The 57,671-nt window shown below is 68.7% G+C and carries 39 protein-coding genes and 1 pseudogene (2 of these 40 cut by a window edge); 27 read left to right on the top strand and 13 right to left on the bottom strand.

What is annotated here, in order from left to right:
• The 8 genes from ACO2RJ_RS12895 to ACO2RJ_RS12860 form a co-directional block, all read left to right on the top strand.
• Positions 1 to 497, top strand: the 3' portion of a protein-coding gene (locus ACO2RJ_RS12895) for an ABC transporter permease (protein ID WP_423268405.1). It extends 430 nt beyond the left edge of the window; the window shows 497 of its 927 coding nt (coding positions 431–927); its start codon lies off the left edge, out of view; the stop codon is at positions 495 to 497.
• Positions 494 to 2,128, top strand: a complete 1,635-nt coding sequence (locus tag ACO2RJ_RS12890) for a dipeptide ABC transporter ATP-binding protein (RefSeq protein ID WP_423268404.1) — start codon at positions 494 to 496, stop codon at positions 2,126 to 2,128. Before ACO2RJ_RS12895 ends, ACO2RJ_RS12890 begins: the two co-directional genes overlap by 4 nt.
• 160 nt (positions 2,129 to 2,288) lie before the next feature.
• The gene (gene fabD / locus ACO2RJ_RS12885; RefSeq protein WP_423268403.1) at positions 2,289 to 3,161 is read left to right on the top strand and encodes an ACP S-malonyltransferase; all 873 of its coding nucleotides are present in this window, start codon (positions 2,289 to 2,291) and stop codon (positions 3,159 to 3,161) included.
• A 36-nt stretch (positions 3,162 to 3,197) separates the two neighbouring features.
• A complete protein-coding gene (locus ACO2RJ_RS12880; protein WP_423268402.1) occupies positions 3,198 to 18,431 on the top strand; it encodes an amino acid adenylation domain-containing protein in 15,234 nt (5,077 codons plus the stop codon).
• On the top strand, positions 18,424 to 27,360 hold the full coding sequence (locus tag ACO2RJ_RS12875) for an amino acid adenylation domain-containing protein (RefSeq protein ID WP_423268401.1): 8,937 nt from the start codon (positions 18,424 to 18,426) through the stop codon (positions 27,358 to 27,360). Before ACO2RJ_RS12880 ends, ACO2RJ_RS12875 begins: the two co-directional genes overlap by 8 nt.
• Positions 27,357 to 28,529 carry an HlyD family secretion protein gene (locus ACO2RJ_RS12870; RefSeq protein ID WP_423268400.1) on the top strand — a complete coding sequence of 391 codons (1,173 nt, stop codon included), beginning with the start codon at positions 27,357 to 27,359 and terminating at the stop codon, positions 28,527 to 28,529. Before ACO2RJ_RS12875 ends, ACO2RJ_RS12870 begins: the two co-directional genes overlap by 4 nt.
• Entirely contained in the window at positions 28,526 to 29,089 is a 564-nt protein-coding gene (locus ACO2RJ_RS12865) for a flavin reductase family protein (RefSeq protein WP_423268399.1), read from the top strand. The genes ACO2RJ_RS12870 and ACO2RJ_RS12865 overlap by 4 nt, the downstream gene beginning before the upstream one ends.
• A 191-nt stretch (positions 29,090 to 29,280) precedes the next feature.
• Entirely contained in the window at positions 29,281 to 30,279 is a 999-nt protein-coding gene (locus tag ACO2RJ_RS12860; protein WP_423268398.1) for an alpha/beta fold hydrolase, read from the top strand.
• 275 nt (positions 30,280 to 30,554) lie between these two features.
• Here ACO2RJ_RS12860 and ACO2RJ_RS12855 read toward each other — a convergent pair whose 3' ends face one another.
• On the bottom strand, positions 30,555 to 31,436 hold the full coding sequence (locus tag ACO2RJ_RS12855) for an alpha/beta fold hydrolase (protein WP_423268397.1): 882 nt from the start codon (positions 31,434 to 31,436) through the stop codon (positions 30,555 to 30,557).
• A gap of 219 nt (positions 31,437 to 31,655) precedes the next feature.
• Here ACO2RJ_RS12855 and ACO2RJ_RS12850 point away from each other — a divergent pair, with 219 nt between their 5' ends.
• The gene (locus tag ACO2RJ_RS12850; protein WP_423268396.1) at positions 31,656 to 32,573 is read left to right on the top strand and encodes a LysR family transcriptional regulator; all 918 of its coding nucleotides are present in this window, start codon (positions 31,656 to 31,658) and stop codon (positions 32,571 to 32,573) included.
• 508 nt (positions 32,574 to 33,081) lie between these two features.
• On the opposite strand, the gene ACO2RJ_RS12845 is transcribed toward ACO2RJ_RS12850, so the two are convergent.
• Both ACO2RJ_RS12845 and ACO2RJ_RS12840 read right to left on the bottom strand, forming a co-directional pair.
• Complete coding sequence (locus ACO2RJ_RS12845; protein ID WP_423268974.1) at positions 33,082 to 33,963, bottom strand: S-methyl-5'-thioadenosine phosphorylase; 882 nt, start codon at positions 33,961 to 33,963, stop codon at positions 33,082 to 33,084.
• A 307-nt stretch (positions 33,964 to 34,270) separates the two neighbouring features.
• Positions 34,271 to 34,951: a DUF1223 domain-containing protein gene (locus tag ACO2RJ_RS12840; RefSeq protein ID WP_423268395.1), complete on the bottom strand. Its 681-nt coding sequence runs from the start codon at positions 34,949 to 34,951 to the stop codon at positions 34,271 to 34,273.
• Between the two features lie 281 nt (positions 34,952 to 35,232).
• Here ACO2RJ_RS12840 and ACO2RJ_RS12835 point away from each other — a divergent pair, with 281 nt between their 5' ends.
• Positions 35,233 to 35,445, top strand: a complete 213-nt coding sequence (locus ACO2RJ_RS12835; RefSeq protein ID WP_423268973.1) for an NrsF family protein — start codon at positions 35,233 to 35,235, stop codon at positions 35,443 to 35,445.
• A 90-nt stretch (positions 35,446 to 35,535) separates the two neighbouring features.
• Here the strand turns inward: ACO2RJ_RS12835 and ACO2RJ_RS12830 are convergent, their stop codons facing one another.
• Both ACO2RJ_RS12830 and ACO2RJ_RS12825 read right to left on the bottom strand, forming a co-directional pair.
• Complete coding sequence (locus ACO2RJ_RS12830) at positions 35,536 to 35,766, bottom strand: hypothetical protein (RefSeq protein ID WP_423268394.1); 231 nt, start codon at positions 35,764 to 35,766, stop codon at positions 35,536 to 35,538.
• A 405-nt stretch (positions 35,767 to 36,171) separates the two neighbouring features.
• Complete coding sequence (locus tag ACO2RJ_RS12825; protein ID WP_423268393.1) at positions 36,172 to 36,690, bottom strand: DUF417 family protein; 519 nt, start codon at positions 36,688 to 36,690, stop codon at positions 36,172 to 36,174.
• A gap of 35 nt (positions 36,691 to 36,725) precedes the next feature.
• Between ACO2RJ_RS12825 and ACO2RJ_RS12820 the strand changes: the two genes are divergently transcribed.
• Positions 36,726 to 37,283, top strand: coding sequence for a MarR family winged helix-turn-helix transcriptional regulator (locus ACO2RJ_RS12820; protein WP_423268392.1), 558 nt, complete (start codon positions 36,726 to 36,728; stop codon positions 37,281 to 37,283).
• A 197-nt stretch (positions 37,284 to 37,480) separates the two neighbouring features.
• Here ACO2RJ_RS12820 and ACO2RJ_RS12815 read toward each other — a convergent pair whose 3' ends face one another.
• Together ACO2RJ_RS12815 and ACO2RJ_RS12810 are read right to left on the bottom strand one after the other, a co-directional pair.
• Entirely contained in the window at positions 37,481 to 38,287 is an 807-nt protein-coding gene (locus ACO2RJ_RS12815) for an SDR family NAD(P)-dependent oxidoreductase (protein ID WP_423268391.1), read from the bottom strand.
• A gap of 203 nt (positions 38,288 to 38,490) precedes the next feature.
• Positions 38,491 to 39,195 carry a glutathione S-transferase family protein gene (locus tag ACO2RJ_RS12810; RefSeq protein WP_423268972.1) on the bottom strand — a complete coding sequence of 235 codons (705 nt, stop codon included), beginning with the start codon at positions 39,193 to 39,195 and terminating at the stop codon, positions 38,491 to 38,493.
• 224 nt (positions 39,196 to 39,419) lie between these two features.
• On the opposite strand from ACO2RJ_RS12810, the gene ACO2RJ_RS12805 reads away from it, so the two are divergent.
• From ACO2RJ_RS12805 to ACO2RJ_RS12795, 3 genes are all read left to right on the top strand, one after another.
• Positions 39,420 to 40,007 carry a TetR/AcrR family transcriptional regulator gene (locus ACO2RJ_RS12805; RefSeq protein ID WP_423268390.1) on the top strand — a complete coding sequence of 196 codons (588 nt, stop codon included), beginning with the start codon at positions 39,420 to 39,422 and terminating at the stop codon, positions 40,005 to 40,007.
• A gap of 155 nt (positions 40,008 to 40,162) precedes the next feature.
• Positions 40,163 to 40,558: a thioredoxin family protein gene (locus tag ACO2RJ_RS12800; RefSeq protein ID WP_423268389.1), complete on the top strand. Its 396-nt coding sequence runs from the start codon at positions 40,163 to 40,165 to the stop codon at positions 40,556 to 40,558.
• A gap of 2 nt (positions 40,559 to 40,560) precedes the next feature.
• Complete coding sequence (locus tag ACO2RJ_RS12795; RefSeq protein WP_423268388.1) at positions 40,561 to 41,286, top strand: cytochrome c biogenesis CcdA family protein; 726 nt, start codon at positions 40,561 to 40,563, stop codon at positions 41,284 to 41,286.
• Positions 41,287 to 41,475: 189 nt separating this feature from the next.
• On the opposite strand, the gene ACO2RJ_RS12790 is transcribed toward ACO2RJ_RS12795, so the two are convergent.
• Positions 41,476 to 42,228, bottom strand: coding sequence for a glucose 1-dehydrogenase (locus ACO2RJ_RS12790; protein WP_423268387.1), 753 nt, complete (start codon positions 42,226 to 42,228; stop codon positions 41,476 to 41,478).
• 162 nt (positions 42,229 to 42,390) lie between these two features.
• Between ACO2RJ_RS12790 and ACO2RJ_RS12785 the strand changes: the two genes are divergently transcribed.
• On the top strand, positions 42,391 to 43,314 hold the full coding sequence (locus ACO2RJ_RS12785) for an AraC family transcriptional regulator N-terminal domain-containing protein (protein WP_423268386.1): 924 nt from the start codon (positions 42,391 to 42,393) through the stop codon (positions 43,312 to 43,314).
• Positions 43,315 to 43,404: 90 nt separating this feature from the next.
• Here the strand turns inward: ACO2RJ_RS12785 and ACO2RJ_RS12780 are convergent, their stop codons facing one another.
• Complete coding sequence (locus tag ACO2RJ_RS12780; RefSeq protein WP_423268385.1) at positions 43,405 to 44,316, bottom strand: LysR family transcriptional regulator; 912 nt, start codon at positions 44,314 to 44,316, stop codon at positions 43,405 to 43,407.
• A 127-nt stretch (positions 44,317 to 44,443) separates the two neighbouring features.
• On the opposite strand from ACO2RJ_RS12780, the gene ACO2RJ_RS12775 reads away from it, so the two are divergent.
• The 12 genes and pseudogenes from ACO2RJ_RS12775 to ACO2RJ_RS12720 all read left to right on the top strand — a co-directional run.
• A complete protein-coding gene (locus ACO2RJ_RS12775; protein WP_423268384.1) occupies positions 44,444 to 45,529 on the top strand; it encodes a carbon-nitrogen hydrolase family protein in 1,086 nt (361 codons plus the stop codon).
• Between the two features lie 63 nt (positions 45,530 to 45,592).
• Positions 45,593 to 46,711 carry an ABC transporter substrate-binding protein gene (locus ACO2RJ_RS12770; protein ID WP_423268383.1) on the top strand — a complete coding sequence of 373 codons (1,119 nt, stop codon included), beginning with the start codon at positions 45,593 to 45,595 and terminating at the stop codon, positions 46,709 to 46,711.
• 67 nt (positions 46,712 to 46,778) lie between these two features.
• Positions 46,779 to 47,672: an ABC transporter permease gene (locus tag ACO2RJ_RS12765; protein ID WP_423268382.1), complete on the top strand. Its 894-nt coding sequence runs from the start codon at positions 46,779 to 46,781 to the stop codon at positions 47,670 to 47,672.
• Complete coding sequence (locus tag ACO2RJ_RS12760) at positions 47,669 to 48,526, top strand: ABC transporter ATP-binding protein (protein ID WP_423268381.1); 858 nt, start codon at positions 47,669 to 47,671, stop codon at positions 48,524 to 48,526. Before ACO2RJ_RS12765 ends, ACO2RJ_RS12760 begins: the two co-directional genes overlap by 4 nt.
• Positions 48,527 to 48,530: 4 nt before the next feature.
• Entirely contained in the window at positions 48,531 to 49,358 is an 828-nt protein-coding gene (locus ACO2RJ_RS12755; protein ID WP_423268380.1) for an ABC transporter permease, read from the top strand.
• Positions 49,355 to 50,221, top strand: a complete 867-nt coding sequence (locus ACO2RJ_RS12750; RefSeq protein ID WP_423268379.1) for an ABC transporter ATP-binding protein — start codon at positions 49,355 to 49,357, stop codon at positions 50,219 to 50,221. The genes ACO2RJ_RS12755 and ACO2RJ_RS12750 overlap by 4 nt, the downstream gene beginning before the upstream one ends.
• A gap of 283 nt (positions 50,222 to 50,504) precedes the next feature.
• Complete coding sequence (locus tag ACO2RJ_RS12745) at positions 50,505 to 51,191, top strand: PAS domain-containing protein (RefSeq protein WP_423268971.1); 687 nt, start codon at positions 50,505 to 50,507, stop codon at positions 51,189 to 51,191.
• 155 nt (positions 51,192 to 51,346) lie between these two features.
• Positions 51,347 to 51,889, top strand: coding sequence for a sigma-70 family RNA polymerase sigma factor (locus ACO2RJ_RS12740; RefSeq protein WP_423268378.1), 543 nt, complete (start codon positions 51,347 to 51,349; stop codon positions 51,887 to 51,889).
• Positions 51,890 to 51,894: 5 nt separating this feature from the next.
• Positions 51,895 to 52,533, top strand: a complete 639-nt coding sequence (locus ACO2RJ_RS12735; RefSeq protein ID WP_423268377.1) for an NrsF family protein — start codon at positions 51,895 to 51,897, stop codon at positions 52,531 to 52,533.
• A 247-nt stretch (positions 52,534 to 52,780) separates the two neighbouring features.
• A complete protein-coding gene (locus ACO2RJ_RS12730; RefSeq protein WP_423268376.1) occupies positions 52,781 to 53,017 on the top strand; it encodes a hypothetical protein in 237 nt (78 codons plus the stop codon).
• 468 nt (positions 53,018 to 53,485) lie between these two features.
• Positions 53,486 to 54,166, top strand: a complete 681-nt coding sequence (locus tag ACO2RJ_RS12725) for an HAD-IA family hydrolase (RefSeq protein ID WP_423268375.1) — start codon at positions 53,486 to 53,488, stop codon at positions 54,164 to 54,166.
• Positions 54,167 to 54,413: 247 nt separating this feature from the next.
• A pseudogene (locus ACO2RJ_RS12720) lies at positions 54,414 to 54,890 on the top strand (NrsF family protein); the annotation flags it as partial.
• A 47-nt stretch (positions 54,891 to 54,937) separates the two neighbouring features.
• Here ACO2RJ_RS12720 and ACO2RJ_RS12715 read toward each other — a convergent pair.
• The 4 genes in view from ACO2RJ_RS12715 to ACO2RJ_RS12700 are tightly spaced (at most 39 nt apart) and all read right to left on the bottom strand, a layout consistent with a single transcriptional unit that may run on beyond the window.
• Positions 54,938 to 55,789 carry a uridine phosphorylase gene (locus ACO2RJ_RS12715; protein ID WP_423268374.1) on the bottom strand — a complete coding sequence of 284 codons (852 nt, stop codon included), beginning with the start codon at positions 55,787 to 55,789 and terminating at the stop codon, positions 54,938 to 54,940.
• Positions 55,786 to 56,523 (bottom strand): glycosyltransferase family 2 protein, encoded by a 738-nt coding sequence (locus ACO2RJ_RS12710; RefSeq protein ID WP_423268373.1) that lies wholly within the window; start codon positions 56,521 to 56,523, stop codon positions 55,786 to 55,788. The genes ACO2RJ_RS12715 and ACO2RJ_RS12710 overlap by 4 nt, the downstream gene beginning before the upstream one ends.
• Positions 56,524 to 56,540: 17 nt before the next feature.
• Positions 56,541 to 57,605, bottom strand: a complete 1,065-nt coding sequence (locus tag ACO2RJ_RS12705) for a radical SAM/SPASM domain-containing protein (protein ID WP_423268372.1) — start codon at positions 57,603 to 57,605, stop codon at positions 56,541 to 56,543.
• Positions 57,606 to 57,644: 39 nt separating this feature from the next.
• A protein-coding gene (locus ACO2RJ_RS12700) for a TIGR04282 family arsenosugar biosynthesis glycosyltransferase (RefSeq protein WP_423268371.1) crosses the window boundary here: on the bottom strand, positions 57,645 to 57,671 show its 3' end. The gene runs 744 nt beyond the window's last position; only the last 27 of its 771 coding nucleotides appear in the window; the start codon falls outside the window, past its right edge; the stop codon is at positions 57,645 to 57,647.

Below are 57,671 nucleotides of genomic sequence, written 5' to 3'. Positions count from 1 at the left end.
CGATGGACGGCTTGATGGCGATCCCCGGAGTGCTGCTCGCGATCGGGCTGGTCTCGGTGTGGCGCGCCGGCGTGCTGACGGTGGTCGCGGCGATCGTCATCCCCGAGACGCCGCGCGTCGTCCGCCTGGTTCGGGCCGTCACGCTCAAGGTGCGGGAGGAGCCCTATATCGAGGCGGCGGTCGGGGTTGGCTCGTCGCCGGGCGCGATCCTCGCCCGGCATGTCGCGCCGAGCGTCGTCGCTCCGTTGATCGTGCAGTGCACCTTCGCCTGCGCGACCGCGATCCTGATCGAAGCCGCGCTGAGCTTCCTTGCGGTCGGCGTCCCCATCGAAACGCCGAGCTGGGGCAACGTCATGGCGGAGGGGCGGCAGTGGTTCCGTCTCTACCCGCAGACGATCCTCGCGCCGGGCCTGTTCGTGGCGCTGACGGTGCTCGCGGTGAACATGCTCGGCGACGGGCTGCGAGACGCGTTCGACGCCTCGGAGAGACCGTCATGAGCGCGCCGGCGCTCGTGATCCGCGACCTGACGGTCGAACTGCCGTCCGGCTCCGACCGCGCTCGCGGGGTCGACGGCCTGAGCCTCGAGGTCGCCCGCGGCGAGCTTCTGTGCCTCGTCGGCGAATCCGGATCCGGCAAGTCGATGACCGCCCTGGCGGCGATGGGGCTGCTGTCCCGCGATCTGCGGGCGAGCGGGTCCATCCGGGTGGAAGGCGAGGAGATCCTGGGCGCGCCGGAGCCGCGCCTGGGAACGCTGCGTGGCTTGCGGATGGCGATGGCGTTTCAGGAGCCGATGACGGCCCTCAATCCGGTCATGACCTGCGGCGACCAGATCGGCGAAGTGTTCCGCGCGCATGGCGGCGTCCGCCGCGCCGAACGCCGGAGACGGGTCCTCGCCGCGCTCTCCGATGTCGGCGTCGTCGACGCCCTGCGGATCGCGGCCTCGTATCCGCACCAGCTCTCGGGCGGCCAGCGACAGCGCGTGGTGCTCGCGATCGCGCTGGCGCTCAAGCCGGCGCTGCTGATCGCGGACGAGCCGACGACGGCGCTCGACGTCACCACGCAAGCCCAAATCCTCAGCCTGATCCGCACCGTGCAGCGCGAGCGCGGGATGGCCGTGCTGTTCGTCACGCATGATTTCGGCGTGGCGCACGACATCGCTGACCGCGTAGCCGTGCTGAAGGACGGGCGCCTGGTCGAGGCGGGAGCGGCGCGGGCTCTGCTCGCCCGTCCGAGCCATCCCTACACGCGCGCTCTCATGGCGGCGATTCCGAGCCTTTCGCCGCCGCCGGCGGAGCCCGACGCGCGGGAGGGCGCGCTCCTGCTGCGCGTCGACGGCTTGAGCAAGACCTATCGTCGCGCGCGCCTGTTTCGGCGCTCAGCCACGGTCGTGGGCGCCGACGCGGTGTCGTTCGCCTTGCGGCGGGGAGAGACGCTCGGGCTGGTGGGCGAGTCCGGGTCGGGGAAATCGACCGTGGCGCGCTGCGTGGCGCGGCTGCTCGACGGCGACGCCGGACGGATCCTGCTCGAGGGCGAGGACGTGGCGAAGCTGCGGGGGCGGCTGCTGAAGCCTTTTCGGCGCCGCGTCCAGATCGTGTTCCAGGATCCCTATCGCTCGCTCGATCCGCGCCGAACCATTGCCGAGGCGCTGGCGGAGGGCCCTTTGAACTTCGGCGCCACGCGTTCGGCGGCGCGGGCCGGCGCGGCGGAACTGCTCGAGCTCGTGCGGATCGATCCCGCGAGCCTCGACCGCTACCCCCGGCAATTCTCGGGCGGCCAGCGGCAGCGGATCTGCATCGCGCGGGCGCTCGCCATGCGGCCGGACCTGATCATCGCGGACGAGGCGACCTCGGCGCTCGATGTCTTGGTGCAGGCGGAGATTTTGAAGCTGCTGCAAGGCCTTCGCGTCCAGTTCGGCCTCGCGATGCTGTTCATCACGCACGACCTCAGGGTCGCGGCGCAGCTTTGCGACGCGGTCGCGGTCATGCGCGACGGTCGGATCGTGGAGGCGGGCCGCGTCAGACAGGTCTTCGCCGCGCCGCAGCATCCTTACACCGCCGCGCTTATCGCCGCCGCGCCTGGCCTGGAGACGGCGGGCGCGAGGCCGCGCGGAAGAGCAATCTTGTCCTGAAGTAATTTTATAGTTGCATTGGCAATGAGAACAAACTTATATGGCGAGCACAGTGCGCTGTTGTAGATCACAGAAAGAAATAATTCGAATTGAATGTAAATAATGCGAGAGAGAACGACGTGTAATGTCAATCTAATCTCTGTTGATTCAGGAGATTGCGATGCATGTATTTCTGTTCCCGGGGCAGGGGTCGCAACATGAGGGTATGGGGGCCGCATTATTCGACGCGCTCGAGGAGTTCGCCGAACAGGAGCCCGCGATCGACGCGGTTCTCGGCTATTCCCTGCGCGCGCTCTGCCTGAAGGACCCCGAGGGGCGGCTTAAGCGGACGGAGTTCACGCAGCCGGCCTTGTTCGTCGTCAACTACCTCCACTATCGGAAGGCGGCGGCGGAAGGCCGGTCGGCGGGCTTCCTCGCGGGGCACAGCCTCGGCGAATACAACGCGCTTCTCGCGGCCGGCGCGTTCGACCTGATCGATGGACTGCGGATCGTGCGCAAGCGCGGCGAGCTGATGTCGCGCGCCAAAGGCGGGGCGATGGCTGCGGTCGTCGGCCTGACGCCGCAGCGCGTCGAGGCGGGCCTGCGGGAGGCCGGGCTGACGTCGATCGACGTCGCGAACTACAACGCGCCGACCCAGACCATTTTATCCGGCCCTGCGGAGGACATCGCGAGCGCCGAGGCGGCGTTCGCCGGAGCCGAGCTCAAGATGTTCGTCCGCCTCCCGGTCAGCGCGGCGTTTCACTCCCGTTACATGGCCGAAGCCGCCGGCGAGTTTCGGGAATTCCTGAGAACCTTCCGGTTCCGCGACCTGACGACGCCGGTCATGTCGAACGTCACGGGCCGGCCCTATCCGGCGGGCGCGGCCGACGGGCTGGTGAAGGCGCGGCTCGCGGAGCAGATCGCAAGCCCGGTGCGCTGGGACGAGATCATCCGCTGGCTGCGCGCCCGAGGAGCCGTGAGCTTCGAGGAGCTGGGGCCCGGCAAGGTGCTGACCCGCTTGAACCAGCAGATCGAACTGGCCGCCGCGGCCTAGCCCGGCCGTCGCTCCCGCTCAATCCGGAGACGCCTGATGCCGAACTCACGATCGGCCTTCGCTGACGTCGCGCCTGGTCTGCTCGCGGTCCTCACGGACAGGCGATCCCCGATCGACGACGTGAGGGCCCTGAACGCGGGCGGAGCGGCGTTGATCGACGAGCTCCGCGGCGCGGCGCCGTCAGTTTTCGACGGGCGCCTGGAAACGGGAGACGGCCTCCTCCGCACGCTGCTGATCGCAGTCGAGGTCGACGCGTGGGACGAGGTCGCAGCTTCTGCGGACGTCAGGGCGGGCGCAGGGGTGTTCGTCGCCGCCCCGCGCGTCGCAGGTGAGGGCGGAGCGGCCGCTGCGCTGTTGGCGTTCGCCGAGCGCGGGCTGCTTCCGGACGGCGCGGACCGCGCGGCCTCCGGAGCGCCCCTCGCGGCCTATCTGCTCACGCCGCGCGCCTTCCGGATCCGTCTCGCGCGGGAGGGCGATCTCGCGGCGCTTCGTCGTCTGGAGGACGCCTGCTGGCTGCCGGGACTGAGGACGTCCGCGCGCCAGCTGCGGGATCGGTTGGAGCGCTGCCCGGGAGGCCAGCACGTCCTGGAGCACGACGGCGGGGTCGCCGGCGTGGTCTATTCGCAACGCGTCGGCGCTCCTCCCGGGAAGGGCGTCACGGCGGCGGAAGCGCACAAGCTGCACGACCCGGCCGGGTCCATCATCCAACTGCTCGCCCTGAACGTCGCGCCGGAGCTCCAGGATCGCGGCTTCGGCGACCATCTGCTCGAATTCGCGTTGGAGCGCAGCGCCGTCACGCCGGGCGTGGAGCAGGTCGTCGGCGTCACGCGCTGCAAGGACGCCGGCAAGCGGCCCGATCTGCCGCCCGCGGCCTATGTCGAGCTGCGCAACGATCAGGGCCGCCGCTCCGATCCCGTGCTGCGCATGCACGAGCTGCACGGCGCCGAGGTCGTCGGACTGGTGGAGGGCTATCGGCCCAAGGACGCCGTGAACGGCGGAGCGGGCGTGCTGGTCCGCTACGACCTGAAGCGCCGGCGCCGCAACGAGCTGGCGGCGGAGCGGCCCGCGCGGGATGGCGGCCGGCCGGCGGACGCCGGGCGCTTCGTGCGGGAGACGGTCGCTGCGATCCTGGGTCGGGCGGACGCTGACGAGGTTCCGCCGACGGCGCCGCTGTTCGAGCTCGGGCTCGACTCCACCGATCTCCTCGACCTCAACGAGCGTCTGCGGGTCGCCTTCGGCGTCGCGCTTGAGCCGGCCTTCTTCTTCGAGCACAACAACTGCGCGCGCATCGCGGACTATCTCGACCGCGACGTCGGCGTCCGCCCGGTCGATGTCGCCCCGATCGAGCCGTCGTCGGCCGCCGATGCGGTTCGGGCCGAGGACGTCGCGATCGTCGGCGTCGCCTGCCTGCTGCCGGGCGGCGTGAAGCGGCCGCGGGATTTCTGGCGCCTGCTGATCGAGGGACGGCAGGCCGTCGCCGGCCTGCCGGAAGGCAGGTGGACCTGGCCCGACGGCTTCGATCTTTCCGCCCATCCCGGGGTCGACCGCGGCGGCTTCCTCGACGACGTCGCGGGGTTCGACGCCGCCTTCTTCCGCATCTCGCCGCGGGAAGCGGCGGGCATGGACCCCCAGCAGAGACTGCTGCTCCAGACGAGCTGGGCGTGCTTCGAAGACGCCGGCTGGCGGCCCTCGGCGCTTGCCGGGGCCGACACGGGCGTGTTCGTCGGCGCTTCCGGCTCCGACTACCATCTGCGGCTCTGCGAACGCCCGCTCGCGGATGTCGAAGGCCATTTCGCCCTCGGCTCGTCGATGGCCGTGCTGGCGAACCGGCTGTCCTATTTTTTCGATTTCGACGGGCCGAGCCTGCAGATCGACACCGCCTGTTCGAGCTCGCTGGTCGCGCTGCACGAGGCGGTCGCGGCGCTCAGGGCGGGAACGTGCGGGCGCGCGCTCGTCGCCGGCGTCAACGTGCTGTGCCACCCGGCGAACAGCATCGCGTTCCACCGCGCGGGCATGCTGTCGAAAGACGGCCGGTGCAAGACCTTCGACGCCGCCGCCAATGGCTATGTGCGCGGCGAAGGCGTCGTCGCGCTGCTGCTGAAGCCCCTCGCCGCGGCGCTTGCGGATGGCGACCGCGTGCAGGCCGTGATCAAGGGAGTCGCGACGAACCATGGCGGTCTCGCCGCCGGGCTGACGGTCCCGAACCCCGCCAAGCAGGCTGACCTCGTGCGTCGCGCGCTGAGCTCGGCCGAGGTCGCGGCCGACACGATCACCTATGTCGAGGCGCACGGCACCGGCACGGCGCTCGGCGACCCGATCGAGATGCGCGGCCTGAAGGAGGCCTTCGGGCCGGGACGGACGACGCCGGTCTGCGCGATCGGCTCGGTCAAGACGAATATCGGCCATCTGGAAGCCGCCGCGGGGCTTGCCGGCCTCCTCAAGGTCGTCCTTGCGCTGCAGGCCAAGACCATCCCCGCATCGCTGAACTTCGAGACGCTCAATCCGCATCTGTCGTTCGAGGGCAGCCCGTTCCGGGTCGCGACCGAAGCTGCCCCCTGGCCGCGGCCGGCCGGCGCTCCGCGGCGGGCGGGCGTCAGCAGCTTCGGCTCCGGCGGCTCCAACGCGCATGTGATCCTGGAGGAGGCGCCGGAGATCGCAAAGGGCTCCGTTCCGCTCGACGGGCCGGTCGTGGCGCCGCTGTCGGCGCGCTCTGAGGAGCGTCTGCTCGCAGGCGCCGCCGACCTTCTCGACGCGCTCGAAGGCGACACAGGCGATCTCGACCTCGCGGACGTCGCCCACACGCTCCAGACGGGCCGCGAAGCGTTCGCCGCGCGCGCCGCGATCGTGGCGGGGAGCCTCGATGAGCTGCGCGCGGCTTTGCGCCGGCTTCTTGCAGGCGACCCGGCCCCGAATGTCTTCCTCGGGGCGGGCAAGTCCGAGCAAGGGAGCGAGCTTGCCGGTCAAGCCGCGGAAGCGGCCCGCGCGGGGCATGTCGATGAGCTCGCGCGGCTTTGGGCCGAGGGCGCCGACGTGGAGTGGTCGTCGCTGTGGGGCGACCTGCGGCCTCGCCGCGTCGCGCTGCCGACCTATCCCTTCGCGGCCGATCGCCATTGGCTCGCCGATGGCGACGCATCGGACGACGCGCCGCTCGCGACGGCGGCGACGGCTGATCTGTTCTCCCGGGTCCGGGCCCACGTCGCCGCCGTTCTCGACATGCCCGCCGCCACGCTCGAGCCCGCGGTCGCCCTCCGCTCCTATGGGCTCGACTCGATTGGCGGGCTGAAACTCCAGCAGCGATTGGAGGACGATCTCGAGGTCGCGTTGACCGGCCTCGACATCCTGGAGAGCGCCGATCTCGCGACGCTGTCCACCCATGTCGCGGCGCTGCTGGAGCGGGCCGCTTTGACGGGCGTGAACGACGCGCCGGCGCAAGCCTCCTCCGGACCCGAAGCGGCGGACGAGCTCCGTCCGTTGTCGGAAGGCCAGAGGGGCGTCTGGGCCCTGCAGGCGGCGACGCCGGAGATGGCGGCCTACAATCTGCCGTTCGGTCTGCGGTTCAAGGGCGCGATCGACGCCGCCCGGTTCGAGCGGGCCATAGCGGCCGCGGTCGCGCGCCACCCGGTCGTCGGCGAACGGATCGTCGAAACGCCCGATGGGCCGCGCCGCGCCGCAGGCGCTTCGCTCCCACGTCCGGAGCGCGAGGACGCGCGGGCGCTGACCGAATCCGAACTCCGCGGGCGACTGAGGGCCCTCTCGCGACGGCCGTTCCGCCTCGACGCCGCGGCTCCGATCCGGACGCATCTGCTCGACCGCGACGACGAGACGATCGTGCTGATCGTGATCCATCACATCGCCTTCGACGCGGGCTCGATCGGTCCGTTCCTGACGGCGCTGCTCGACGCCTATCTGGATGGAGAGGGCGAGGGGCGCATCGGCCGCGCGTCCGGCTATGACGCCTTCGTCGCCTGGGAAGCGGACTTCCTTGCCGGCCCGGCGGGCGACCGGGCGCGCCGCCATTTCGCGGCGCGGCTGGCGGGCGCGCCGGCGGCGCTCGACCTGCCCGTCGATCGGCCGCGAGCGGGCGCTCGGCGCTTCGCCGGAGAGACGGTCTCGCTCGCCGCGTCTGGCGACGCGTCCCGGACGGTCGAACGGTTCTGCCGATCCGAGGGGGTCACCCCCGCGAGCCTGTTTCTCGCCGCCTTCGCCTCAGCGCTCGGCCGCCACGCCGAAACCGGCGATCAGGTCGTCGGCGTGACCGCGGCGGTGCGGCGCAAGGCCGAGTTCGAGCCGCTGGTCGGCTTCTTCGTGAACATGGTTCCGGTCCGGCTGCGGATCGACGAGGGGCTGAGCTGGGCCGACGCGACGCGCGCCGTGCAGCGCGCCCTCGTCGAAGACCTGGACCACGCGGCCTATCCGTTCGCGGCGCTGGTGCGCGAGCTCGGCGCGGAACGGTCCGCCGAGAGGGCTCCGATCTTCCAGGTCGCCTTCAACTACCAGAACTATTTCGGCGGCGACGGCTTCGGCGCGCTGGAGGAACGTTACGCTGGTCGACTTCCGTTCAGCTTCATGACGGAGCTCCGTCAGGAGGGCGAATACGAGATCGAGCTCGAGGTCACGGAGGCGCGGGACAGCTTCGCGCTGCACCTCAAATACGATCCTGATCTGTTCGATCGGGCGAGCGCGGAACGGCTTGTCGGCCACGTGCTGACGCTGACGGAACGTGCGACCGAAGCCCCATCCCAGGCCCTACGCGCCACGTCCATGCTCAGCGCGACGGAGGAGGAGCAGATGCTCCGGTCCTGGACGGCGACGGCGGCGGCCGAACTCGCCGCCGATCGACCCGTCCATGAGCATGTCGCAACCCAGGCCGCGCGGACGCCTCACGCCGTGGCCCTGGCGTTCGGCGAGCACGCCCTGACCTACGCCGAACTGGAGGACCGGGCCGATCGGCTCGCGCGTCGGCTCGTCGCCGCCGGGGTGGCGCAGGGCGACCGCGTCGGCGTCGCTCTGCGCCGCTCGCTCGATCTGCCGCTGGCTTTGCTCGCCGTGCTGAAAGCCGGCGCGGCCTATGTGCCCCTCGAGCCCGAGCTGCCGGTCGAACGGCTGGCGCATATGGTCGACGACAGCGGGCTCTGGCTGATCGTCACGCAGAGCGCTCTCCTCGGCCGGCTGGTCGAGGCTGCGCCGCAGGACGTGCGGCGGCTCGCGCTGGACGTCGAGACGGGCGCGGAAGGCGAGCGCGAGAACGCCGACCGCGCCCTTCCGACGGTCGCCGCCGATCGGCTCGCTTATGTGATCTACACGTCCGGAAGCACCGGGCGGCCGAAAGGCGTCATGATCGGTCACCGGGCCTTCGCGAGCGCGCTGCTGGCGCTGGCGCGGACGCCGGGGCTCGCCGGGGGCGACCGTCTGTTCGCGGTCACGACCTATGGCTTCGACATCGCCGGCTTCGAGCTGCTCGGCCCGCTCCTCGTCGGCGCCACCTGCGTGATCTGTGCGGGCGAGATCGTCCAGGACGCCGATCGGCTTCGCGCCGCGGTGGAGTCGGCGCGGCCAACGCTCCTTCAGGCGACGCCGGCGCTGTGGGACATGCTGTTCGAGAGCGGCTGGCGTCCACAGCCCGGCATGCGGCTGCTGTGCGGGGGCGAGCCGTTGCCCGAAGGGCTGCGCGGACGCTTTGAGGCCTGCGGCGGCGAGGCGTGGAATCTCTACGGTCCGACCGAGGCGACCATCTGGGCTACGGCGCAGAGGGTCGCGCGCGGCGAGCCGCGCGGCGTCGGCAGGCCGCTCGCCAACACGCGGGTCCATATCGTGGATGCGTTGATGCGGCCGACGCCGATCGGCGTGGCGGGCGAGCTGTGCATCGCGGGCGCCGGACTGGCCGAAGGCTATCTGAACCGCCCCGAGCTGACGGCGGAGCGCTTTGTCGCCAATCCGTTCGCGCCGGGTGAGCGCCTCTATCGCACGGGCGATCGCGCTCGGTGGCTGCCGGACGGGTCGATCGATCTGCTCGGCCGCGCAGACGGGCAGATCAAGCTGCGCGGCCATCGCATCGAGCTTGGCGACATCGAGGTCAACCTCGCCGAGCATCCGGCCGTGCGCGAGGCGGTCGTCGTTCTTGAAAGAGCGGGCGAGCGCGGCAGGCTGGCCGCCTATTATCTCGCCGCGGGCGGCGAGCGAGCCGACGAGGCGGCGCTGCGCGCCCATCTCAAGGCCCGGCTGCCCGGCTACATGATTCCCCTTCGGATGGAGCGGCTCAGCGCCTTTCCCTTGACCGCGAACGGCAAGGTCGACCGGGCGGCCTTGGCCGCTCGGACAGCGACGCCGGACGCGCCGAGCGCAGAATCAGACGGGGCCCCGAGCGCCACCGAGCTGGAGGCGCGCGTCGCGGCGATCTGGCGGGACGCGCTGTCTCTGCAGCGCCTCGATCGCCGGGACGGCTTCTTCGACGTCGGGGGCGATTCCGTCGTCGCCGTTTCGGTCGCGCGTCGGATCTCGGAGGCGGTGGGCAAGCCCTTCAGCGTCACCGAGCTGTTCCGCCATCCGACGGTCGCGGCCATCGCGGCGCATCTTGCGCCGGAGCCCGCGCGCGCCGCCGCGCCAGCTCCGCAGGCGAGGGCGTCCGCTCCGATCCCGGCGGATGCGCCGGCGGGGTTCGCCATCGTGGGCGCCTCCTGTCATTTCCCCGGCGCCGACGGCGTCGATCGGTTCTGGGACAATTTGCTCGCCGGCCATGACGCGGTGCGCCGTCCGAGCGCGGACGAACTGCTCGCCGGCGGCGCTTCGGAAGCGGCGGTTTGCGATCCGCGCTTCGTGTCCGCCCAGGCGACGATCGACGGCAAGGAGCTGTTCGACGCCGGCTTCTTCCGCGTCGCGCCGCGCGACGCCGAACGCATGCACCCGCAGCTGCGCCTCCTTCTGGCCCATGCCTGGAGCGCCGTCGAAGACGCGGGCTACGCCGTCGGCGACGTCGCCGACACCGCGGTCTACATGACGGCGAGCAGCACGCCCTATGGCGGGGAGACGCCGCCGACGCTTCCCCCCGATGCGGCGCGGGTGTTGTCGAAATTCGGCCCCTATCAGGACTGGCTGCTCGCCCAGCCGGGCACGATCCCCACGATCGTGTCGCATCGGCTGGGGCTGAAAGGTCCGAGCTGCTTCGTTCACTCCAATTGCTCCTCCTCGCTGGTCGCGCTCGATCTCGCCTGCCAGGCGCTCGCGCGGGGCGAGGCGCGTCAGGCCCTGATCGGCGCGGCGTCGCTGCTGCCGCAATGGTCGAGCGGCTATGTTCATCAGGAGGGCCTGAACTTCGCCGCGGACGGCCGTGTGAAGGCGTTCGACGCGGCGGCGGACGGCATGATCGGCGGCGAGGGCGTCGCCGTGGTCATGCTGAAACGGCTGGCCGATGCGCTGCGGGACGGGGACCATGTCTACGCCGTGGTGCGCGGCGTGTCGGTCGCCAATGACGGCGCCGACAAGGCCGGCTTCTACGCGCCGAGCGTCAGGGGGCAGGCGGAGACGATCGCCCGGGCGCTGGCCGCCGCCGGCGTGGGCGCGGAGACGATCGCTTACGTCGAGACGCACGGCACCGGCACGGCGCTTGGCGATCCGATCGAGTTCGCCGCTCTCGACGAGGTCTTCCGCGCGAACGGCCGGGCGCCCGCTGGATCCTGCGGCCTCGGCTCGGCCAAGAGCGGCGTCGGCCATCTCGACGCCGCGGCGGGCCTCGCCGGCCTCATCAAGACGGCGCTCGCCCTCAAGCACGGGACGCTGCCGCCGACGCTGCACTTCAACACGATCAATCCGAAGATCGCGCTCGACGGCTCGCCCTTCTACATCGTCGACGCGCCGCGGCCGCTGCCTTCCGACAGACCCGTCCGTGCGGCGGTGAGCTCCTTCGGGATCGGCGGCACCAACGCGCATGCGGTGCTCGAGCGGACGCCCGCGCTCCCGGAGCGTCCCGCCGCACAGACGAGCGCGGAGCTCTTCCCGCTTTCCGCCAAGGACCGCGCCGCGCTGGCGCGTCGCGCCGCGGATCTCCTGGCCGCGATCGAACGGCTTGATGAGGCCGATCTCGCCGACGTCGCCTTCACCCTTCAGGCGGGCCGCGAGCCGATGGAGGCGCGGGTCGCGATCGTGGCGGCGGGCAAGGCTGAGCTCGCCGATCGGCTTGGCCGCTGGCTCGCGGGCGAGGCGGCGGTCGAGAGCGTCCATGGCGGCCTCGCCGACGCCAAGGCTTCGAGCGTGACGTGGTTCGCCGCCGACGAAGACTTCGCCGCTACGGTCGAGCGATGGCTCGCCAATCGGAGGCTGGCGCAGCTCGCCGCTCTGTGGACGCAGGGCTACGCGCTTGACTGGACACGGCTCTCGAGAGCGCGGCCGCCGCGGCGACTGCGCCTGCCGACCTATCCCTTCGCCCGCGAGGCCTTCTGGATCCGCAGTGAGGAGCAGGCGCAGCCGGCGGCTCGTGGCGCGACGCATCTTCATCCTTTGCTTCATGAGAACGTGTCGACGATCTGGAAGCAGTCATTTGCGTCGCGGTTCTCAGGCCGCGAGTTCTTCCTCGCCGATCACGTGGTGCAGGGCGCTCCCGTCATGCCGGGCGTGGCGCATCTCGAGATGGCGCGCGCTGCGGCGGCCCGCTCTTTCGAAGCGGGCGACGCGGCGATCCGGCTCACTGGCGTCACCTGGCTCCGTCCGCTCGCGGTCGAGCGCGACACGGCGGTCGTGGTCGAATTTGAGCCGGAAGACGGCGGCGCAGCGATCTGGGAGATTCGCGAGGCGGCGCCGGACGCGAACGACGAAGCCGTTCCGTTCAGCCGCGGGCGGGCCGAGGTCGTGGAGCCGGAAGAGCCGCCGGTCATCGATCTGCTCGCCCTCCGGTCGGCGTGCGGCGGCACGATCGAAGCCGAGGCCTGCTACGGCCGCTTCGTCGAGCTCGGCTTCGCCTACGGGCCGGCGCAACGCGCCCTGGGAGGGCTCGCGGCCGGCGTCTCGCAGGACGGCGGCCGTTTCGTGCTCGCCGAGGTGTCGCTTCCGAGCGCGGCGGGGGCGGGAGGCTTCGTCCTGCATCCGAGCGTGATGGACGCCATGCTCCAGACGCGGATCGGCTTCGACCGGGCGCTCATGGGGCAGGGGGGAGACGCTTCGGCCTCCATGCCGTTCGCAATAGAGGAATTGCGCGTCTACAGCCCAACCCCGCCGCGCGGCGTCGTCTGGACGCGAAGCGTCGGCGGGAGCGGCGCGGACGGCCTCGAACGGCTCGATATCGACCTCGCCGACGAGGACGGACGTGTCTGCGTCGCGATCAGGGGCTTCGCCAGTCGTCCGATCGCGCGGCCGGCGCCGGCGGAGACCTTGCTTGCCCGGCCAGTCTGGGCCGAGGCGCCGCCGCTCGAAACGGAGCTGGCGGTCGAGCGCCGCCTCGTCGTGCTGTGCGGGCCCGAGCCGCGGACCCGCGCCGTCGACGCGACGCTGTCGCAGACGGTGCCCGAGCTCGGTCGCGTGATCGTCGCCGACGGCCCGCAGGGGCCCGCGGCGCTCTATCGGGCGGCCGCCGCGGATCTCCTGATCGACCTGAAGGCGCTGGCGGCCGAACGCCCCGAGACCGACCTGCTCGTCCAGCTCGCAATTCTCGGCGAGGGCGACGAGGCGCTGTTCGAGGGATTGTCGAGCCTGCTCGCGACCGCGAGCCTGGAGCATCCAAGGATCCTCGGCCAAACCATCCGTTTCGCCGATGGGGCTTCGACCGAGGAGATCGTGTCGGTCCTCGGCGCGGAGGCCGGCGCGCCGCGCGACGCCAGGATCCGGAGAGAGGCGGGATCGCGCCGGGTCCATCGCTGGGAGGAGACACCCTCTCCGGCCGAGGCCGCGCCGTCCCCGTGGCGCGATCGGGGGATCTATCTCATCACGGGGGGCTTCGGCGGCCTCGGTCTCCTCTTCGCCGAAGACATCGCGCGCCGCGCCGCCGGCGCCACGCTGATCCTCGCCGGCCGTTCGGCGCCTGACGCGGAGGCGCAGCGCCGGATCGCGGATGTCGAGGCGCTCGGCGCGCGCGTCGTCCGCCGGTCGCTCGACGTGGCGGACGCGGCCGCCGTCGCGGGGCTGGTCGCCGAGGCGAGCGCGGAGATCGGCCGCCTCTCCGGCGTGCTGCATGCGGCGGGCGTGCTTCGCGACGGTCTGATGGCGCGCAAATCCGCGCTGGAGCTCGAGCGGGTGCTGCTCCCGAAGACGGACGGCACGGTCAATCTCGACGTCGCCACGGCCGGCGAACCCCTCGATCTGTTCGTGCTGTTCGCCTCCGGGTCCGGCGCGCTCGGCAATGTCGGCCAGGCCGACTACGCCGCGGCCAACGGCTTCCTCGACGCCTTCGCAGCGCATCGCAACCGCCTGGTGGCGGCCGGCCGCCGCGCCGGTCGCACCATCGCCATCGACTGGCCGCTCTGGGCGGAGGGCGGGATGACCGTGGACGCCGCGGCGGAGCGGATCCGCCAGGCGCGTGGGCTGGCGCCGCTCACGACGGCGGACGGCCTGAAGGCGTTCGACGCCGCGGTCGCGTCGGGCGACGATCAAATGCTGGTGGTCTGCGGTGATCCGGCTCGACTGCGCGCGGATCTGTTCGGCGTGCGCCCGCTTCCCGCGGCCGAGCATCGCGAAGACAGGCCGGCCGAAGCGGCGCCGCCTTTGGCTCCGGCCTCGTCGTCGCAGCCGCCTGCGCCGGACCTGCTGCGGGACGAGACCGCGGTCCTGCTCAAACGGCTGCTCGCCGCGGTGGTCAAGCTGCCGGCGGCCCGGATCGAGACAGACGCGGAACTCGAGCGCTACGGGATCGACTCGGTGATGGCGATCGAGCTTGTGACGACGCTGGAAGCCTCGTTCGGGCCGCTCTCAAAAACCTTGCTGTTCGAGCGCCGCAGCGTGCGTGAGCTCACCGACTATTTCATCGCGAGCCACCGCGACCGCCTGGTCGAGCTCGTCGGCGGGCAAGCCACGTCGTCAGGCGTGGCCACGACGCCGTCCCTGGCCGTGGTCGCGGCGAAGGCCGCGCCTGAACGTCGCCCTCGTTCGGCGCCCGCCCCCCGCCGCGCGCCGCGCGCCGGTCCCGCGCCGCTCGACGTCGCGATCATCGGCCTCGCCGGCCGCTACCCTAAGGCCCGGAACGTCGACGAATTCTGGGCGAACCTCCGCGACGGGCAGGATTGCATCACCGAGATCCCCGGCGAGCGGTGGGATCATTCGCGTTATTTCGATCCCGACAAGGCGCGCCGCGACACGACCTACAGCAAGTGGGGCGGCTTCATCGACGGCGTCGACGAGTGCGATCCGCTGTTTTTCGGCATCTCGCCCCGCGAGATGGAGGCGATCGACCCTCAGGAGCGGCTGTTCCTGCAATGCGCCTACGAGGCGATCGAGGACGCCGGCTATAGCCGCGAGTCGCTGGCTCCGGCGCGCGGCCAGAGCGCCAATGTCGGCGTCTATGTCGGCGTGATGTATGCCGAGTATCAGCTCTTCGGCGCGCAGGCGCAGAGCCGCGGCGTGCCGCTGACGCTGACCGGCAGCCCCGCCTCGATCGCCAACCGAGTCTCCTACTTCTTCGACTTCACCGGTCCGAGCATCGCCGTAGACACGATGTGCTCGTCGTCGCTGACGGCGATCCATCTCGCCTGTCGGGATCTCGGCGAGGGCTGCGACTACGCGGTCGCTGGCGGCGTCAACGTCTCGGTTCATCCCAACAAATACCTGTTTCTCGGCCAGCACGGCTTCGTCTCGAGCCAGGGCCGCTGCGCGAGTTTCGGCGAGGGCGGCGACGGTTATGTGCCGGGCGAGGGAGTTGGCGCGGTTTTGCTGAAGCCTTTGTCGCGGGCGGTTTTGGACGGGGACCGGATTTACGGGGTGATCCGGGGGACGGCGGTGAACCATGGCGGCAAGACGAACGGCTACACGGTTCCGAACCCTCGGGCGCAGGGCCGGGTGATCGAGCGGGCGCTGCGGTCGGCGGGCGTCGACGCGCGGGACGTGAGCTATGTCGAGGCGCACGGCACGGGCACGTCGCTCGGCGATCCGATCGAGATTTCCGGGCTGTCGCGCGCCTTCGAGGCGTTCACGGCGGATCGCGGCTTCTGCGCGATCGGTTCGGCGAAGTCGAACATCGGCCATTGCGAGAGCGCGGCGGGGATCGCCGGGCTCACCAAGGTGCTGCTGCAGATGCGGCATGGCGAGCTCGCGCCGTCTCTGCACGCGGAGACGCTGAACCCGCATATCGACTTTTCGGCGACGCCGTTCGTGGTGCAGCGCGAGCGGGCGCCGTGGCGGCGGCGCACGGCCGACGGCGGCCGGGAGCTGCCGCGGCTTGCGGGAGTGTCGTCCTTCGGGGCGGGCGGGTCCAACGCGCATGTGGTGATTGAGGACTATGTCGCGCCGGCGCGGCCGGCTGTGGCTTCGGGTCCGCAGGTGCTGGTGCTGTCGGGGCGGACGGAGGAGCGCCTGCGGGCGCGGGCGGACGCGCTGGTCGCGGCGCTGGGCGGCGAAGAGCTTGCGGGCGCGCCGCTCGCCGACGTCGCCTATACGCTGCAGGTCGGGCGGGAGGCTCTGGAGGCGCGGCTCGCGCTGATCGCGTCGAGCGTGGCGGAGGCGCGCGCGCGGCTCGGCGCGTGGCTTGGCGGCGGCGACGTCGCGGAGCTCTGGCGCGGGGAGGGGCGTCGGGAGCGCGAGGGCGATCTCAGCCTGCTCGGGGAGGAGGATCTCGCCGGCGTGGTCGAGCGCTGGCTGTCGCGGGGCCAGCTCGGCCGGCTGGCGGAGGCCTGGACCAAGGGCGTCACGATCGACTGGACCCGCCTCCACGCCCACAAACCCCACCGCGTCCAGCTCCCGACCTATCCTTTCGAGCGCCGGCGGCTCTGGCCGGAGGAGGCGCATGACGGCCTCGTCGCGTCGGGCCAGCCGCGGCTGCACCCGCTCGTGCACCAGAACGTCTCCGATCTCTACGGCCAGAGGTTCAGGTCCCGCTTCACGGGCGACGAGCCCTTCCTCGCGGGTCATGTGGTCGAGGGCGCCAGGGTGCTCCCGGGAGTGGCGCATCTCGTTATGGCGCAGTTCGCGGCCGCGACCGCGGCCCGGGTCGACGGCGGGCTGCGGCTGCGGGACGTGGTCTGGGCGCGGCCGGTCGTGGCGGGCGCCGGCGGCGTGGATCTCCTCGTTGAGATCGAAGCGGGCGACGAGGTCGATCTGCTCTGGAGCATCCGAAACCCCGGAGCGGAGGGCGAAGCCGCGCTTCACAGCCAGGGCCGAGCCGAAATCCTCGCCGACCAGCCCGACCGGATCGATCTGGCTGAGCTTCGCGACCGCCCCTGGCGCGAATTGTCGGTCGCGCAGGCCTATCAGCGCTTCGCCGCACGCGGGCTGGCTTACGGCCCGGGCATGCGCGGGCTTACGCGCCTCGCGGTTCTGGGCGACGGGGCCGGCCGGCAGGTGATCGCCGAGATCGCGGCGCCGGCCGGGGTGACGCCGTCCGAGCCCGCCATCCTGGACGCCGCGCTCCAGGCGACGCTTGCGCTCGACCCCACGATCGACATCGAGACGACGGAGGGGACGAGCGCGCTCCTGCCCTTCGCGCTGAAGGAGGCCGCGATCTTCGGCCCTCTTCCGGAACAGGCGACCGTCTTCGCCCGCTACGCGGACGGAGCTTCGCCAAGCGATCCGGTCGTCCAGGTCGATCTGGACGTGATCGACGCGTCCGGCGTCGTGCAGTTCGCGCTGCGCGGGCTGGCGGGCCGCTCCCGGACGGCGCGCGCGGATGCGCTCGCCGAAGACGGAACCGGACCTGGAACCGTGCTGCTCAGCCCGGTCTGGGAGCCTGTCGAGCCGCAGACCGAGCAGGCCTGGCCCGACGACTCGACAGAGACGGTCGCGATCATCGGGGATGGCCCGCTTGCGGACGCCTTCGCCCGGGCGCTGCCGCGCGCCCGGCGGCTCGTCGTCGAACCCGTCACGAGCGTGGAGGCGCTCACGGAGCGCCTGCGCGAGTTCGGTCCGGTCGACCATCTGGTCTGGCTTCCGGCCGACCGCGCGTCCGACGGGACTCCCGACGAGCGCCTGGTTCTGGGACAGGAAGAAGGGTCGGTCCTCGGCTTCCGGCTCGCCAAGGCCCTGATGGCGCTGGGCTATGGCGGACGCAGCCTCGGTTGGACGACCGGAACCGTGCAGGCCGCCCCGACCCGGGCGGGCGAGCCCATCGATCCGACCCACGCCTCGGTCCACGGCTTCCTGGGTTCGATCGCCAAGGAGCTCTCGCCGGCCTGGCGGATGCGGGTCGTGGACCTGCCGCGCGACGAGGCGCCGCCGATCGAGCAGATCCTGCGGCTTCCGGCCGATCGGGGCGGAGAGGCGCTCGCCTGGCGGGACGGCGGCTGGCTGCGGCGTGCGCTGCTGCCGACCCGTTTCGCTCCGCACGCGCGGCCGCCCTACCGCGACGGCGGCGTCTATGTCGTGCTGGGCGGCGCCGGCGGCATCGGCGAGGCCTGGACGGAGCACGTCGTGCGCCGCCACGGCGCGAAGGTCGCCTGGATCGGTCGCCGCTCGGAGGACGACGCGATCCGGGCGAAGATCGCGCGCATCGGCCGGCTCGGGCCCGCGCCGATCTATCTGCAGGCCGACGCGCGCGACCGCGAGGCGCTCGAGGCGGCGCGCGACGCGATTCTGGCGGCTTTCGGACCGATCGCCGGGGTGATCCATTCGGCGCTGGTGCTGAAAGACGCGAGCCTCGCCCGCATGGATGAGGAGAGCTTCCGCGCGGCGCTCGCGGCCAAGGTCGATTCGAGCGTCAACATCGCCGCCGTCTTCGGCCGCGGCGGGCTCGACGCCATCACGTTCTTCTCTTCGATGATGAGCTTCGCGAAGACCGCGGGGCAGAGCAACTACGCCGCCGGTTGCGCCTTCGCCGACGCCTTCGCCCACGCCTTTGCGCTCAGGACCGGCGTTCCGGCCAAGGTCATGAACTGGGGCTGGTGGGGGTCGGTCGGCATCGTGGCGACCGAGTCGAACCGTGAGCGCATGGCCCGGTTCGGACTCGGCTCGGTCGAGCCCGACGAGGGCATGGCCGCGCTCGAGGTGCTGCTCGCCGGGCCGGCGAGCCAGGTCGCTTTCCTCAAGACCACGCGCCCCCTGACCCGCGACCAGGACGGCGTCGGCGATGACGCCCTTCACGCGCTGCCGCAGGAAACGCCGTCGGTGATCGCCGGGCTGAAGCCGTTTGGAGGAGTTTTCCATGGATGATCTCGCGGCGCGCGCCGACGAACGGCGGGTTTTCGGCGACATGCTGCTGCGGTTGCTGTGGGCGCAGCTGCACGCGGCGGGCTTCCCCGAGGAGGGCGCCGAGCAAGGCGAGATTCGCGCGGCGCTGGGCGCGCCGAGCTTCCTGGGCCGCTGGCTCGAGGAAAGCCTGCGGATGCTCGATGAGCGGGGCGTGCTGATCCGGGACGGGGCGGCGTTCCGGCCGGCGGAGGCGTCGCCGGACGGCGCCGCCCTGTGGCGTGAATGGGAGGAGCGGAGGCCGGTCTGGCGCCGCGTCGCGACGATCGCGCCGCAGATCGACGTCGCCGAGGCGGCGTTGCGCGCGCTGCCCGAAATCCTGTCCGGCGCGCGGCGGGCGACCGACGTGCTGTTCCCGGGCGGTTCGCTGAAGCTGGTCGAGGGCGTGTATAAGCACAATCCGATCGCCGACCATTTCAATGCCGCGGTCGCCGAGACCGTCGCGGCCGTCATCGAGGCGCGGCTCGCGTTCGATCCGGCGGCGGCGATCCGCCTCATCGAAGTGGGCGCCGGGACGGGCGGCACCAGCGCCGGCGTTCTGGGGCGGCTGAGGGACTTTCCCGGCCGGATCGAGGAGTACTGCTACACGGATCTGTCGCGCGCCTTCCTCGCCCATGGCGAGTCCAGTTTCGGGCCAGAGCACCCGTATCTCCGCGGCCGCATCTTCAACGTCGAAAAGCCGATCTCCGGGCAGGATCTGACGCCCGGCCGATACGATGTCGCGATCGCCGCCAACGTGCTGCATGCGACGCGCGACGTCCGGGCGACACTTCGCAACGTCAAGGCGGCGCTACGCGCGAATGGCGTGCTCATTCTCAACGAGCTCAGCGAGAACACGCTGTTCGCCCATCTCACCTTCGGCCTTCTGGAAGGCTGGTGGCTTTATGAGGACGGCCGCCTGCGCCTGCCCGGCAGCCCGATCCTGTCGCCGGAATCCTGGCGCGGCGCGCTGGAGGCGGAAGGCTTCCGGTCCGTGAGCTTCCCGACCGCGGCCGACCGCGCGCTTGGCCAGCAGGTGATCGTGGCGGAGAGCGACGGCCTCGTGCGCCTGCCCCGCGAGACGGCGACGCCTCAGCGGCCGCGCCCGACGCCGTCGGTCCGCCTGCCCGCCCCCGCGCTCCGCCTTGCGCCGGAGCCTAAGCCGGCGCCTCGTCCCGTCGCGGCGACCTCGACGGAGGACGTTCGAAGCGGACTGGCGGAGCACCTGCGGAAGCGGTTCGGCGGCGTCCTCGGCATCGCCCCGCAGGAGATCGACGTCGGCGCTCCCGTCGAGGGGTACGGCGTCGATTCCATCCTGACGGTGCAACTCGCGGCCGATCTCGGACAAAGCTTCCGCGGGATCACGGCGACCGTGTTCTTCGAGCACAACACGATCGCCTCGCTCGCCGATCATCTCGCGCGGAGCCAGCCCGACGCGGCGCGCGCCGCAGCGGGGCCCTCCGCCGCCCCGGTCGCCACGGAGGCGGAGCCGGTCGAACAAGCGCCGCTCGCTCGGCGGCCGTCGCCACGGCCCGCGCCGTTCCGCGCCCGCGGGGCCATGGCGGACTCCTCGGAGGTGGCGGTGATCGGCTTGGCCGGCCGCTACCCCGGCGGCGAGGATCTGGCCGATTTCTGGCGGGTTCTGCGCGAGGGCCGGAGCGCCATCCGCGAGATTCCGCCGGAGCGCTGGGACTGGCGCGACGCCTTTGACGAGGAGCGCGGCAAGGAGGGCTCGAACTACGCCCGCTATGGCGGCTTCCTGGACGCCGCCGATGCGTTCGACCCGCTGTTCTTCCGCATTTCGCCGCGCGAGGCGGAGCGGATGGACCCGCAGGAGCGTCTGTTTCTCGAGACGGCCCACGCCTGCCTGGAGGATGCGGGCTATGTCGCGCGCGACCTCGCCGAGGACCGCGCCGTCGGCGTCTTCGTGGGCGCGATGAACGGCTATTACCCGACCGGCGCGCGCGCCTGGTCGATCGCGAACCGCGTCTCCTACACGCTCGATCTCGCCGGACCCAGCCTGACCGTCGACACCGCCTGCTCGTCCTCGCTGACCGCGATCCACCTTGCGGTCGAAAGCCTGAGGGCCGGCGGCTGCGCCTGCGCGATCGCGGGCGGCGTGAACGTGATCGTGGACGCGCGCCATTTCGTGGGTCTTTCGGAAGCGACCATGCTGTCGTCGGGCGACAAGGTGCGCGCCTTCGGCGCCGACGCGGACGGCTTCGTCGACGGCGAGGGGGTTGGCGCGGTTTTGCTGAAGCCGATGTCGCGGGCGGTTTTGGACGGGGACCGGATTTACGGGGTGATCCGGGGGACGGCGGTGAACCATGGCGGCAAGACGAACGGCTACACGGTTCCGAACCCTCAAGCGCAGGGCCGGGTGATCGAGCGGGCGCTGCGGTCGGCGGGCGTCGACGCGCGGGACGTGAGCTATGTCGAGGCGCATGGCACGGGCACGTCGCTTGGCGACCCGATCGAGATTTCCGGGCTGTCGCGCGCCTTCGAGGCGTTCACGGCGGATCGCGGCTTCTGCGCGATCGGTTCGGCGAAGTCGAACATCGGCCATTGCGAGAGCGCGGCGGGGATCGCCGGTCTCACCAAGGTGCTGCTGCAGATGCGGCATGGCGAGCTCGCGCCGTCTCTGCACGCGGAGACGCTGAACCCGCATATCGACTTTTCGGCGACGCCGTTCGTGGTGCAGCGCGAGCGGGCGCCGTGGCGGCGGCGCACGGCCGACGGCGGCCGGGAGCTGCCGCGGCTTGCGGGAGTGTCGTCCTTCGGGGCGGGCGGGTCCAACGCGCATGTGGTGATTGAGGACTATGTCGCGCCGGCGCGGCCGGCTGTGGCTTCGGGTCCGCAGGTGCTGGTGCTGTCGGGGCGGACGGAGGAGCGCCTGCGGGCGCGGGCGGACGCGCTGGTCGCGGCGCTGGGCGGCGAGGAGCTTGCGGGCGCGCCGCTCGCCGACGTCGCCTATACGCTGCAGGTCGGGCGAGAGGCTCTGGAGGCGCGGCTCGCGCTGATCGCGTCGAGCGTGGCGGAGGCGCGCGCGCGGCTCGTCGCGTGGCTTGGCGGCGGCGACGTCGCGGAGCTCTGGCGCGGGGAGGGGCGTCGGGAGCGCGAGGGCGATCTCAGCCTGCTCGGGGAGGAGGATCTCGCCGGCGTGGTCGAGCGCTGGCTGTCGCGCGGCCAGCTCGGCCGGCTGGCGGAGGCCTGGACCAAGGGCGTCACGATCGACTGGACCCGCCTCCACGCCCACAAACCCCACCGCGTCCAGCTCCCGACCTATCCCTTCGAGCGCGGCCGCTACTGGATCGACCGCACGCCGGAGCCTGTGAGGTCACCGGTCCGGCCGACGATCGAAACGCCGCCTCTCGCGCCGGAGCTCCTCGCGCCGGTGGTCCTGCCGGAGATAAGCGCCCCGAGCGGCCCTGCGCTCGCCGAGCGCGTCCGCAAGGCGTTCCGCGACGCCGCGGCCGGTCTGATGAAGATGAGGCCGCAGGAGCTCTCGCCCGACGCCGAACTGGCCGAGTACGGCTTCGACTCGATCACGCTCGCCCAGCTCGCGAACCGCTTGAACGAGGCCTATGCGCTCGATCTGAGCGCGAGCGAGTTCTTCGAGGCCCGGACCATCGCCGGGGTCGCGGATCGGCTGAGCGTGACGCGCGGACCGGCCCTCGCGGCGGCTTTCGGCGAGGCTTCGGCGCCAGGGCCGGAGAGCGCCGCGCCGGCCGTTGCGGCGCCGCGCGTCGCGCCATTGAGCCATGCGCAGCGCCGCCTGTGGCTCCTTGAACAGATGGAGGATCTGGGCGCGGCCTATCATGTCCCGCTGGCGCTGCGCCTGTCCGGCCGCGTCGACGCCGACGCGATGCGGCGCGCCGTCGCCGCGTTGACCGCGCGGCACGAGTCGTTGCGAACCCGGATCACCCTGGAGGGCGAAGACGCGGTCCAGACGATCGACCCGCCTGGCCCGCCGGCCTTCACGGTCGAAGACGTCCCCGGCGGGACGGCGGAGGAACGCGAGGCCGCCGCGAACGCGCTGAAGCGCGCGTTCATCGCCGAGCCCTTCGACCTCTCCGCTGGCCCGCTGATGCGCGCAAGGCTGGCGCGGATCGCCGCCGAGGACGCGCTGCTCGTGATCGTCGTCCATCACATCGTCACCGACGGCTGGTCGATGGACCTGCTGGGCCAGGAACTCGCCGAGCTCTACGCGGCGGAGACGGAGGGCCGTCCGGCGGCGCTTGCGCCCCTGGCGACGACCTACGCCGACTTCGCGGCGTCCCTGCGCACGTCCGAAGCCGCCGGAGAGGAGGCGGAGCTCGACCACTGGCTGAACGTCCTGCGCGACGCCCGGCCGGAAAGCACGCTGCCCGCCGACCGCCCCCGGCCGGCCCGGCGCAGCCATCGCGGCGACGTCCTGTCGATCGACCTTTCGCCGGAGCTGACCGCCGGCGTTCGCGCGCTGGCGAGGCGCGCCGGCGCGACCCTGTTCGTGGCGCTCGCCGCCGGCCTCAAGACCTTGATCGGGCGCCTCTCCGGCCAGGAGGAGGTAGTGATCGGCACCGCCATCGCGGCCCGGCGCAACAGCGAGCACGAACGGATCATCGGCTTTTTCGCCGACACCTTGGCGTTGCGGACCGATCTGGCGGACGAGCCGTCGTTCCTCGAACTGCTGGAGCGCGTGAAAGCCACTGCGCAGCGCGCCTATTCGCGCCAGGAACTGCGCTTCGAGCGTCTGGTGGAGGCGCTCAACCCCGAGCGCGACCTCGCCCGTCATCCCGTGTTCCAGGTGATGCTCACCCTGCGGCGCAAGCCTCCGGAGGCGGTCGTCGCCTTCGGACCGCACGCCGAGGCCCGGCAGGTCGCGCCGGAGATCGTGGCGACTCCCTTCGACCTGACGCTCCACCTTCTCGAAGGCGAGGCCGACGTTTCGGGAACGGTCGAGTTCGCGCTTGATCTGTTCGATCGGGAGACCGTCGCGCGCTTCATGCGGTGCTACGTGGCCCTGCTTGAAGCGGCGGTCGGGGCCCCCGAACAGTCCGTCTGGACGCTTCCGATGCTGGACGATTCGGAGCGCCGGCGATGGCTGACGCGCCTGGCGGGTCCCGAGGCCCCACGCTCGGAGCTTCCGCCGGTCCACGAACGGATCGCCGCGCAAGCCGCGAAGACGCCGGACGCGATCGCGGTCGACTTCCGGGGGCGCGGCTTGAGCTATGCCGAGCTCGACGGCCGCGCCAACCGCCTGGCGCATCATCTCCGCGCGCTCGGCCTCGGGCGCGACACAGCGGTCGGCGTTTGCCTCGAACGATCCGAGGGCGTCGCGGTCGCGCTTCTCGCGGTCCTCAAGGCCGGCGGAGCCTACCTGCCGCTCGATCCGGCCTATCCGGAGCAGCGGCTCCGCTACATGCTGGAGGATTCCGGCGCGTCGGTGCTGGTGACCGAAAGCGCTCTCATCGATCGCCTGGACCTGTCCGGCCCTCAGCGCGTCCTGATCGACGACCACCCCGACGCGCTCGCCGACCGCCCGGAGGCCGCGCCGGAGGTCGGCGTCGCTCCGGAGGATCTCGCGTACGTCATCTATACCTCCGGCTCCACCGGCAAGCCGAAGGGGGTGATGATCTCGCACGGGGCCCTCTCGAACTTCCTCGCAGCCATGGCGAAGAGGATCCCGGTCGGTCCGGGAGACGTGCTGGCGGCGGTCACCCCCTTGTCCTTCGACATCGCCGGCCTCGAATTCTGGTTGCCGTTGACCAACGGAGCCACGGTCGCCGTCGCGAGCCGGGAAGCCGCCTCCTCCGGCGAGGATCTCCGATGGTTCCTCTGCGAAGCTAGCGCCACCCTGCTGCAGGCGACGCCCGCCACCTGGCGCATGCTGGTGGAGAGCGGTTGGCGTGCGGGCGAGGGGCTGACGGCGCTCTGCGGCGGCGAGGCGCTGACGCCCGACCTCGCCGAGGCGCTTTCGGCGAACGACGCCGTCGCCTGGAACCTCTACGGACCCACCGAGACGACGATCTGGTCCTCCTGCGTCCGCCTCGGTCCGGACTGGAGGCCGGGTTCGATCGGAACGCCAATCGACAACACGAAGGTCTATGTCGTCGACGCGCGCATGCAGCTTCTGCCGCCGGGCGTCCCGGGCGAGCTCTGCATCGCCGGCGCGGGCCTCGCACGGGGCTATCTCGGCCGTCCCGAACTGACTGAGGAGCGCTTTCCCGCCGATCCGTTCGGCCCTGAGGGTTCGAGGCTCTACCGCACCGGAGACCTCGCGAGGATCCGGGAGAATGGCGAGATCGAATATCTCGGTCGGCTCGACCATCAGGTGAAGATCCGCGGCCACCGCATCGAGCTCGGCGAGATCGAGGCGACGCTGCGGGAGGATCCGGCGATCGCCCAGGCGGTGGTCGTCGCGCGCGACGTCGGAGAGGGCGACCGCAGGCTCGCCGCTTATGTCACGCTGGACCCTGCCGAGGCGGGGCGCGCCGCGCCGGCGTCGGACGACGACGCCGTCTCGCGGATCGACGATTGGCGGGCGGTTTGGGACGGCGCCTATGACGACGGCGGCGAGCCCGGCCCGAGCTTCGCGGGTTGGAACGCGCGCTTTACCGGCCGCCCGATCCCGGAGCCCGAAATGCGGCTCTGGCTCGACGGGACGGTGCGGCGGATCGAGGCGCTGCGGCCGCGGCGCCTGCTCGAGATCGGCTGCGGCCTCGGCTTGCTTCTGGAGCGGCTCGCGCCCTCGCTCGACGTCTATTGCGGCGCCGACGTGTCAGGCGCCGCGATAGCCCGGCTGACGCGCTGGATCAGGATGAGGCGCGACCTCGGCCATGTGCGGCTCGCCTGTCGCGAGGCGGCGGATTACTGGGAAGCCGAGCCCGGCGCCTTCGACGTCGTGGTGCTCAACTCCGTGGCGCAGTACTTCCCGAGCGCCGACCATCTCAAGGCGGTGCTCGCCCGCGCGATCGAAATGGCGCCCCCCGGCGGCAGGATCTTCGTGGGCGATCTGAGGCCTTTCAACCTGCTGCCGATCTTCCACATGGCCGGAGAGCTCGCACGCAGCGGCGACGCGCCCGCCGCGGAGATCCGCGCGCAGGCGGCGCGCGCCCTCGCGGCGGAGACCGAACTCACGCTCGACCCCGGCTTCTTTTTCGCGCTGAGGGAGGAGTGTCCGCGGCTGACGTCGGTGGAGGCTTCGCTGAAGCGCGACGGCGCGGACAACGAGCTGACGCGGTACCGCTACGACGTCGTGCTCCATGTCGAGCATGCGCCGCGCCAAGCCGGGGAGGCGAGGGAGCTCGCAGGCGACGTCTCGCTCGAGGCGGTCGCGCGCGAGCTCGAGAGCCGTCCGGCCGCCCTCGTCCTGCGCGGAGCCCTGAACGGGAGGCTTGCGGGGGACCTTGCCGCCGCCGCCGCCCTGCGCGAGGCGGATCCCTCCGCTTCAACCCTCGCGGTGCGAGCCGCGGCGCGTCCGGAAGGGCCGGGGCTCGACCCCGCCGCCTGCCACGCGCTCGGCGAGGGAGCGGGCTATCGGGTCGCGGCGGTGTGGTCGCCCGGGGGCGCCGACGGCCGGATCGACGTCGCTTTCGTCGACGAAGCGCGCGCCGATCTTGGGGGCCTCGATCTCGGCCGGCCCGGTCCCCAGGCGAAACCGCGCCCCTATGCGAACCAACCGCAGGCGAGCCGGCAGGACCATGGCTTGGTCGATCGGCTGAAAGGGCGGCTTCGGAGCGCGTTGCCGGACTACATGACGCCCCCGGACATCGTGACGCTCGAGCGGTTTCCGCTCACGCCGAACGGAAAGATCGACAGGGCGGCTCTCCCGCCTCCGGACAGGAGCCCCGCAACCGCCGGGTCGCGGCCCCCTTCGAGCCCGACGGAGGCGACGCTGGCCGCGATATGGGCCGAGGTTCTCGGCCTCCCGTCGGTCGGCGTCGACGACGACTTCTTTGCGCTCGGCGGACACTCGTTGCTCGTGATGCGGATCGTCGCCCGTGTGCGCCATGCGTTCGGCGTGGAGATCGCCATGCGCGAGCTGTTCGAGGCGCCCACGGTCGTCGCGCTCGCGGCGCGGCTTGAGCAGAGGGTCGAGACAGCCGTCAGTCCGGCCGCGATCCGTTCCGGAGCCCGTGGGGAGGACCCGAAGTCCGTCGTGCTGCAGCGAGGCGGCGGAGAGCCGCTTTTCTTCATCCACGCGATCGGCGGTGGGCTGCGGATCTATGACGATCTGGTTCGGACGCTCGGCGACGGGCAGATGGCGTTCGGATTGAACGGCCTGCGCTCAGAGGCGGCGGATAGCGTCGAGGGGCTCGCCGAGGAATATGCGGCGGAGATCGGCCGGCTGAGGCCCTCCGGCGAGTTGCGTCTCGCGGGCTGGTCCTTCGGCGGGATCGTGGCCTACGAGACCGGCCGGCGATTGGCGGCGGAAGGCCGCTCGATCCGGTCGCTTGCGATGATCGATCCCTGCCTTCTGCAGCGGCCGGCCGGCCGCACGCGGCGGCTTGCGGGCGAGGTGGTCTGGGCGGCGTTCGTGCACATCCTGGGGTTGGAGACGGCCAGCGGCGGGGCGCCGCTCGACCCTCATCCGGACCCCGGCGATTTCGCGGGGCTCGCGGGCCTGCTGAGAGGCGCCTTCGATCGGAAAGGGCTCGAACGGCTGCATGCGGTGTTCGCCCGCAACATGCAGGCGTGGGCCGCCTATCGGCCGACGCCCGCGCCGCTTCGCGTCGACGTCTACAGGGCGAGCGTCCCTGCCGCGGACGAGGCGATCGCCGGGCGCGAATTCATCGACTGGGCGGAGCTCGCCGAAGGGGCTGACGTTATGACGGCGCCGGGCGACCACTTCTCGATGATGCGCCCGCCGCACGTCGCGGCGCTCGGCGCCTCGCTGCGCGCCACGCTCGGCCTCTGGCAAGAAGCGGGATGAGCGTCGGCGGCCGCCTGCTTGCGCTCGGCGCGGTCGCGCTGGTCGCCGCCTCCGCCGCGGGCGCCTGGTTCTGGGTCGCGAGCGGGCGGATCCAGACGACCGACAACGCCTATCTGCGCGCCGACGCCGCCGTCGCCGCCCCTCGGGTGGAGGGCTATCTCGGCGAGATCGTCGTGCGCGAAAACCAGAAGGTCTCGAAGGGCGACGTCCTCGTGCTGATCGACGACGGCGATTTTCAGGCGCGGGTCGAGCAGGCGATCGCGACGCGAAACGCGCGGCAGGCCCAAGTCCGCGGCGACCGCGCCGCGATCGGGTCCTTGAAGGCTCAGGCGATCCTGCAGCGGAGCGTGATCGAACAGTCGAAGGCGGGTCAGGCCGCGGCGGAAGCCGAGGCCGAACGCGCCAGGCTCGATTACGAGCGCTACAAGAGCCTCGCTGCGACGAGCGCCTCGAGCGCGCAACGGCTGGAGGCCGCGACGTCGGACCATTTGAAGGCCGGCGCCGAGAGCCGGCGCGCCGCGGCGGCGGTCGAAGCCGAGCAGAGCCGTCTGGAGGTCTTGGCGAGCGAGAAGCTCAAGGCCGAGGCTCGCCTGAAGCAGTCCGAGGCGGAGCTCGCCGAGGCGGAGGCCGCGCTCAGCCTTGCGCGCATCGATCTTCAGGACACGCGGCTGAGAGCGCCCTTCGACGGCGTGGTCGGCAATCTGTCGGCGCGAATTGGCCAATATGTGAGGCCGGGCTCGGCCTTGCTGACGGTCGTGCCGCAGGAGCCCTACGTGATCGCGAACTTCAAGGAGACGCAGGTTTCCGAAATGCGGCCGGGACAGCCGGTGACGATTTCGGTCGACGCCTTTCCAGGCGTCGGGTTGCGGGGGCGGGTGGAGAGCTTCGCTCCGGCGACCGGCTCCGAGTTTAGTATTCTGCCGCCCGAAAATGCGACCGGCAACTTCACCAAGATCGTGCAGAGGGTGCCGGTTCGGATCCGTATCCTCGAGCGGTATGCGCCGCAGCGCCACATAAGCTCGGGACTGTCGGTGGTGGTGTCCGTAGATACGTCCGGGCCAGGCTGCGAGGCGCGGCCGGAATGCGACGAGCCGCCGTCGCCCCGACGAACGCCCGACGACAACGAGCCGAAGACCAGCAGCGTCGTGATCGGGGAGAGGGGGCCATGACAGCCGCCCTCAACTTGGCGGACGGACCGGCGCTCGGCCCGAGCGCCTTGGCGGCGCGGGGACTCTCGCAGGTCGACGCGCAGGCTTTCAGAAGCGCCATGCGACGGCTCGCCTCCGGCGTCGCGGTCGTGACAAGCGGCTTCTCCGGCGTCTTTAACGGCATGACGGCGACCGCCATTTGCAGCGTAAGCGCCGAGCCGCCGCTCGTGCTGGCGACGATCAACCGCGGCAGCCGGACCTACGGGCTGATCCGCGACGCCGGGGCCTTCGCGCTGAATCTCCTAAACGAAGGACAGGACGAGCTCGCCGTCCGTTTCGCCGCCGCGTCAGACAAATCCTTCGACGCCGTCCCGCATTGCATCGGCCCGACGGGCTGTCCCCTGATCCGAGGCTGCCTCGCGACATTGGAATGCGTGCTGCACTCCGCCCATGATCTCGGAACTCACACTCTGTTCGTCGGTCTGGTGGTCCATGCGGACGGCGCTCCAGCCAAGCCGCTCGTCTACCATGAGGGCGCCTTCGCGAGGTTGGCGACTGATTGTCATGGAACCGCTGGATGAAAGACGGGGGACCCTCCACGCTGGATCGATGCCGAATGTCCGCAGCCCAGCGTGAACGCAAACCGCATCCTCATTGAGGTAACAAACGCGACCCCCCTTGCGAAAGCAAAGCGATGACCGCGTTTCAGTCCTTGCCGGTCAACGCGTCTCCGAAACGCTGTTTCCGGATCGTGGGCAGCGGAGGCGCTGACATGGCCTCCAATGAGGATCCTTTCATGATTTGTCGCCTGCCCATTCGCCTCAAGGATCGGCTATTTAAAGTGGCGGCAGCTGCGGCCATGTCACTTGGGTTCGCGCCGACGGTGTGCGCCGCTCCACAGGCATCTTCCAATTCGACTACGACCTATCACAGGATGCAGATCGACGACGTCGGGGTTTTCTATCGCGAAGCCGGACCGAAAGATGCGCCCACAATCGTCTTGCTGCATGGCTTTCCGACGTCGTCTCGTCAGTACGAAGCGCTGATCCCGCTACTGGCCACTCGATACCACATCATCGCGCCGGATTATCCGGGCTTCGGACAAAGCGACGCGCCCGAACCGTCTGCTTTCCCCTATACGTTCGATCATCTCGCGAAGGTGATGGATGACCTGTTGGTGCGCCTCAAGATCAACCGTTACAGCCTGTACATGCATGATTACGGCGCTCCGGTAGGTTTCCGGATGATGCTGGCGCATCCGGAGCGGTTGGTCGCACTAATAACGCAGAACGGCAATGCTTATGAAGAGGGCTTGGGAAAGAAATGGCCCGCAATAGCTAAATTTTGGGCTGATCCGAAAGGTCATACTGAGGTTCTTGATACCTTCTTGTCCTTCGAAGCAACGATGCAGCGTCATACGGCAGGCACAACACATCCGGAGCGCTACAATCCGGATGCTTGGATAAGCGAGTTCGCGCACCTTGCAAAGCCCGGCCAACGTGCGATCCAGTCCGCGTTGCTCTACGACTATCGGAACAACGTCGCGGCCTACCCGCAGTGGCAGGCTTGGCTTCGCGAACGTCAGCCGCCGACCCTCGTCGTATGGGGAGCCAACGATCCTTCCTTCATTGCCGCGGGGGGCGCAGCGTTTAAGAGAGACTTGCCTAACGTGGAAACTCATTTGCTCGACGCGGGCCACTTTGCGCTCGACGAGAGGACCGACGAGATTGCGCATTTAATTCTCGATTTCATGGCTAGGCACTCGGAATGAATCGGTGTCGCCCCCTATCGGTCGCGCAGAGAGCCCTGCCCATTCCCAGCTTCAAAGCATGCGAGCTAGGTAGCATCGCCGTGAGCTGGCTTTCCGAGAGGCGGTCCGTTTTGACCGCCTCGCGCACGCACTTCCGCCAGTGACTGCCGATCAGTCGGGCCTATACGCGACGTGACTGAAGCGTCTTCGCCATCTGCGGCGAATCCTTCGATGAAGACGTGTTGGCGCTACCCTTGGTACGCCCAGTCCGCCACGGACCATCTCAGACGGCAGGCTCACACGCCGTTGCGTTCGAGGAAGTCCCGTATCCGGCAGGCGATCTCCGCCGGATGGGTCTCAAGCGCGAAATGGCCGGCGTCGATCAGGTGGATCTCGGCCTTAGGCAAGTCGCGCGCATAGGCTTTCGCGCCGGGCGGGATGAAGAACGCGTCGTTGCGGCCCCACACTGCGAGCAGCGGCGGCTGATGCTTCCGGAAGTAGGCCTGGAAGTCGGGATAGAGCGCGACGTTAGTGCGATAGCTCAGGATCAGGTCGAGCTGGATCTCCTGTGCCTCCGCACGGCGCATGTAGGCCATGTCGAGCGTCATGCCGTCGGGCGAGACCCGGCCCTCGGGCGCGCCGTGCTGGTACTGGAAGCGGATCGCCTCGTCGGTGAGCGAGGCCCGACAGGCCTCACGGTTGTCGGGCGAAGGATCACGCCAGTAGGCCTCCCACGGTCCCCACTCCGCGCTGAAACCTTCCATATACGCGTTACCGTTCTGGCTGATGATCGCGGTCACGCGCTCGGGGTGCGCCATGGCGAGCCGAAACCCGGTCGGCGCGCCGTAGTCGAAGACGTAGAGCGCGTATCGGGTGAGCCCCATCGCTTCGACGAAGCCCTCCGTCACCTTCGCAAGGGCGTCGAAGCTGTAGTCGAACGAGGCGCGCGGCGGGGCGACCGTATTTCCGAAGCCGGCGAGGTCCGGCGCGATAACGCGATACCGGTCGGCAAGCAGCGGGATCAGATCGCGGAACATGTGGCCGGCTGTCGGGAAGCCGTGTAGCAGCAGAAGCACGGGCGCATCCGGAGGGCCGGCTTCGCGGTAAAACACCGTAACGTCGCCGACCGGCTTTGTTCCGAAGCGCAGTGCGGCGCCCTCGTCTGCTGGCCCCGACATGGGGGCTGCCGCGGCGGCTTCCGGTGTGGCCACGGCCCCTGAAGCCCCAAGGCCCGCAAGCCCCAGTCCGGCGATCACGGATCGCCTCTCAAAACCTTCTTCGATCTTCGTCATCGCGTCGCCTTTCGCTTCGCCCGCGTCAGTCGGCGGAGAAGTAAGGCTTGCAGATCGCCGTATTAGCGGACAAACATGCACTCAGTCATTTCAGGATTTGCAATCATGGACCGGCTCGACGCGATGGCGATGTTCGTCGCGACGGTCGACGAGGGGTCGCTTGCCGCGGCCGCCCGCAAGCTCGCGCTCTCGCCCGCCAAGGTGACCCGCGCGCTGCAGATGCTGGAGGAGCGGCTCGGCGAGCGGCTGGTCCACCGCAACGCCCGGCGCCTTCGCCTGACCGAGGCCGGCGAGCGGCGGCTCGCTGTCTATCGTCTGGTTCTTGCGGAGCTCGAGACGGCGGAGGCCGGAGCGGGCGAGACAATCGACGGGCTGATTGGCGTGACGGCGCCGGAGCTCTTCGGCCGCCTTCACGTCATGCCAGTCATCGAGAGTTTTCTTGCGGCCCACCCGGCGGCTCGCGCCCGCGTCCTTCTGCTCAACCGGATGGTCGATCTGGTGGAGGAGGGGCTGGACGTCGCGGTCCGCCTTGCGCCGCTGCCGGACTCAGGGATCGTCGCCACGCGGCTCGGCGAGGTCCGCAATCTGGTCTGTGCATCGCCGTCTTACGTCGAGCGCGCCGGCGCGCCTGCGACGCCGCACGATCTCCAGGGTCACGCTTGCATCGGCGAGCAGGAGGGAGACGCTCGCGCGCTCTGGCGGTTCAAGGACCCGGCGGCGCGGCGAGCGAAGCGCTTCTCCGTGCCCATCGCGCCGCGGCTCGCGCTGAACTCGGCCGGCGCCGCGATCGACGCCGCGGTGCGCGGCCACGGCGTCTGCAACCCGCTGTCCTATCAAGTGGCCGGGCACATCGCGGCGGGTCGGCTCACCATGCTGCTCGACGCATACGAGCCGGAGCCGACGCCGGTCAGCCTCGTATTCCACCCGGTGCCGCGCCGCAACGTGACGCTGCGCGCCTTCATCGACCACGCGACCCCGCGGCTGCGGGAAGACCTTGCCGTCGTCGCGCGGAGCATTGGCTAATCGACGCGATCGTCCAATCCGCATGCATAGGGGTCGTACGCGAGATCGCACCTCTCCGGTCGACGCCGATCTGATCGAGGTCGACGCCGAACACTCCTAAGCCCGCTTGTCTGCCGGGCGTGCCGGAGCGTCGGGATGCCCTATCCAAGCTGATCGGCGGGGTGCATGGCTGAGCCAAACCTCGACGAGAGCCAAATTCGTGGACGATGGAGCGCGCTTCATATCGCCGAAACTCTTTGGACGCGGCTGGGCGCGCCGCAGAACATGCCGGCGATCCCGCAGGTGCTGCTGAGATCGCGACCGTTTCAGGCGTGGCGCAGACCATGAACGCGATCAGCCGAGCCGCGGTCGTGCTTCGGCCGGGGTGGCGGATGTCGACCTGCGGGCCTGGCGCGGCTTTCGCGCTACCGCGGAGCTGGGTTATCGCGAAGCCTGGCGAGCCATCGACAGCGGGGAAACTAGACGCATGGATCGACCCGCCAGGCGTCGGGCTCGATGAACGAGACCTCTAGCGCACTTCAGGGAGAACCCGTCCTGCTATGGCGCCGAGCATCGCAACCAGAGCAGGGTCGCGAGACTGCGGCGGCGTCACGATAGCGCCCTCGAGAGCCCGATCGGATCCTATCGGGCAAACTTCGTGAAACTCCGGGAAGCCCTTTGCGAGTTCGGTCACAAGGCGGCGCGCCTTTTCGCTGTTCTGGCGCATGACGGCCAACACCTGCGGGACCTCGACTCCCGTTTCCTGGGGCCGCCAGGCATCGAAATCCGTCACCATGCATACGCTGGCGTAGGAGATCTCGGCTTCGCGCGCGAGCTTGGCCTCCGGCATGTTGGTCATGCCGACGACCGAGGCTCCCATGGCCTTGTAAGCGAGCGACTCGGCGCGAGTGGAGAACTGTGATCCTTCCATACAGACATAGGCGCCGCCCAGCACATGCGGCACGGCGGCCGAAGTCGCCGCCTGTGCGATGCGGGCGACGAGTTTCGGCGCCACCGGATCTGAGAACGGCACATGCGCAACGCAGCCATCGCCGAAGAACGACGAGGGCCGTCGGAACGTGCGGTCGATAAACTGATCGATCAGCACGAAAACGCCGGGACCGATATCCGCTTTGTAGGAGCCGCAAGCTGAAAACGAAACGAGGTCGGTCACTCCCGCCCGTTTCAGCGCGTCGACGTTGGCCCGATAGTTCACTCCGGTCGGCGAGAGTCGGTGTCCGATCCCGTGACGCGGCAGAAATACCACCGTGGTGTCGCCGATCCGGCCGCGACGCAGCGGCGCGGAGGGTTCGCCCCAAGGACTTTCGACATCGAGTTCAGTTGCGTCCTCGAGTTCCGGCAGGTCGTAGACGCCAGACCCTCCGATGACGCCCAAAACGGCTTTGTTCACCGCCACGGCCCTCCGTTTGCATTGAACTTTCTACCGACGCTTCGCGACCGGATGACTTGTTGGGCTCGGGCAATAAGATGCGGAACGGGAGCCTCCGCCGCCTTGCGCAGCGGGTTGTGAGCCTCCGGATCGCCTATCTTGGAGGACGTTAGGATCCGAAGCAGCTTTCTCGCGACAGCAAGCGATCGCGCCGCGAATTCCGCGGCTTGAAGAGAGCGAACCGCGCTTCGGGCGACCGAGATGAATGTCGCGACGATACGCGCGCTAGCCGTCAGCGCCCCACGAAGCGAACCCGCGACCTTCCCAATCATCGCGCTGCGGCCAGGATGGGCCCGCCATTCGGAGCCTGCACAAGTATCGCAATATTCAGATTGTCAGCGTGGGCCCGGATCGGCAACGTCGTCGCGGCGCCGCTCCAGCTACCTAGCCGCTGCAAATCGTGCACGACATGCGTATGCGGCAAGGTACGGCCAGAGTTCTCCCCGCGTCCGACCGCGACCTGAACGGTGTGCGGATCATAGCGCACCAACCAGACGTCGGCGCCGCCTTGGGGAGCGGGCCCAGAACTCACGAAGACCTTTCCGGCGCCGATGGTGACGTCCGGACCGGCAAGCCCGCCCGACTGAGCGATAAGGCCTTCGACTTCGTTGAGGTTTTGGCCGACGGCGCTGAAGCGCCCGTCGATCACCATATGAGGCGTGAAGGGTCCTCTCAGACCAAGAGCCGGCACATAGTCAGCTTGCCGTTGGGTGAATTCAGCCTTGCCGAAAACATCCTTCCAGCCGAGCCGATCCCAATAGGTGACGGAGTAGCTGAGAGCCAACACGTTGCGTCGCCCGGCAAGCCGTATCAGGTTGGCGTTAGCCGGAGGGCAGGACGAGCAGCCTTGGCTCGTGAAGAGCTCTACTACGACTGGCTGCTCCGCTGCGTGCGCCGTTTGCGCGACGCCCAAGAGAGCCAGCGCCACGGCAGTCTTAAGTCCACCCATCGTCAGCCTCCTATCCGGTTCAGATCGGCGGCGCGCACAGCGCCTGAAGATCGACGCCGGCTCAGACGCCCGGCAGTTCGCGAACGGACCTCGCGCTGGCCGCCGATCGGAATACGCCGTGGAACGGGACTCCGTTACATGAACTGGGTGGAGATGGTGACCGCGAGCTTCAGTCGACGCGCCGCAGGCTGGTCGCCGTGATGTTCGTCACTCCGACCGGCCTGCGTGGAACCGCATCGTCGGCCGAAACGCGCTCATCTGCCTGAGTTACGTACCGATATATCTCCGCAGCGCCGCTCGCCGTGATCCTGCTCTCCTTGAGAAGGGGCGCGCCCAGCTCGCCCGGCGCTGCTGCTGGTCTTCTTGCGGGAGCACTTGGCGCGACATTCTACGCAATTCACTGTCCCGCCGGCTCCCCTCTTTTTGTGATGGTGTGGAACACGTTAGCAGTCGCTATCGGGACGGCTGTGGGCTCCCGCGTTCTGCGGTGGTGATCGATCCGATCTGGCCCGACAAGAGGTAAGCGGCCGCATCAAGCCGATGCAGCCGCGTCCTCTGCTTTGCAGATCCCGGGTGGTCGGGCGTCAGCCGCCGCCGGTCACCACGCGGCCCACATCGTTGGTCGTGCGCTCCTCGACGGCATGAATGGCCGGCTTGCGCGCGGGCAGGCCGGAATTGGTCGTGGGGGCGATCGTCCGCTCGACAGTCATCGGAACGACCTCGGCCCTTTCCGCGCGGCGATCCTGCGTGGCGAATGCACCGCCGGCCGAAACGACGAGAGCGAGAGCAGAAAAGGAGAGCTTAACAAAAGTCATGACGTCTATCCTCTAGGTCGCAGACATAGTCGTCCGTGAGTTGCACTGGCCGCATGGCCGATAAAGTGAAGCGAACCATTGGTATGATGAGGGTTATGTACTGTCCATCCCGTCTAAATCAGCCTTTTGGCACGTTCATGAGGATATTCGCCGGCGACAGTTCACCCGTTACATTTGGCTTCATAACGAGAGCGTGATCGCGAGCTCCGCGCTCGAGCCAAGCCACACGCCTGTATTCGGTCGCCGCTATCGGTTCTTTTTCGCGGCCTGGACCTTGCGGCATGTCAGGCGCTCAGCGGGCGCGCAAACAGCCCGGGCGTCCTCTTTCGGTAAGAGTTTGCTTTTGGCGGGCCGCAGGCGCAGTCGGCTGAGACCTTCAGTCCTCGAAATGTTGCGAAGACCCCGTCAACGTGCTCGACGGTTCACGAGCCTCGTCAGGCTCTGCGCAAAGACCGCGAGGCTGATCCCAAGTAGCGCGATATCTTTCAGCAAAAACTGACCGACGGTATTGATCCAGGGAAACCCCCCAATGCTGTCCTCCCAGATCGGGACGGCCAACATGATCGAAACCGTGGTGGCGAAGATCAGCGTTGCGATAGCGGCTCCGATCGCGCCTGCGCGCGCCGACCAAAGCGATGCGATCAGAAGCGCCGCGGCGACGAGCTCAACCACGCCAAGCAGATAGGATGTCAGCGTCTCGCCGAAGACCACGTAGAGCCACGACAGCCATGGCGTCGCCGAAATCAACGGCTTCAACGCCTCGACCTCGACCTGGGTGAATTTGAAGATACCGATCCAGAACAGGGGGGCCACAACGCCGGCCAGAGCGACGGCGCGGCCGACACTTGCGATGCGAGCGGCGGGTACCGCTCGATCCAGCCGGACAAGCGATCGATCGACGACTGTTGACAACCTACGCGGCATGGGAGGCTCCATATATGTGCGCGAAGCATACATATATGGCTTCGTTGCTGTCTATGCTCGGCGCATATAACTTGGCGAAGATGGGAAATGACCGGATCGTCAACGTGGTGGGCGCGCTCGCGCTAGCGCTGTCGGACAGCGTGCTCCAAGGCGCTGAAACGCAGGCCCCGGAGCCGGGCCAGGCTGCTGCCGCGATCGCTCTGCTGCGCCATGCGCCGGGCATGGCGATCGAGCAATTGCGCCGGGCTCTCAAGATGTCTCATCCCGGAACCGTTCGGCTGGTCGATCGGCTCGTCGCCGGCGGCTTGGTTGAGCGGAGGCCGAGCGAGCAGGACCGCCGCGCCGTCGCGCTTCATCTGACGGAGGCTGGCGACAGAAAATGCGCGGCTATCCTGCGTGCGCGTGGCGAACGCGTTCAACGGTCGCTCGGCGCGCTCGACGAGTTCGAATTGAACGCGCTTGGGCAAATAGCAGAGAAGCTTCTCGCAGCTTTGGTGCACAATCTGGATGAGGCCTATACCGTCTGCCGCCTATGCGACGTGGACGTTTGCGCCGACTGTCCTGTGGAACGTGGGCTTGCGGACCACGGTTGACCCCGCGCCTGTGAAGGAAGGCGAAAGACGGTCGCCAACCTGACGCTGCTCTGCCGACCGCCGGCAGCCCGACGCCTCCATCGAGGTCGGAAAGCCTGAAGGTTCTCACTCGAAGCGGAGCGGGGTCTTGGGGCAAGTCATCCGTCGAGAGCTTCGTCATGTCGGCTTTTGCGTGTCGGACGATTCGACGCCGCCGCCTAAAGAGCCGAATGATCCTTCACCGCGCCCTCGAGCGCGGGCTTCAGCCCTAGGAAGCGCTCGTCGACGGCTGCGGGATCGTCGCGATTGAGCGCGATCATCTGAGCGCGGGCCTCGCCGCCGCGGATGACCTCGAAACTGTCCGCCTCGATTCCTTCGACGATGGCGTCCGCGACCGCCGAGGCGGGCTCGCGCGAGAAACCGAGCTCTGGCCCGGCCCGGTTCGACTGCATCATCGGGGTGTCAGTTCCACCGGGATAGGCGGTGAGGACGTGAACGCCTTCGCCTTTCAGTTCGCGCCGAAGCGCCTCGCCAAACCTCGCAAGGCCCGCCTTCGCCGCAGCATAGGTTGCGTAGAAGGGCGCGCCGACAAGCGCGATGCCGGAGGCGACGTTGACGATCATGGCGTCGCCGCTCGCCCGAAGAGCCGGCAGAGCCGACCGCGTCAGCAGGATCGGGGCGACGAGGTCGACATCGATCATCGCTTGCAGATCAGCCTCGGCGGTGGCTTCGAGGCGCCCGGCGCGGACGCCTCCAGCGTTGTTCACGAGGATATCGAGCCCACCGAGCGCCTCGATCGCCCTTTCAAGCGTCGACGCGCGGCGGGCCGGTGTCGACACGTCGGCGCAGACGCCGGTGACCGGCGACCCCGCGCCGTTAAGGTCCTCGATCGCTTTCGAAAGCGCGTCGGGCCTTCGGCCGGTGATCGCGACCTTCGCATTCTTGGCTAGCAAAGCTCTCGCGAGCGCCAAGCCGATCCCGCTCGAGCCGCCCGTGATCAGGACGCGTTTGCCTGAGATGTTCATCCGAATTCTCCCGAAGGTTTGTCTTGCCCCGTGCGTCGAGGTGCTCGCGCCGTGGCGCTCGCGGCGCGGGTCGCCGCTCGTGCGATCGACCATCCGCCCGGGCTTCACGGCCACTCCGAAAGCGCCGCCATTCGGCTTGTTCCACGTCCAGACCGTCGGGGCGCATAGTCGGCGGCGTCCGTCATCGTCATGTTCGTTCGCGTTCACGCTGCGGGTGGATAGTTGCTCGGGAACAGCGCGCGCTTGGTCTCGTCGTCGCTGATTTTCTTGAAGTCGTAGTCCTTCCCGACGGCTCTTGCGCGCGCGACCGCGGGGCGAGCGTCCACGGTTTCGAACAGCCGCTTGAGATTGGGGAACGGAGCCAAAGGACTTTCGGCCCCCTTGCGCACGCGCGATGCGCGGTCGAGCCAGCCCCATGCGGAGATGTCGGCGATCGTATAGGTGTCGCCGACAAGATAAGCCCGCCCTTCGAGATGATCGTCGAGAACCTGATAGTGGCGCTCCGCCTCGCGCCGATAACGGTTCACCGCGTAATCGAGACCCTCAGGCGCCGCGAACTGAAAATGCACGGCCTGGCCGGAGAACGGCCCGAGGCCGGAGCCGAGGAACAGCAGCCACGACAATAGTTCCGGCCGATCTTCGGGGGAGCCGAGAAACTGCCCTGTCTTCTCCGCAAGATAGATCAGGATCGCCGTGGAATCGAAGACGCGCGCATCTTTCCCGGCCGGCCCATCGGTGTCGACGATCGCCGGCACCTTGCCGTTCGGATTGATGGCCCGAAAGGCAGGGGCGTGCTGCTCGCCCTTGCTGGTGTCGACGGGCAGCGCTTCATAGGGGAGGCCCGCTTCCTCCAGGAAGAGCGCGATCTTCGCGGGGTTCGGGGTCGGATGGTAATAGAAGCGGATCACGAGGGTCTCCGTCGATTGGTGGGCAGCCACGTCGGAGCTGGACAGACAGCAGCCCGAAAAGACGGACGTCGCGTTGGCGAGATCGGCGAGGCGTGATCGCCTCAGCGGGTTGTGTTTTAGAATGACCATTCTAGAATGCAGCGCTGCATTCACGATTGCAAGCCGGCCGAGCGGCCGCAGTGGGTGACGGAATGGCGCGACCAAGGGAATTTGATGAGGACGTGGTGATCGACGCGGCGGTCCGGTGCTTCTGGAGCCGCGGCTTCGAGGCGACGTCGATCAAGGAGCTGACCGCCAGGACCGGCCTTACGGCAGCCAGCCTCTACAACGCCTACGGGGATAAACGCGGACTCTTCCGCACGGCGCTCGACCGCTATGTCGAAGACAGCATCGGAGCGCGGATACGGCGTTGCGAAGCCCTTCCTCCTCAGGAAGGAATCCGTGCGTTTTTCGACGACATTCTCGCGCGGTCTCTTGAGGACCGCGAAGGCAAAGGCTGCATGCTCGTGAATTCGGCGCTCGAAGTGGCGCCTCACGACCCAGAATTTCGTGACGCGATCGCAGCCGTGTTGCTTCGCCTGGAGGGCTTCTTCGTAGGCCGGATCCGCGCGGGTCAAGCGGCCGCCACGATCACGAGCGCCATGAGCGCGGACGTGCTCGCGCGTCATCTCCTCGGGGTTCTGATGGGCGTCCGCGTCCTTGCGCGGGTGCGGCCGGAACGCGCTCTTCTGGAGGGGGTCGTCGCGCCGGCGCTAGCGCTGCTCGACATGGGCGGGCCGATCCAATCGGCGTCCGGCGGCGGCGGATCTTAGGTCAAGCCAGCTATTAGCCGGCAGTGCGGCCCTGAGTGGTCCGAATCCTCGCAAGACCGTGAAGAGCGCCTGTAATGGACCGTCGATCCGCTGCGTATGGCTTGTCGCCGTCTGTTCGAAGGCGAGCGCGCCATTTGGGCTCTTGAGGATCAGACATGTCTCTTCTTCGCTCGACGATGTTTCCCATCGCCATAGCAGCCGCGGTGGTCTCGACCGCGGCTTACGCCACTGACATTCGTCCCTTCGACCGCGCCGCCTTCGAAACCGCGCAACAGCAGAACCGGCCGGTCATCGTGTTCGTCCATGCGCCTTGGTGCCCGGTGTGCAGGTCGCAGATCAAGACGATGGACAAGGTGACAGAGGATCCCGCCTATCGCGATCTGATCGTCTTCCGCATCGACTACGACTCGCAGCGGCCTCTGTGGCAGAGCTTCGGCGTGACGAAGCAGTCCACCTTGATCGGCTATCGTGGTTCGCGGGAGACCGGCCGCATCGCCTATGAGAGCGACGAGGCCAAGGTCAGGCAGGTGCTCGCTCAAACGCTCCGCTGATCATGGTGTCCTCGCTCAACCCCGTTCTCGCCTTCGCCGCGGGAGCGCTCACGATATTATCTCCCTGCGTGTTGCCGCTCATTCCGGTCGTGCTGGGCTCCTCGGCTCAACGGCATCGGTATGGGCCGGTGGCGTTGGCTGTTGGACTGGTCGTCGCGTTTACGTGTGTAGGATTCGTGGTGGCCGCCTTTGGCGCTGCGCTCGGCATCGACAACCTAGTGGTGCGGCTGGCCGGCGCCGTTGTGCTTTGCCTTGCAGGGGTCGTCCTCATGATCCCGTGGCTGCAAGATCGGATGGCGCTGCTCGCGACGCCGCTCGCGGCCTGGGCCGGCGAGCGGCAGGCGCGCCTCGATCGGTATGGCTTGTGGGGTCAAGCGGCGGTCGGAGGGCTGCTCGGCGTCGTCTGGAGCCCTTGTGTGGGCCCGACGCTCGGCGCCGCGACGGCCCTTGCGGCCTCGGGCGAGAACCTCGGCGAGGTGGCGGTGGTCATGGCCGCGTTCGGCGTCGGCATAGCCGCTGTGCTGTTGGTCCTGGCTTTCGCCGCGCGAAGCCTCGTCAACCGATGGCGCGGCAAGTTGATGGTGGCCGGAGGGCGCGGCAAGGCGCTGCTCGGCGCGCTTCTGGTCATGACGGGCGCCATGATCCTCACGGGCCTCGACCGTCGTCTCGAAGCGGCTATCCTCGACTTGCAACCCGATTGGGCGATCGAATGGTCCAGCAGGTTTTGACCCATAGCTGGCCTCTGATAGGTCCGCTCATCGGAACGCGACCAAATGCGCCCTCCCGGCGCGGAGGCGACGCCCTGCGGGTCGATGCCGCCACGATGGCGTTCTCCACTCGCTGGCGATTTAGGGGTGCGACACGACCGACGCGGCGCTCGTGTGTACGAGCGCCGCGGTTGATGGGTCTGCGGCCGTTCAGTATCCGACCCCACGCACGCCGCCCGCCGCCCGGATCGACTCGCCCGTGACCCAGTGCGAGTCTTCCGACGCAAGAAACACCGCGACCGGCGCAATATCTTCAGGCTCCCCGAAGCGGCCGAGCGGCGTGCCCGCGACCAGCTTCTCGCCGAATTCGCCGGCGAAGTTGCCGTCTGTGGCGGGCGTGTTCGTATGGCCTGGCAGGATCGAGTTCACGCGGATGCCCCGAGCTCCAAGCTCGCGGGCCAGCGCGAACGTCATCGTATCGACGGCGCCCTTGGTCGCCGCGTATACGCTGGATGCGAGGTAGGGGTCGGTGCTCAGGATCGAGCTGATGTTGATGATGCTGCCGCCGGCCGGGCCGAAGTGCTTCAGCGCCTCGCGGACCGCCAGGAAGTAGCCGAGAACGTTGACGCCGAACTGTTTGTGGAAGGCGTCCTCGGTCATGTCGGCGACCATTTCGAACACCGCGACGCCCGCGTTGTTCACCAGCACGTCCAGCTTGCCGTGATCGGCTTTCACGCGGTCGAAGAGGCGCACGACGTCGGACGACTTGCTCATGTCGGCCTGGACGGCGACCGCAGTCCCGCCCGCCGCCTCGATCGACGCCACAACGGCGTCGGCGCCCTGCTTGCTACTCACGTAGTTCACGACGACGGCCGCGCCTTCCGCGCCGAGCGCCTTGGCGATGCCCGCGCCGATGCCGCTCGACGCACCGGTCACGACGGCGACTTTCCCGTTCAGTTTCATGATGGATTATCCCTTGGATGGGCGAGTTGCGAAGCCGTCCGGCCTCGTCGTCGACCCTGAAGTGGGGCGGCGCGACCCCACTCGCGTGCCGCATCCTCGCGCATCCTTGCCTATTCCTTCCATCGCGCTTGTGAAGCGCGGGGCGCTTCCCACTTCCCGGACATGAATGACGCGATGGACGAGCTGCGCCGCATTGTCATGCGCGCGGGCGACGCATGGACTGCGACCGGGCTGCCTCGCGTGTCGATGGTCCGCGCCGAGGCCTGCTCGGACCAGGTCTATGAGCCGATGCTCCACCTCGTCTTGCAGGGCACGAAGAGCCTGTCCGTCGGGGACCGGGTCCTCGGCTTCGAGGAGGCGACCTACTTCGTCGTCCCCGTCGACCTCCCGGCCATCGGACAGGTCAGCTCGGACCGGCCGGGGCGGCCCTATCTCGCGCTCAGCCTGGCTCTGGATCCCGCCACCATCGCCGCCGTGCTGACCGACGCCGACAGGACGTCAGCTGACCGCAACGCGGCGTCGTTCAAGGCCTCGAAGGCCACTCCCGAGCTGATAGACGCATGGCTCCGTCTCATGAGGCTGATCGACCAGCCTGACGAGGCGCAGGTGCTTGCGCCCCTGATTGAGCGCGAGATCCTCTTTCGCGTCCTGCAGGGGCCGCAGGGCGACGTGCTGCGCGAGATGGCGCGTGCCGACAGCCGCTGGGCGCAGGTACGCCGCGCGATCGACTGGATCCGGGTGCATTTCGCCGAGCCCTTCCGGGTGGAGCCCCTTGCAACGACGGTGGGCATGAGCGTGGCGACCTTTTACCGCCACTTCAGGGCGGTCACGGCGATGACGCCCATCCAGTACCAGAAGCGGCTGCGCCTATTGAAGGCGAGGAGGTTGCTGCTGTTCGAGCCCCGCGACGCCGCGGCGATCGCCTTCTCGGTCGGCTACGAGAGCCCCTCGCAGTTCAGCCGAGAATACGCGCGCATGTTCGGCATGCCGCCGGTCCGCGACGTCGCGCGCTTCAAGCCGCCGCCGGGCAGCGTGAACTCCGATCAGTTGCCGCCCCGTGCGCTTGAGCATCTCCGAGGGATGTAAGGTCACGAGGCGCAGGGGTCCGCTTTCCGCGAACGCATCATCGTCTGCTTCTGGCGCCAAGCGGGCTTCTATGGAGCTCGATTTCGCCCGTCACCTCGTGAGCCTCAGATTCGCGAAGAACGACTTGACATGGTCGTTGAACGTCCTCACGGCGCGCCGCGACGCCGAGCCGGACGGCGTCAGCAGGCAGATGCGCAGCGGACGCAGTTTGTCGGTCAGAGTGACGTAGCGGACCTGCGTGCCGTCGTAATTCATCGCCGTGCGGGTTTCGATGTTGAGGAGTGAGTAGCCGAGCCCGTTGCCGGCGAGCGCCCGGATCGTCTCGAACGACGCAACAGGGATCAGCCGGGCGGGATGCATGTCGAGCGTGTGGAAAAGGGAGAGGAAGTAGTCCCGGCTGTGCGGCAGATCGAGGAAGATGAAGGTCTCGGAGGCGACGTCGGCGAGTGAGGCGGTGGCCCGCTGCGCCAGCGGGTGCCGATGCGACACGACAAGCCTCGGCGGCAACTCCGTCACGATGTCGACCGAGTAGTCGCTGGTGAGGTTGAGGTCGAAGGTCAGCGCCGTCTCGTAGAGGCCGCTGTCGATGCCCTCGAAGATGTCGCCTTGGTCGACCACGTGGCAGCGCACCGTGACGTTGGGATGGCGCTCGTAGAACGAGCGCAGGATCGCCGCCAGATACACCGACGCGATGTTCACGAAGCACGCGACATGGATTTCGCCGGCGATCGCGTCCGAGAGGCTGCTCGCGGCCGCGTCGAACTCCTTGGCGTGGTTCAGCAGCAGCCGCGCGGCGCGCATCAGGTCGCGCCCGGCGGCTGTTGGCAGCACGCCGACCGGCCGCTTGCGCAGCAGCAGTTCGACGCCGACCTCCCGCTCCAGATGATCGATCGCGGACGACACCGACGGCTGCGAGATGTTGAGGTCGCGAGCGGCCTGGGAGATCGACCCCGCCTCAACGGCCGCCACGAAATATCTCAGATGCCGCAGCGTGTAGTTCATGGCGCGCCCTGGCTCCCAGCGGAGCGATCATAGGACTGTCCTATGGACAACCTCCATATTTAATATTTTGCGTTGGTTCGCTCGCCTTCCAGACTGCAGACCTCTTCGAGGCGCATGAGGGTCCGCGATGACGAAATACCGGCAATTCAAGGCGGCGGCGATGCACGTTGCGCCGGTGTTCCTCGACACGCCTCGGACCGTTTCGAAGGCCTGCGCGCTGATCCGCGAGGCCGCCGAGAGCGGCGCCAAGCTGGTGGCGTTCTCCGAGACATTCGTCTCCGCTTTCCCGATCTGGAGCGCGTTCCGGGCCCCGATCCACAACCACGCCTGGTTCCGCCGGCTGGCGGCCTCCGCCATGGAGGTGCCGGGCCCGGAGGTCGCGCGGCTCCGCGCGGCCGCCCGAGACAACGACGTGATGGTCTCGATCGGCATCAACGAGGGCTCGTCCGCCAGCGTCGGCTGCATCTGGAACTCGAACCTGCTGATCGGTCCGGACGGCGCGATCCTGAACCACCACCGCAAACTGGTCCCGACCTTCTGGGAGAAGCTGTCATGGGCGAACGGCGACGGCGCCGGACTGCGCGTCTGCGACACCGAACTCGGCAAGATCGGCATGCTGATCTGCGGCGAGAACTTCAACCCGCTCGCCCGCTTCACGATGATCGCTCAGGGCGAACAGGTCCACGTCTCGTCCTACCCGCCGGTTTGGCCCGCCTACGATCCCAAGGAGATGGCTTACGACGTCGCCGAGGGCATCCGGGTGCGGGCCAACGCGCACTGCCTCGAGGCCAAGGTGTTCAACATCGTGGTGTCGTCCTTCATGGACGACGCGATGATCGAGGACATGGCAAAGGACGACCCGGAGGCGCGTCGGGTGCTGACGGACAGTCCGCGCGGCGTCTCGATGGTGATGTCGCCGACCGGCAAGGTCATCGCCGGGACGATTCAGAAGGAGGAGGGCATCCTCTACGCCGACATCGACACCGAGGCCTGCGTGGAGCCCAAGCAGCTCCACGATCTCGCCGGCGCCTACAACCGCTTCGACGTCTTCAAGCTCACCGTCGACCGTTCCTCGAACCGCCCGGTGCGGTTCGAGGGCGTCGACGACGCCGAAGACGCGCGACAACACGACGGCGCTTCGCTCGCGGACGAGCGCGGGATCGTCAGGGAGAACGCCTGGGGCGCAGAACGCCTGCTGAACGGCTCGGCCTGACCGTCGAGGTCCGGATCGCCCGCCGCACTTCATTTTGAGCCCTGGACCTGAGAGGACGCCTCCATGACATCGATGAGACGCTTGAAGACGAAGCTCGCGGCATGGGCGGTGATCGTCATGGCCGGCCTACTGCCGCAGGCCGCCTCGGCGCTGGACTACGGCAAGCCCGGCGAGCCGATCCATCTCGTGGTGGCGCATCCCTGCTGCTACGCCGAGGTGTGGTCGGTGTTCGCCAACGCCGGCAAGGAGCTCTGGAAAAAGCACCTGCCCGCCGGCTCGACCGTCGAATACATGGTCGGGCTGCAGGGCGCGGTTGTCGTGAACCAGATGCTCGCGGGCAAGGCCCATGTCGGTTACATGGGAGACCTGCCGGCCTTCACGGCCACGACCAAGACCCAGGCCGCGGACGTGCGGATCGTGGCCTCGACCGCCATGGCCTACGACCAGTGCTACGCCTTCCTGGTGCGCAAAGACGCGCCCGACTTCAAGACGGCCGACGAAGCGCTGAAGTGGGTCGATGGCAAGACCGTCGCGACCCCCAAGGGCAGTTGCACCGACGACTTCGTCCAGAAACTGTTCAAGCGGACCGGCACTGAGCCCAGTTCCTACCTCAACCAGAATATCGAGGTGATCAGCTCCGGCTTCAAATCCGGCCGACTCGACGCCGCGGCCGTCTGGGAGCCGAACGCCTCGAACCTCGTCGCCGAAGGTCTCGCCCGGCGCGTCGCGTCCGGCGCGACCATCGGCGAGATGGATGGCGGCTTCGTGGTGATGCAGGCCGACCTGATCAAGCAGCGCCCCGACGTGGCGAAGGCCTGGCTTGAAGCCGAACTCGACGCCCAGCTCTGGATGGCCGACCCGAAGAATGCGCCCGAGATGGTGGGGATCGTCAAGAGCCGTGTGAGAGGCTTCACCGACAAGGGCCTGCACGACGCGATCTATGGCGCCTACCCCAAGGAATGGGGAGGCAGCGACGTCCGGCTCTATCTGCCCTACGCCATCACTAAGGACGTCAACGACCTCGTCGACAGGGGCGTCGCCTTCCTGAAGGCCAACAAAGTCATCAACGTCGACAAGCTGCGCGCCGACGCGATCGAGCCGACGCTCACCGCAGAGGTGCTGAAAGGCCGCGGCCTGACCTCGCCGATCGGCGAGGTGCGCGCCGCCCCGGCCTCGAACTGACGCGCGGGCGACGGCGGGCGGGAAGGCCCGCCGTCGCGTTGGCAGCTCCGCAGGGATCGACGAACGCATGACCGAGATTGACGCAAAGGCGCGAGGCGGAGGCGCCGCCGCCGGGTCGGCGAGCGCCTGCCCGCAGACCGGGAAGACCGTAGCTCGGCTTCCGTTCCGGGTCTCGCCGAGGCTGCTGCTCTCCATCGCCGGCTTCGCCACGTTCCTGCTCGCTTGGCACCTCGCCGTGGAGGTGTGGCGGCTGCCGCGCTTTGCGAAGCTGCCGGGCCTGGTCGAGGTCTTCGTCGAGTGGACCAGCGTCGACCCGATGTACGGCGTTTCTCTGTTCACGGCCGAGTATTACCAGCACATCCTCGTTAGCCTGAAGCGGATCGTCGCGGCGTTCTCGGCCGCGACCTTGCTCGGCGTGCCGCTTGGTCTGCTGCTCGGCTGGTCGCAGCGCTTCAGGGAATACGTCTTCCCGGTGTTCGAGACGCTGCGGCCGGTCCCGATCCTGGCCTGGGTGCCGATCTCGATCATCCTGTTCAGCGGCAGCGAGACCTCGGTCGTGTTCCTGACCTTCATCGCGGCCTTCTTCGTCACGACGCTGAACACCATGACGGGCGTGCAGTCGATCGATCCCTCGGTGGTGCGCGCCGCGCGCTGCCTCGGGGCCAGCCCGCGGCAGATCTTCCGACACATCGTGGCGCCCGGCGCGTTGCCGCACGTCTTCACCGGTCTTCAGGTGTCGATGGGCGTGTCGTGGTTCTCGTTGGTGGCGGCCGAGATGGTGTCGGGCGAGTTTGGGCTCGGTTATCTGATCAACACCGCCTACGCGAAGATCCAGTACCCGACGATCGCGATCGGCATGATCACGTTGGGCGCGGTCGGCTATGCGTCCTCGGCGCTGGTGAGGCTCGTCGGCGACCGGCTGATGGCCTGGCGGCTGCGCGAGATCGGAGCCGGACGATGACCGCCCCCGCCCTCAAGCCGGTCCCACAGCCCGCATCGCGCGGCGCCATCAGCATCCGCAACGTGGTCAAGACCTATGGCTCGGGCGCCTCGCAGGTGACGGCCGTCGACGACTGCTCGTTCGAGGTCGCGGCCGGCGAGATCTGCATGGTGGTCGGCCCCTCCGGCTGCGGTAAGACGTCGCTGCTCAACGCGATCGCGGGCTTCCACGACATTACGGCGGGCGAGATCGTGATCGACGGCGAAAGGATCTGCGGCCCCGACCGCCCGATGGCCGAACCCGGCCCGGATCGCGTCGTGGTGTTCCAGAACGGCGCGTTGTTTCCCTGGAAGACCAACCTCGAAAACGTCGCCTTCGGCCCGACGATGCAGGGGACGATGACGGAGGCCGCCGCGAAGGCGCGGGCCCGGGACATGCTCGCGGAAGTCGGCCTCGACGACGTCGCCGAACGCTTCCCCGGCGAAATCTCGTCCGGCATGAGGCGGCGGGTTGAGATCGCCAGGGCGCTGATCAACGAGCCGCGGGTGCTGCTGCTGGACGAGCCCTATCGCGCACTCGACGCCTTGACCAAGCAGGTCATGCACGAGGCGCTGCTCGAGGTGTACTACCGCAACAAGGTCACGATCTTCTTCATCACCCACGACCTCGAGGAAGCGGTGTTCCTCGGCCATAAGCTGGTGATCTCCACGGCCCGCCCCTGTCGACCCAAGACCATCATCGAGGTCGACATCCCCCATCCGCGCGACCGCTCCGTCATCACCAGCCCGCGCTTTCGCGAGCTGATGGAGGCGACCCACGAGGCCGTGCGGCAGGAGGCGGTCGCGGCCTTCCAGGCCGGCGACAAGGAGGGCTGACGCTATGGCCGCAGGACCCACCGGCGTCGCCATCGCCCGCAGCCCCTACGCGCTCCGTCGCGCGGTCGTCGCGCTCGCGGTCTGCGCGCTGCTCTGGCAGGTCGGCGCGCGCCTCGACGAGTGGACCGGGATCGGGGTTCCCGGCGTGCGGGCCCTACCGTCGCCGGTCGAGGTCGCCATGGCCGCCGCCCGCGTGGTGACCCAGCCGGGCTACTGGATCAGCTGGGCGCTCAGCTTCGCGCGCGTCATGGGCGGCTTCCTGATCGCGCTCGTCACCGCCGTGCCGCTCGGCCTGTTGTTCGCCACCAATCGGACGTTTCGGGCGCTCGCCTTCCCGGTGTTCGAGGTGATCCGGCCGATCCCGCCGCTCGCCTGGGTGCCGGCCGCCATCATCTTCTGGCCGACGCAGGAAGGCGCCATCACGTTCATCACCTTCCTCGGCGCGTTTTTCACCATCACCATCAACGTCTTCTCGGGCGCGCAGTCGATCGATCCGCGCTTCGTCGAGGCGGCGGGCTCGCTCGGCGCCTCGCGCATGACGGTGTTCCGCCGCATCGTGCTGCCCGCGACCGCGCCTTCGATCGTGGTCGCGTCGTCGATCGCGATCGGACTCACCTGGGAGGTGGTGGTGGCGGCCGAGATCATTTCGGGCTCCTCCGCCATGGGCTCGAACAGCGGCGGCCTCGGCCACTTCATCTGGGCGTCCTATCTCGGCGGAGCCTATGACGACATCATCGTGGGCATGATCAGCATTGGGATCGCGGGCTATCTGTGCAGCGCGGCGGTCCGGAAGGCGGGCGCGCTCCTCACTCCCTGGATCAACGCACGATGAGCGCCGCGACGAAACGCACGGTCGCGGGCCAAGCGGACGCTGCGCGGGGCCGGCTGGATCTTCACCGCGTCACCAAGGCATACGGTCAGGGCCGGTTCTCCAAGACCGTCGTGGAGGACTGCAGCCTCGCGATCGAACCTGGGCGGCTCAATGTGATGATCGGGCCGTCGGGCTGCGGGAAGTCGACCCTGCTGCGGCTGATCGCGGGGTTCGACCGGCCGGACGCCGGCGCCGTCACGGTCGACGGCTCGCCGGTTCGCGGACCGTCGTCCGATCGGCTCATGGTGTTTCAGGAATCGGCCCTGTTCGACTGGATGACGGTCTATGAGAACGTCGCCTTCGCGCTCCGCGCGGCAGGCCGCAGCTCCCGCGATATCGAGCCGCTCGCCACGGACGTTCTGGAGCGCGTGGGCCTTGCGACTTTCGGGGAGAAATATCCGGGCCAGCTCTCCGGCGGCATGCAACGACGCGTCGAACTCGCGCGCGCCCTGATCAACGATCCTGCCGTGATGTTGCTCGATGAGCCGTTCCGCGGCCTCGACGCAATGACCAAAGGCTTGATGCAGGAATACTTCCTGCGGCTCTACGCCGACAATCCGCGCACCGTCGTGTTCGTGACCACCGAGATCGACGAAGCGCTGCTCATCGCGGATCGACTGATCATCCTGTCGAACGCGCCGGCGCGTGTGCGACGGATGATGGACATCGACCTGCCTCGCCCTCGCTCCGCCGCGACACTCTACGAAGACGACCGGGCGAACGACATCAAGCGCGAGGCGATCGATATCCTCCACGAGGAGGCGAGGAAGTCATTCAGGGGAGCGCTTGGCGATAGTCTTGCTCGCTCGAAAGATGCCAGTTGACCGCTACTGCGAGTAGGTCGGTGGATTTTCGGGCGGGCGCACGGCTTCGGCGAAGTAGCTCGCGTTAAGAGCCCCGCCGATAGGAGCCCGCCGAGCGTGCCTTCCTTCGATGTTCATAGGCGTAGATGACCGGGCGGGTGGCGGTGGTCTGCCCCCCGAGAAGTGGTCCTTCCTGAGATATGGCTTTTGGCCATTTGGAGGACTGCGGGATGCCGAGGAAGAGGCGCGCACCTGAAGAGATCGGCGCGAAGTCGGACCTGTCGACGAACTCGCCTCGGAAAGGATCCTCGTCTGCGCTCCGGACGGCACGGTCTTGTACTGGAACCGGGCGGCCGAGACTTTGTTCGGATGGTCAGCCTCCCAGATCGTCGGCCGCAAGATCGACGAGACCGCGGTCGCCCCCAAAAGGCCAGCCGAGGCCGGGGGGTCGGAGTGCGGATTTTCGTCCGCGTCAGTATTGGGTACTGGGCGCGCAGCATGCCGATGCGCGGCGACCGCGCTGTTGCGCGCGGCGGCGCCAATCGTCAGTCCGCCGTGCGGCGTTTCGTCTAAGGCACGCTCCACTGCCATCGAACCAGCATTCACGGTCTTCGCACTCGCATATATGCACCGCGCATATATAATGTCGCGATGCACAATCATCGCGCCGATAACACTCTTGGCACTTTGGCCCTGGTACTGTCCGATACGGTGCTGCGCGGGGTCGAGGCCGAGGCTCCCGAGCCTGGACAGGCTGCTTCGGCGCTCACTGCTGCGCCACGAGCCCGGAATGTCGATCGAGCTGCCGCGCCGGGCCCTGGCGCCTTCGCATCCGGGCGCGGTCCGCCTTGTCAATCGGCTGGCCGCCCCCGGATTGATCGAACGGCGTCCGAGCGCTGGAGATCGGCGCGCCGTCGCTCTTCATCGGACGCCCGCCGGCGAGCACAGCTGCACGGCGACTCTCTCTGCGCGTTTCGACCGGCGCGACTGACCGTCTCGCCCTCAAGCGCCTGGCCGAGAAAGCTTTTATCGGCATCGTCCGCGACGTCGACCATGCCTCCTCGGTTTGCCGCCTCTGTGACGTGGACGCCTGCGTCGACTGCCCGGTGGCGCGCTCGCTCAATAGGAAGGACATCGGGGTAGATCGTGACTGAGAAGGACGCGAAATGGACCGCCTGGCTCAAGGCTGCGGATGCAGGCGACCGTGGCGCCTATCGACGGCTTCTGTTGGAGCTGACGCCCTTCCTGCGCGCCGTCCTGCGCCGCCAGGCGGCAGCCTCGAGCCTTGGCGCCGCCGAGATCGAGGACGTGCTGCAAGAGACGCTGCTCGCCATCCACCTGAAGCGTGGGACATGGGATCCCGGCCAGCCCTTGGCCCCATGGATCGCGGCGATCGCCCGCAACAAGATGATCGACGCGCTGCGTCGGCGCGGGCGGCGGATAAGCGTTTCGATCGACGATTTCGCCGAGACTTTGGCGGCCCCGGAAGAGGAAAAGCAGTTGTCGTCCCGCGAGGCCGACCGCTTGCTGTCGGTGCTTAAGGGAAAGCAGCATCAGGTCGTGAGGGCGTTGACGATCGAGGAAGAGGACGTGAAATCAGTGGCGGCCCGTCTGGAAATGACGGAGGGCGCGGTGCGCGTGACGCTCCATCGCGGTCTCGCCGCCTTGTCGGCTGCCTATCGGAGCTAAACGCAATGAAAACGTCTCAGCTCATAGAAGCCCTGTCGGCCGACGCCGGCACCCGGCCGGCACGCCCGGCGCCGGCGCTTCTGGCCGGCGTCGCCGTGGCGATCGTCATTGCGGCGATCGGATTCGCTCTCCTGCTCGGTCCGCGCGCTAACTTCCTCGCGTCGCTCGCCGAGCCGCGATTCGTGATGAAATTCGTGGTGACGTCGCTGGTCGCGACCACGGCGGGCCTTGCGATCATGGTGCTCGGGCGGCCCGCCGCGTCAGGCGGCGTCGCCCGCGCGTTCGGCGGGGCGTCTGTCGCGACGCTTCTGCTCGCGGTGCTGACTGAGCTCGCGATGACGCCGTCCGCCTCTTGGGGCGCGCGACTGTTCGGCCAGAACTGGCTGTTCTGCATGGTGATGGTGCCGACCATCTCGATCGGCCCGCTTGCGATCCTGCTCCTCATGATGCGTCGGCTGGCGCCGGCCGTCCCTGCGGGCCTCGGCTTCGCCGGCGGCGTTCTGGCAGGCGCCATCGGGGCGACCTTCTACGCCGCCCATTGCCCGGACGACTCCCCGCTCTTCGTCGCCGTCTGGTACGTGACGGCCATCGCGATCGTCGGCACGGCCGGCGCGGCCCTGGGCTCAAGAGTTCTCAGATGGTGACGGCGTCTGGCCGTCGCCGGCCGCGACGCTGATCGGACCGCACCTGCAAGGGCTCACGGGCTTGTTATCATGTTCCGTGTAACGAGGCCTCTTTCAGCGGCGAACTACATTACGAGCGCGGTTGGAGGCGGCCACTAAGCGGCTCTTTGGATGATCTCTTAGTATAGTCATCGCGTTCATTTGTTCCTGGCCAATCCGGCCGCAACGATTGACGGGCAGCCTGTCCGTCTCAGAGAGGACGCGCGTCATGACCATTGCCAAAATCACCCTTGCTGCGCTCGCTTTCGCCGTCTCGGCTGGAGGCGCGTTCGCCGGGCAGGACCGCCGCGCCGTCGAGCGCGACGTCGTTCCGATGTCGATGGAGCGGACCACCGGCGTCCTCACAACGGTTTTCGGCCTGCCGGCGAGCAAGCCGACCATCTGGGATTATGCGGCCGAGGGCCGCGTAAGCAACGACCCCGGCCGGGTCGTCACCGGCGGCTGAAGCCCGCCGTAAGCGAGCTTGCAAAACAACCAGCAAAAGCGGCCCCATCTGCGAAGATGTGGTCGCTCTTTGCCTGTTCACGGCGCCGGATGGGCTATACTTTCGATGAGATCTTTTCTCGGATGTGACGAATGACGGCTTAGACCCTTTTTTCAACTTTATCGACGGCGGCTCAAGGATCTGGCGGATTGAGCGCATGGACGCCGTCGACCGGCTCGACGTCGTCGATGCCGCGGTCAGCGGTCAAGGCACGTGGGTGCCGTGCCGCACGACGAGCAACCTCCGCTACGCGACACGGCAAGAGTCGGCGTCGTTGACCGCGAGACAGGAAGGGCTTGGACGTCCCGGATCAACCTGCGCGGCCCTCATACCGATCCGCAAATCCGCGGCGTGGTGGTTCCCCGACGGCGCTCGCCGCTCTGAACGGTGCAGTCGGGAAAGCCCGCGCCTCAGCCAAGAGGAGCTTACATGACGACTATCAGATCGCAGGAGATCCCCATTTTTCGGGCTGTGGCGTTCGATCTCCTTACCGCGCTCATCGATTCATGGACCTTATGGATCGACATCGCCGGGAGCGACGAGCTCGGCCGCGCATGGCGAAGGGAGTCTCTGCGCCGCGTGACGACCTCAGGCGCGTACCAGCCTTACGAAGGCATCGTCCGCGAAGCGGCCGATGCATCGGGAGTGCCACGATATCGAGCCGACGCTTTGCTCACGAAATGGATCGAGGGGGGCCTTAGCCCTTGGCCCGAATCTAGCGCCGTACTTTCGGCAATCGCGAGGATCGGCCTGCCGACCGCGGTCGTGACAAACTGTTCTCAGTCGCTGGCCGAGGCTGCGGCCGAAACCCTGGAGCATCGTTTCGACGCCATCGTTAGCGCCGAACTCGCTGGCGTCTACAAGACCGACCCCCGCGCATATCGAGCTGGACTTTCGGCGCTCAGAATCTCCGATCCGGCGGATGTGCTGTTCGTCGCCGGTTCTCCCCACGATGTGCCAGGTGCGGGCGCCGTGGGAATGAAAGTTTATTGGTCTAATCGGTTCCAAGACGCCATTCCACAAGGCGCCCCGCCGCCCATTCGAAACGAGGGTAATCTGTTGACGCTCCCGGAACTCCTCCTAGCGTCAGGCAAGGGGCCCCGATCGTGATCCGACGCGCACCGCCACTTCCGCCCTCGGTAGTAGCGACGTCCGCCCCGAACGCATGTGGCATCACGAGACTCACGCAGCCGTTTGGCCGTCGAGAAGCCAGGAAAGTTCAGTTCCGGCTCGATCGAAGGCCGCCTCAGCGGGCTGCGGAACGCGAAATCCTCGAGTCAGAACTGAAACCAATCGATCGTCCAAAGCGGATGATCCTGAGGCATATGCCAATTAAGCTAACTTCCTCGCGTCGCTCGCCGAGCCGCGATTCGTGATGAAATTCGTGGTGACGTCGCTGGTCGCGACCACGGCGGGCCTTGCGATCATGGTGCTCGGGCGGCCCGCCGCGTCAGGCGGCGTCGCCCGCGCGTTCGGCGGGGCGTCTGTCGCGACGCTTCTGCTCGCGGTGCTGACTGAGCTCGCGATGACGCCGTCCGCCTCTTGGGGCGCGCGACTGTTCGGCCAGAACTGGCTGTTCTGCATGGTGATGGTGCCGACCATCTCGATCGGCCCGCTTGCGATCCTGCTCCTCATGATGCGTCGGCTGGCGCCGGCCGTCCCTGCGGGCCTCGGCTTCGCCGGCGGCGTTCTGGCAGGCGCCATCGGGGCGACCTTCTACGCCGCCCATTGCCCGGACGACTCCCCGCTCTTCGTCGCCGTCTGGTACGTGACGGCCATCGCGATCGTCGGCACGGCCGGCGCGGCCCTGGGCTCAAGAGTTCTCAGATGGTGACGGCGTCTGGCCGTCGCCGGCCGCGACGCTCTATAGCTAGCCGCCCGTCAGCGGCCTCCGGCAGGCGGCGCGGCGAGCGGCGATAAGGCTTCGAACAGGCGCATCGCGATGGCGAGCGATCGCGCGGCGCCGTTCGACTCGCCCTTCTCGAAATCGCCCTCGACAAGGCCCAGACAATTGGTGAGATGTGCGACGCACAGCAGCGGGCGGCCTCGCGCTTCGGCGAAGGCGTAGAGCGCCGCGGCCTCCATCTCGACCGCCACGGCGCCGCGCAGGCGCGACACCTCGATCGCGTCGGCCGTCTCGCGGAACGGCGCGTCGGTGGTCCAGGTCGCGGCCACCTCGACATGCGGGTCGGGGCCGAGCGCGCGGAGCGCCGCGGCGACGAGGCGGGTGTCAGCGTAAGCGAACTCCGCCGCGGCGAGGTAATGGTAGCTCGTCCCTTCGTCGCGCAACGCGCGGTCTACGATGATGTAGCGCTCGCTGGCGTCCTGGCCGGCGATCCTGCCGGCTGAAGCGAGGCTCACCACGAGATCGCAGCCCGAAACGAAGAGCTGCTCGGCGACGAGCACCGCGAACGGCGCGCCGACCGCCCGGCCCACCACGCCATAGCGGACGCCTGCCTCGACCCACTCCCAGAGTTCGGTGTGGTAGCAGGCCCAGTGCGGCGACAGAACCGCGCCGCGATGGGCGCGCACATAGTCGACGACGTCGCCGTCAGGGTCGAGCAGGCAGGCCCCCGGCACCTCGCCGATGGCGAGGTTCTTCTGGCGACGCGCCTCCCGCAGCATATTGGCCGGATCGAACAACGAGGGCTCGGCGTGGTCGGTCTTCGTCAGCAGCGTCGGGGCGGAGTCGGGTTCGAGTGAGTTCGCGGCGAGCGCGTTGGCCTTGGTCATCGTCCGGCGGCGCCCCGGGTGAGAGACGTGGCGGCGCGTCCGCGCCGGGCGACCGTCACGAAGGTTGCGACGATGCGCGAACCGGCCGTGACCGCGCCCTTGAACGATCCCGCCACCTTGGATTGTCCCCCGATGCGGCGACGGCACGGGACAGGCAGCTCGAGCACGCGCAAGCCCTCGCGGGCCGCGAGCATCTGCATCTCGAGGTTCCAGCCATAGCCGAGTTCGCTCATGCCGAGCCCGAGCAGCACGTCGCGGCGGATCGCGCGCTGGGCGCACATGTCGGTGTAGCCGACGCCGTAGCGGGCGCGCACGCCGAGGCCGAATAGGCGGCCAGCGACCACCTGCGTCCAGGCCATCGCGCCAGGCTCGCGTTCGCCGCGGGTGCGCGAGCCGATGACGAAGTCCTGCGTTCCGCGCCGCAGCGGGTCGACGAGCCCGGCGATCATCGCCGGGTCGTCTGCGCCGTCGCCGTCCATGAAGACGATCAGGTCGCAGTCGGACGCCGCATGCGCGCCCGTCAGACATGCGCGGCCGTAGCCGCGGCCGGCGTCGAGCGTCTCGGCGCCGGCCGCGCGAGCGGCCTCGACGGTGCGGTCCGCGCTGCCGCCGTCCGCCACGATGACGCGGGCCACGAAGTCGCGCGGAATCTCGGCCACCACCGCGCCGATCGATTCCTGTTCGTTCAACGTCGGGATCACCACCGCGATCCTGAGGTCGCGCAGGGCCGGCATGTCGGGCGCTGCGGGCCTCACAGCGACCACCGCATGCCGCAGTTCGCACAGCTCGCCGGCGGCTTGTCCGACAGCAGGTCATCGCGGAAGCTCTGATAGGCCGCGCCTTCCCAGATCTCGCGCAAGGACTGTTGGGTTGCGTCCCCGAGCGTGTAGTTCTCGTAGCCCCGCTGGGAAAACGGCGCGATGCAGCAGGGCAGCGCCCGGCCGTTCGCCGTGAAGTACATCACGGCCCATGGCCGGCGGCAGAGCGACCAGGGCGAACCGTCGTCGTGGCGCTTCAAGCTCATGCCCGGTTCCGACGCCGCGCCGGAGGCGCTGAACGACAGGCCTAGCTCAGCCGCGAGCGCCGTCGCCTCGTCGATCTTGGCGGTCTCCTCATTGGTCAGCTTTTCGTAGAGGGCCTGGTCCGGCCGGGCCATGCCGATCGCGTCTTCCTCGAAGAACACGAGACGCTGGAGGTAGACCTCCTTCACCCCGATCGAGGCCGCGACCTTCACGAAGGCCGGAAGCTCGTCGACCGTCTCCTTGAGCCCGGTGAGCCAAGCCGACACGCGCGGACGGTCGTGGCCGCCCTTCTCCTGCTGTTCTCGGAAGGCGCGGACGTTCCGAAGGATGCGGTCGAAATAGTTCTTGCCGCGGATCGCCTTGTAGGACGAGGCGGTGGCGGCATCGAGCGAGACGCGCAGCTCGTCGAGGCCGGCGTCGATCATCGCCTGCCCGTTCTTGGCGTTCAGCACCGTGCCGTTCGTGTTGAACAGCACGTAGACGCCGCGGTCTTTGAGGTACCGGACCATCCTGTGGAGGTCTTTCACCAGCATCGGCTCGCCGACGCCGTGGAGCACCGCCCGCTGCACGTTGGGCGACTGGTCCACGATCGACTTGAACAGCTCGAAGCTCATGTCGGCCGGCGGCTCGAGCTCCTCATAGGTGCGCGGGCAGGTGGTGCAGAGGAGGTTGCAGCGGTTGGTCGTCTCCAGATAGAGGCAGACCGGAGGTTGCGTCGGCTCCGCGTCGTGGCGCGCGGGAACGACTTCGTGGTAGCGGCGGGGATCAGCGCGCTCGGCGGTCAAGACGGCCACGGCCTGCCTCCTTGGTCAGAGAAAACGGAAAAGCGGCCCTCACGAGACGAGCCCGAGGCGGCGCGC

The organism is Hansschlegelia sp. KR7-227 (genome assembly GCF_049446035.1).
Lineage (GTDB): Bacteria > Pseudomonadota > Alphaproteobacteria > Rhizobiales > Methylopilaceae > Methylopila.
Note: the sequence above shows the minus strand (reverse complement) of the source record. Positions and strands in the feature narration are given on the sequence as shown.

What these genes read in the sequence shown, in the direction of transcription:
- ACO2RJ_RS12775 (WP_423268384.1), top strand. Translation starts at nt 44,444, where the DNA reads ATGACGAAATACCGGCAATTCAAGGCGGCGGCGATGCACGTTGCGCCG.
- ACO2RJ_RS12850 (WP_423268396.1), top strand. Translation starts at nt 31,656, where the DNA reads ATGGACCGGCTCGACGCGATGGCGATGTTCGTCGCGACGGTCGACGAG.
- ACO2RJ_RS12800 (WP_423268389.1), top strand. Translation starts at nt 40,163, where the DNA reads ATGTCTCTTCTTCGCTCGACGATGTTTCCCATCGCCATAGCAGCCGCG.
- ACO2RJ_RS12825 (WP_423268393.1), bottom strand. Translation starts at nt 36,690, where the DNA reads ATGCCGCGTAGGTTGTCAACAGTCGTCGATCGATCGCTTGTCCGGCTG.
- ACO2RJ_RS12860 (WP_423268398.1), top strand. Translation starts at nt 29,281, where the DNA reads ATGGCCTCCAATGAGGATCCTTTCATGATTTGTCGCCTGCCCATTCGC.
- ACO2RJ_RS12830 (WP_423268394.1), bottom strand. Translation starts at nt 35,766, where the DNA reads ATGACTTTTGTTAAGCTCTCCTTTTCTGCTCTCGCTCTCGTCGTTTCG.
- ACO2RJ_RS12840 (WP_423268395.1), bottom strand. Translation starts at nt 34,951, where the DNA reads ATGGGTGGACTTAAGACTGCCGTGGCGCTGGCTCTCTTGGGCGTCGCG.
- ACO2RJ_RS12785 (WP_423268386.1), top strand. Translation starts at nt 42,391, where the DNA reads ATGAATGACGCGATGGACGAGCTGCGCCGCATTGTCATGCGCGCGGGC.
- ACO2RJ_RS12760 (WP_423268381.1), top strand. Translation starts at nt 47,669, where the DNA reads ATGACCGCCCCCGCCCTCAAGCCGGTCCCACAGCCCGCATCGCGCGGC.
- ACO2RJ_RS12755 (WP_423268380.1), top strand. Translation starts at nt 48,531, where the DNA reads ATGGCCGCAGGACCCACCGGCGTCGCCATCGCCCGCAGCCCCTACGCG.
- ACO2RJ_RS12815 (WP_423268391.1), bottom strand. Translation starts at nt 38,287, where the DNA reads ATGAACATCTCAGGCAAACGCGTCCTGATCACGGGCGGCTCGAGCGGG.
- ACO2RJ_RS12790 (WP_423268387.1), bottom strand. Translation starts at nt 42,228, where the DNA reads ATGAAACTGAACGGGAAAGTCGCCGTCGTGACCGGTGCGTCGAGCGGC.
- ACO2RJ_RS12715 (WP_423268374.1), bottom strand. Translation starts at nt 55,789, where the DNA reads ATGACCAAGGCCAACGCGCTCGCCGCGAACTCACTCGAACCCGACTCC.
- ACO2RJ_RS12710 (WP_423268373.1), bottom strand. Translation starts at nt 56,523, where the DNA reads ATGCCGGCCCTGCGCGACCTCAGGATCGCGGTGGTGATCCCGACGTTG.
- ACO2RJ_RS12820 (WP_423268392.1), top strand. Translation starts at nt 36,726, where the DNA reads ATGGCTTCGTTGCTGTCTATGCTCGGCGCATATAACTTGGCGAAGATG.
- ACO2RJ_RS12765 (WP_423268382.1), top strand. Translation starts at nt 46,779, where the DNA reads ATGACCGAGATTGACGCAAAGGCGCGAGGCGGAGGCGCCGCCGCCGGG.
- ACO2RJ_RS12890 (WP_423268404.1), top strand. Translation starts at nt 494, where the DNA reads ATGAGCGCGCCGGCGCTCGTGATCCGCGACCTGACGGTCGAACTGCCG.
- ACO2RJ_RS12770 (WP_423268383.1), top strand. Translation starts at nt 45,593, where the DNA reads ATGACATCGATGAGACGCTTGAAGACGAAGCTCGCGGCATGGGCGGTG.
- ACO2RJ_RS12855 (WP_423268397.1), bottom strand. Translation starts at nt 31,436, where the DNA reads ATGTCGGGGCCAGCAGACGAGGGCGCCGCACTGCGCTTCGGAACAAAG.
- ACO2RJ_RS12870 (WP_423268400.1), top strand. Translation starts at nt 27,357, where the DNA reads ATGAGCGTCGGCGGCCGCCTGCTTGCGCTCGGCGCGGTCGCGCTGGTC.
- ACO2RJ_RS12880 (WP_423268402.1), top strand. Translation starts at nt 3,198, where the DNA reads ATGCCGAACTCACGATCGGCCTTCGCTGACGTCGCGCCTGGTCTGCTC.
- fabD (WP_423268403.1), top strand. Translation starts at nt 2,289, where the DNA reads ATGCATGTATTTCTGTTCCCGGGGCAGGGGTCGCAACATGAGGGTATG.
- ACO2RJ_RS12735 (WP_423268377.1), top strand. Translation starts at nt 51,895, where the DNA reads ATGAAAACGTCTCAGCTCATAGAAGCCCTGTCGGCCGACGCCGGCACC.
- ACO2RJ_RS12780 (WP_423268385.1), bottom strand. Translation starts at nt 44,316, where the DNA reads ATGAACTACACGCTGCGGCATCTGAGATATTTCGTGGCGGCCGTTGAG.
- ACO2RJ_RS12795 (WP_423268388.1), top strand. Translation starts at nt 40,561, where the DNA reads ATGGTGTCCTCGCTCAACCCCGTTCTCGCCTTCGCCGCGGGAGCGCTC.
- ACO2RJ_RS12750 (WP_423268379.1), top strand. Translation starts at nt 49,355, where the DNA reads ATGAGCGCCGCGACGAAACGCACGGTCGCGGGCCAAGCGGACGCTGCG.
- ACO2RJ_RS12875 (WP_423268401.1), top strand. Translation starts at nt 18,424, where the DNA reads ATGGATGATCTCGCGGCGCGCGCCGACGAACGGCGGGTTTTCGGCGAC.
- ACO2RJ_RS12865 (WP_423268399.1), top strand. Translation starts at nt 28,526, where the DNA reads ATGACAGCCGCCCTCAACTTGGCGGACGGACCGGCGCTCGGCCCGAGC.
- ACO2RJ_RS12725 (WP_423268375.1), top strand. Translation starts at nt 53,486, where the DNA reads ATGACGACTATCAGATCGCAGGAGATCCCCATTTTTCGGGCTGTGGCG.
- ACO2RJ_RS12730 (WP_423268376.1), top strand. Translation starts at nt 52,781, where the DNA reads ATGACCATTGCCAAAATCACCCTTGCTGCGCTCGCTTTCGCCGTCTCG.